We start from the raw sequence: 56206 nt of genomic DNA, 5'->3' as shown, positions 1-56206 counted from the left end.
GCAGGGCGGTCAGGTGGACGACCAGGTTGCCCTTGCAGTCGGCCGCCCCCCGGCCGTACCAACGGCCGTCGCGCTCGGTGAGCTCCCACGGTGAGGTGGTCCACTCGGCGGGATCTCCCGCCGGCTGGACGTCGTAGTGGCTGTACAGGAGCACGGTGGGGCGGCCGGGTGCGGCGGGGCGGTGGGCGAACACCGCCCGCGAACCGTCGGAGGTCTCGACCACCTCGACCGCGTCCGGGCCGAGGCCGGGGACGGGCAGCTCGCCCAGCATGACCCGCACCAGTTCGCAGGCCTGCGCGCACGCCTCCGGCTCGGCGCCGTGTACCGACGGCAGGGCCACCAGGTCGGCGAGGTCGGTGCGCGCGCGGTCGAGCTGCGCGCCCACCGCGTCGGCCAGTGGGGCCAGGCCCGGGTGCGGGGTTGCGAACGGAGTCGAGTCGGACATGCCGTCAGCGTAGTTGCGTGGTCCGACACGGAGCCCGACATGAACGGAAGATGAACTGAAGATGAAGTAGAGTAGCCGACATGAGCTACGTGATTGTCGTCACCCCGGCGGACCCGGCCTTCCGCGATTCGGCCCGCCTCGGCGATCTCCCCGACCACATCCGTGCCGATCTCGAGGGTCTGTGCGACGAGGTGTCCGCCCGTTTCCCCGAGGCCGATGCCGTGGGGGAGACCGGGGCGCTCACCCGGCGTCCCCATATCGAGGGGGTCGGCGTGGTGATCGATCCCGGCGTGATCACCAGGCCCCTCGTGGTCAACGCCGTCATGAGGCTCGCGGCTCCGCGGCAGCTCCTGGTCACCGCACCGGAGCTCGGACTGGTGGCGGACCCGCGCGTCCGGATCGACATCGACGTCCACCGCAGGCCCACCACCGCGGGCGCAGGCATCACCGACCACACGGTCCGCGGCCGCCCGCACGGGACGTTGCCCTGGGTGACCGGTGAACTGCTGCGCCAACTGGTGGACGCACTCGAGGTGTCGGGGGACCGGCTCGAGCTCGACGTCGACGAGGACCGGTGGTTCCGCTACGAGCTGGCCGACGGGTCGCTGTGGATCGAGGTCGCCGACGGTCCCGGGACACCGGTGCTCGAGCGGATGGTGTCGATCGGACGCGCCGGCGACGTCGCGGAGGCGGGCTGGGCCTGGGCGCGGGGAGCCCGGGACTGGGCCGGAGCGCTCGAGATCGCGGCATCTGGGAACGACGTCCCGGCGAACGGCGTGGTCACCGCGGCCTGAGGTGGCCCGGGGTCGTGCCGCGGCGGGGTCAGACGGAGTTGTCGTAGCGCAGGGACGCCACCACGGTGTCGATCGTCGCCTCCGGCTGGACCCCCGGCTCGTCCTCGTCGGCCATCAGGACGAACACGATCGTTGCCGGGGAACCGTCCGCGGCCCGCGTGGACACCGCTATCGTGTCGAACCGGATGGTCGGAGGGGTGCAGGAGTCACGTGGTGGCCGCACCGCACCGCGCAGCGAGACGTGCCATGCCGGAACGCCCGAGACGCCGATGCTCCGGGCCTCGGGGACCGGCACGTCCGCGCCGTTCCGGGTGAACCGGCGGTCGATCGAGTCCGCCATGGCCCGCGAGGCGGATTCGGCCTGCTCGCGGGCGTGGCCGGGCAGGACCGTGCTGATGCCGGCCAGTGTGCGGAACGACAGCCCGTCGGAGTCGCAGTAGCCGCGGTCGGCGATGGCGTTGGCGGTGGTGACGTATCCCGAGCCCCAGTCCGCCCCGGTGTCGCCGGGGTCCTCCGCGCCGCCGGGCGCGGGCGAGCCGGTCGGATCGCCCACCTCCCACTCCGGCGGGACCGAGTAGACCAGCCCCGTCGGGCTGCGGACGTCCTGCCAGTCGCCCGGCGGCGGGCCGGCGGCCAGGGTGGGGCCGGGTTCCTCGCGGCCGGGGGCGCCGGCGTCATCCGACTCGCCGGGCCACAGCGCGCACCCGGTGAGGGATATGGCGAGTGAGCTCGCGACGAGCGCGGTGAGTACGGTCCTGGCCGTCGCGAGCACACCCCCGCCGGTCATTCCGGTCAGCCCTGCTCGGCGAGGGCCTTGATCCGCTTGAGGGAGGTCGACACGCCCCGGTCCATCTCCTTCGTGAACGAGGGCTGGCCGCCGAAGAGCTTGTCGGTGAGGAACCGGGAGAGGAAGGTCAGACCGCTCGGGACCTCCCGGCGCTCGGTGAGCCGGGTGCCGCCGCCCGGGGTGGGCTCGAGCTCGAAGACCCAGACGGTGGTGTTCTCGGTGATGCGGTTGGCGAACCGGCGACCCGGCTCGAACTCGACCACGCGGCTGGTGGTGGGCCAGAAGATCGGGCCCCGCTTGTTGATGTTGATCGCCCGGGTCCCCGCGGTCGTACGGCCGCCCATCGCGATCACCTTGTGCGCCTGGCTGCTCCACTGGGGGGCGTTGCGGACCTCGGAGACGACCTCCCAGACCCGGGCCGGCGGGGCGTCGATCTCGATCGAACTCTCGATGGAACCGACGGGCGTGGACTCGGTGGTCATGGGGGGCCTTCCAATGGGGGGTGGGCTTCGATGGCGTCTCGATGGTAGGGGACCGGGCCCGGCCGTGCGGGTCGTTCGCCCGTCGCGAACACCGGCCGGACCCTTTGCACTCGTCGGGGGCGAGTGCTAGAAAAGCGGTTGGCACTCGGCTACCCTGAGTGCCAGTAAGAACCTGAACTGAGGTCGCAAGGTGAGGGGTGGATCTGACACGGTCCGCTCCGTCCGTCGCGGGCGCCGACGCCGACCACATACGTGTCACCCCACACCCGGAGGATTATTCACCCCATGGCAAAGATGATCGCGTTCGACGAAGAGGCTCGTCGCGGCTTGGAGAGCGGTCTCAACCAGCTCGCCGACGCCGTCAAGGTCACGCTCGGCCCCAAGGGCCGCAACGTCGTGCTGGAGAAGAAGTGGGGCGCCCCCACGATCACCAACGACGGCGTCTCCATCGCCAAGGAGATCGAGCTCGAGGACCCGTACGAGAAGATCGGTGCGGAGCTCGTCAAGGAGGTCGCCAAGAAGACCGACGACGTCGCCGGCGACGGAACCACCACCGCCACCGTGCTGGCCCAGGCACTCGTGCGCGAGGGTCTGCGCAACGTGGCCGCCGGTGCCAACCCGATGGGCATCAAGCGTGGCATCGAGAAGGCCGTCGCGGCTGTCACCGCGCACCTGATCGAGTCCGCCACGGAGATCGAGACCAAGGAGCAGATCGCCGCGACCGCCGGCATCTCCGCCGGCGACCCGGCCATCGGCGAGCTCATCGCCCAGGCCATGGACAAGGTCGGCAAGGAGGGCGTGATCACGGTCGAGGAGTCGCAGACCTTCGGCCTGGATCTCGAGCTCACCGAGGGCATGCGCTTCGACAAGGGCTACATCTCGCAGTACTTCCAGACGGATCCGGAGCGCCAGGAGGCGGTCATGGAGGATCCGTACGTCCTGCTGGTCTCGGGCAAGGTCTCGACCGTCAAGGACCTCCTCCCGTTGCTGGAGAAGGTCATCGGCGAGGGCAAGTCCCTGCTGATCATCGCCGAGGACGTCGAGGGCGAGGCCCTGTCCACGCTGGTGGTCAACAAGATCCGCGGCACCTTCAAGTCCGTGGCCGTCAAGGCCCCGGGCTTCGGTGACCGCCGCAAGGCCATGCTGCAGGACATCGCGATCCTGACCGGTGGCCAGGTCATCTCGGAGGAGGTCGGCCTCTCGCTGGAGACCGCCGACATCACCATGCTGGGCAAGGCTCGCAAGGTCGTGGTGACCAAGGACGAGACCACCATCGTCGAGGGTGCGGGCGACCAGGGGCAGATCGAGGGCCGGGTCAGCCAGATCCGCGCCGAGATCGAGAACTCCGACTCGGACTACGACCGCGAGAAGCTCCAGGAGCGCCTGGCCAAGCTCGCGGGCGGCGTGGCCGTCATCAAGGCCGGCGCGGCCACCGAGGTCGAACTCAAGGAGCGCAAGCACCGCATCGAGGACGCCGTCCGCAACGCCAAGGCGGCCGTCGAGGAGGGCATCGTCGCAGGCGGCGGTGTCGCCCTGGTCAAGTCCGAGATCGCGATCGACTCCCTCTCCCTGGAGGGCGAGGAGGCCACCGGTGCGAAGATCGTCAAGTTCGCGCTGAGCGCCCCGCTCAAGCAGATCGCCCACAACGCCGGCCTCGAGCCGGGCGTCGTGGCGGAGAAGGTCCGCGGCCTCCCGGGTGCCGAGGGCCTCAACGCCGCCACCGGCGAGTACGAGGACCTGCTCAAGGCCGGGATCAACGACCCGGTCAAGGTGACGCGTTCGGCGCTGCAGAACGCTGCATCCATCGCCGCGCTGTTCCTCACCACCGAGGCCGTCGTGGCCGACAAGCCCGAGCCCGCCGGACAGGCGATGCCGGGTGGAGACGAGATGGGTGGCATGGGCTTCTGATCTAGCCCACGCGACAACCGGGCCGTGGCCCGCACCGGAGGGCTTCCGGTGCGGGCCACGGCCTTTTCCATGCCTCACCGGGCTGCCCGCACGCCGCTCGCTCCGGGAACGCATCGTGTTCTTCCCCGGTGCGATCCTGATCGTGCGGGCCGCTTTCGTGTCTAATAGGCGCTTGTCTAGATGAAGGTTTATCGACCTGAAGGTTACGAGACCGTATCGATGACTCCTGCAGTTCGTGAGGGAAGGCTAACGAAGCTGATTAAGTCGATGGTTCATTGACCTTTGCGCAGGCAGATCGTGATGCTAGGATCTCCTTGCATCCAGTGATCTGAGCCACTAAGGGTGTTGCAAGTTAAATCTGCGTCACCCTGCCGACGCGGAGACCTAGGTCACAATTGACTTTGGGTCTACTCAGATTACGCTGACTCTGGCCCCAGAAGCCGGGGCACAACTTTCAAGGGAGATACACATGCCTGACTTCAGCGCCATCGGCGACCTTCTCGGTGGAATCGACGACATCCTCTCAGGCGTCATGGGCTTCGCCGGCTCGCTTGCCGGTGACGGCCTCGAGACCGTGATGGGCAGCCTCGGCGAGGCCGCAGAGTAATTCTCTGATCGTTTGTGGGGCCTGTTCCGGCCCCCATCACGACCGCGAGCCTGAAAGTGGTCACCCCCTGTAGTTCACTCGAGTGCCGGAGACCCTGCACTCACCACTCACGTCAAGGAGAAAATCATGGGAAGCGAAGCTTTCGGCGCAGACGGTAGCCTGGGCCGCATCATCGGCGAGGACGGCACCTTCGGTGTCCTTTCGGACCTGATCGGTTGGGTCAGCGACTTCGTCAGCGCCGCCGGTTACTTCGCCGGTGGCGACCTGCAGGCGGCCTTCGACGCCGGCTTCATGGCCTGAGTAGTACAACTGATCGAGACAAGGGCTCCGGGCCATGCCCGGGGCCCTTTCTCGTGTCCCGTCCGGTGTGGCGTCGGCACCCGCCCTGTGGAGCGTGTATCGGAATTTGTTCATATCGGTAACGGGCGGGCGGGTGGCGCCGATAATGTTGACGTGAACCGCAAGGCGGTCCCGCGGTTACCCGCGGGCGGTCCGGGTATGCGATCCTCGGATCGTGCCCGGCGGGCGCAAGGCTTGGTCCTGCAGGCATGCTTTTGCAAGAAGCGTGCCTAGTGGGGCTTGTGTGACTAATGGGAATTGGGTTAGCTTTCCTGCAAGGGTCTGCCCGAGTCCGTCTGTGAACAACGAGAAGGTAAGGCGTCGGAATATGCGTTCAGTCAAGAGCGGTCGGTTGGGCACCAAGGTCGCCGCTGCGGCCTTCGCCGCGGCCATGGTCCCCGTCGTTGCCACGGGCACGGCACAGGCCCAGGGTGGCAGCATCCAGTACACCAAGGCCACGGCCCAGAACAAGGTCGTCGAGACCCAGCTCCCCGACGGTCGACTGATCGTGTCGGTGTGGTCGGACAAGATGGCCATCGAGGTCCCCAACATCGTCCAGCGTCCGCGTGACGGCAACGCGAGCGCGCCGGTGCTCTACCTCGTCAACGGCGCCGGTGGTGGCGAGGACTCCGCCACCTGGCAGGCGCAGTCCGACGTCAAGGCCTTCATGTCGGACAAGGACGCCTGGACCGTCACGCCGATCGGCGGTGCCTTCTCGTACTACACGGACTGGCAGCGCCACGATCCGAACGTGCAGACCCGATTCGCGCGTGAGACCGATCGCCCGATGGCGTTCGAGACGTACCTCGCGAAGGAGCTCCCGGATCTCTTCGAGAGCAGGTACGGCGGGAACACGGGGCAGAACCGCAATCGCGGTCTCGCCGCCATCTCGATGACCGCCACCTCGGTCCTGACGATCGCCCAGAACAACCCGGGCCGCTTCCAGGCCATCGGCTCGTACTCGGGTTGTGCCGAGACCTCGACCCCGATCGGCTACCAGTTCATCAACATCGTCACCGGTATGCGTGGCGGCGCCAACCTCGACAACATGTGGGGCCCGTACCCGGGTCCGGGCTGGGTCGCCAACGACCCGGTCGCCCAGGCGCACAAGTTCGTCCCCCAGCGGGACAACGGCACGCTGCCGGCCATGTACATCTCCACCGGCAACGGCCTGCCCGGGCCGCACGAGTCCCTGGAGAACTGGCGTCTGCGCAACAGCGTCCCCGCGCTGGCCAACCAGGCGATCGTCGGCGGCGTCATCGAGGCGGCCACGCAGTACTGCACGGCCAACCTCGCCCGCCGCTTCGGCGAGCTCGGGATCCCGGCCCAGTTCGACTTCGCGCCCAACGGCACGCACTCGTGGGGCTACTGGGAGGACGACCTCAAGCAGTCCTGGCCGATGATGGCCGACGCCATGAACGTGCGCTACGGCCCGATCTGATCGGGTGACGCGGCAGCCCCGACAGGCTGCGCCGTGACGGCCTGATCGCCCGGCACCGACGGACCCCGTCCCACCACACGAGTGGGGCGGGGTCCGTCGTCGTATTGCTCGTCCGGCATCCTGTACACATGACCAGGACCGACGACCCGCGCCGGATCGAACTCCGCCACGCGGACGGCAGCACGAGCCCGTTGTTGATCGTGGACGCCGACGCGCGGGACCCGGGCAGGCCCGCCGTCCTGGTCCTGCCCGGCATCGCCGTCGGGGCCCGCTACTACCTCCCGCTGGCCCGCGCGCTGGCGTCCGGGGGCGTCCCCGTGGCGATCACCGAGCTCCGGGGCCAGGGAGAGAGCACCCACCGCATCGGCCGCGGCGGGGCGGCAGCGGGATACCACGAGAGCGCCGCTGAGGACGTGCCACTCGCGCTCGAGGTGATGGAGCGGGAGCTCGGGCGGCGACCAGTGGTCCTGCTGGGCCACAGCATGGGCGCACAGATCGGGGTCTACCACCTGGCCCGCCACGACCCCCGGGTGGCGGGCCTGGTGGCGGTGGCCGCGCAGTCCCCGTTCCACAGGGGTTATCCCCGGCGCGTGGGCCGGCGGCTGCGGGCCGGCGCGATCCTGCTGCCCGCCATCGGCTGGGTGACAGGGCACGTGCCGGGCCGGTTCTTCGGCGCGGACGGCAGGATCCCGGCAGACCGCATCCGCGACTGGTCCCGCCTCGCCGCGAGCGGTGCCATGCAACCGGCGCGCGCCGACCTCGACTACCGGGCCGGACTGGCGCGGGTGAGCGTCCCGGCCCTGGCGGTGGTGATCGCCGACGACCCGCTGGCCCCCGAGAGCGCCGCCCGCGGCCTCCTCGCGATGCTGCCCCGCGCCCGGACGAGCCTCGAGGTGGAGCCCGAGGCCCTCGGCCACAACTCGTGGGCGCGCACGCCCGCCGCGGTGGTCGCCCGGGTGCTGGCGTGGATGGACAGGGAGCTGCTCACTCCGTCCCCGGACGACGACGAGGGAGCCGACGCCTGAAGAACTCGTAGGTCAGGACCGCCTTCCGGGCCTCCTGCGAGTTGTCCGCGGCGCCGGCGTGACCACCCTCCACGTTCTCGTAGTACGCCACCTCGTGCCCTGCGGCCTCGAGCGCGGCCGTCATCTTGCGGGCGTGGCCCGGGTGCACGCGGTCGTCACGGGTCGAGGTGGTCATGAGGACCGGCGGGTACCGGACCTCCGAGGCCGGCCGGACGTGCTGGTAGGGCGAGTACGCACCCAGGAAGTCGTCCCAGTCCGCGGAGTCCGGGTCGCCGTACTCGGCCATCCACGACGCGCCTGCCAACAGCAGGTGGTAGCGGCGCATGTCCAGCAGCGGGACCGCGATCGCCAGCGCCCCGAACAGCTCCGGATAGCGGGTGAGCATGACCCCCATCAACAACCCTCCGTTGGACCCGCCGGTCGCCCCGAGCTGGTCGCGTGTGGTCACGCCGGTGGCGACGAGGTCCCTGGCGACGGCCGCGAAGTCCTCGAACGCGCGCGGGCGCCGTTCACGGACGGCGGCCTGATGCCAGGCGGGCCCGTACTCGCCGCCGCCGCGGATCCCGGCCACCACGTAGACGCCGCCCTGTTCCAGCCACAGCGCCCCGCGTAGGGCGGCGTACGACGGGCGCATGGACACCTCGAAGCCCCCGTAGCCGTAGAGGATGGTGGGCGCGGGACCGGCGGGGCCCGGGCCGCGCATGACGGTGTAGGGCACCAGGGTGCCGTCGTCGCTGGCGGCCGTGTGCCGGGAGACCTCGATGCCGGAGCTGTCGAAGCGGTCGGGGGTGGAGCCGAGCGTGGTGGTGGAGCCGTCCGCTCGCAACAGCACCAGCGACGGCGGGACGACCGGGCCGGAGATCGCGAGTACGGCGTCGTCGGGGTGAGGGCGCTCGTCGTCGTCGCCGTCCGCAGCGCCGTCCTCCCCACCGTCACCCCCGCCGGATCCGGCCAGTCGGTCGCAGGACAGGACGTCCACCGACACGTGCTGCGGCAGGCCCTCCACCGGGCGGGGCTCCCACGCGCCGTCGGCGGTATCGGGGATCGTGTACGCCTCGAGTCGGGACTCGGTGTCGTCGAGGATCGTCAACAGGATCCGGCCCCGGCCCCAGGTCACGTCCTCGACGGTGGTGGAGGGGGTGGGGGAGAACAGGACGACGGGACGGGGCAGCGTCGTGGGGTCGGCATCGACCGCGGCCCACGGCACCACCAGGATCGACCCACCGGCGTGGGTGTGGCCCGCGACCACGAGGTCGGTGCGCGGGCGCAGCAGCAACCAGTCCCCGCACGAGTCGACCCGGCAGTCCTCGGGCACCGGCAGCAGGCGGGGTCGTGTGTCCGCGGGGTCGACGCCCGGCGACCAGAACCACCCCTCGGAGGTGTGGAAATCGGGGGCCCGGCTGGCGGTCAGGCGGCCCGAGGTCAGGTCGTAGGAGGCGCCCACGGCCACGTCCGCCGTCCGGCCGGAGAAGATCACCGGGGCCTGCCGCGGGTCGGTCCCGCGGCGCCACAGGCGGACCAGACGCGCGTACCCCGAATCGGTCGCGTCCGAGCCGTCCGGCTCCAGCGGTGCGGACAGCAGCAGGGTGTCCCGGTCCACCCAGGACACGGAGCACTTGGACTCCGCGAGTCGGAACCCGCCCTCGGATCCGGGCACGAACCGACGTGCGGCCAGGTCGAACTCGCGGACCTCCACGGCGTCGGCGCCTCCCCGCGACAACCGGATGAGCGCCCGGTCATCACCGGGGCGCCGGACCACCGTTCCCGAGTAGACCCAGTTCACCTCCTCCTCGGCGGTCAGGGCGTCCACGTCCACGAGGGTCTCCCAGGCGGGGTGGTCCACCCCCGGTGCGCCGTCCGAGAGCACGGCCCACGGCACCCGGCGCCACATGCCGCGGGGGTGCTCGGCGTCGCGCCAGAGCGTGTAGGCGAAGCGGCCGCGCAGGACGGGCCAGGCGATCCGGTCGGAGGCGTCCAGGATCTCCAGGGCGCGGGCGTGTGCGTTCTCGGCGGCCCGCCCGGAGGCCAGGTCCGCCACGGTCCGGTCGCTGCGCTCGACGACCCACTCGAGGGCCTCGGTGGAGTCGACGTCTTCGAGGTGGATGAACGGGTCGCTCGGGGGTGCGGTCATGCAGTCGATGATGCCGTGATCACGTGGGCCGACCGGAATCGCCACAAGGTTTCCTCAGGCTCTTGTTACGAGACCGTGTCATCAGTAGCATCTGCCGTACGCGCGGGTCGACTGACCCGGCCATTCCCGACAGCGGGAGTGCATTCGATAAACGGAGACAAACATATGGGTTCTCTCACCGACATCCTCAGCAGCGGTTCCGGCGAGTCCGGCTCGCTCAGCGGCACCGGCACGATCACCGACACGATCGCCGAGACCATCGGCGACATCGTCGCCACGGCCCTCAAGTCGGTCCTGGGCAACCTGTCCTGACCGCGCCCCACGCGGGTACCGTCGCCGCCCCTCCCCCCGGGAGGAGGCGGCGACGGTCATTTCGGGTGCAGTTCCGCCCGGCTCCGGCTCGTCGGGGCCCCCGGGAGCGCTACCCTGTGTGTCGTGGCTGACACTCATTACGACCTCATCGTCCTCGGCGCGGGCCCCGGTGGCTACGTCGCCGCCATCCGCGCCTCGCAGCTCGGCCTCACAGTGGCCGTGATCGAGGAGAAGTACTGGGGCGGGGTGTGCCTGAACGTCGGGTGTATCCCCTCGAAGGCGCTGCTGCGCAACGCCGAGTTGGCCAACACGGTGCTGCGGGACGCCAAGACGTTCGGCATCTCCGGCGACGTCTCCTTCGACTACGGGGTCGCCCACGACCGCAGCCGCAAGGTCTCGGACAATATCGTCAAGGGTGTCCACTTCCTCATGAAGAAGAACAAGATCACCGAGATCGACGGCTTCGGGAAGTTCACCGACGACAAGACGATCGATGTGGACGGCACCTCGTACACGTTCGACAACTGCATCATCGCCACCGGTTCCGTGGTCAAGACGCTGCCCGGGATCGAGTTGAGCGAGAACGTGGTGGACTACGAGGATCAGATCCTCTCCCGCGAGCTACCGGACTCGGTCGTGATCGTCGGCGCCGGCGCCATCGGTATGGAGTTCGCGTACGTCATGGCCAACTACGGCGTCGAGGTGACGATCGTCGAGTTCATGGACCGTCTCCTGCCGAACGAGGACGAGGAGGTCTCCAAGGAGATCGCCAAGCACTACAAGAAACTCGGCGTGGAGGTCCTCACCGGCCACAAGACCACCAAGGTCACCGACAACGGCGACTCGGTGGAGGTCGAGGTCGAGAAGAACGGCGACGAGGGCAACGCGCAGAAGCTGACCGTGGACAAGGTGCTCATGGCCGTGGGGTTCGCGCCGCGGGTCGAGGGCTACGGCCTGGACAAGACCGGCGTCGAGCTCACCGACCGTGGCGCGATCGACATCGACGACCACATGCGGACCAACGTCAAGGGCATCTACGCCCTCGGCGACGTCACCGCCAAGCTGCAGCTGGCCCACGTGGCTGAGGCACAGGGCGTGGTGGCCGCAGAGACCATGGCCGGCGCCGAGACCCAGACGCTGGGCGACTACCGCATGATGCCGCGCGCCACCTTCTGCCAGCCGCAGGTGGCCTCCTTCGGGCTGACCGAGGCCCAGGCCCGCGAGGAGGGATACGACGTCAAGGTGGGAAAGTTCCCGTTCTCGGCCAACGGCAAGGCCCACGGGCTCGGCCACGCGGTGGGATTCGTCAAGATCGTGGCGGACGGCACGCACGGCGAACTGCTCGGTGGACACCTCATCGGCCCCGACGTCTCCGAGCTGCTGCCCGAGCTGACCCTGGCCCAGATGTGGGACCTCACCGCCGAGGACGTGGCCCGCAACGTGCACACGCACCCGACGCTGTCGGAGGCCATGAAGGAGGCCGTCGAGGGCGTCGGCGGCCACATGATCAACCTCTAGCGGCCCCGGCCCCGGCCCGGACCCGGGCAACGAGAAGAGCGTTCCGACCACCTCGGCAGAGGTGGTCGGAACGCTCTCGTCGTCGGTGGTCCGCCGGCTACTCGGCGTCGACGAGCTTGGTCATCTGCGCGTTGTAGATCGCGTCCAGCGCGCCGGCCGCGGTCGGCAGGACCGGATCGGCCGCCGGATCGTCACCACGGGCCGCGTACTCCACGCTCACGGTGGTGTCGCGGGCGAAGCCGTGGATCGCGACGGCGCGGCTCAGCGAGCGACCGCCGTCGGGGCGGGTGGTGATGAAGTCACTGGTCACGCGGAAGCCCTCGGCACCCTCGACCGCCGGGGCGTCCGACACGGTCATGACCAGCTCGACGTTGGGGTTGGTGGCGCTGCGCGAGGAGGTGCAGGCCTCGTACAGGGAGCGGTCCATGAACTCCTCGAGTTCCTGTCCCACCATGCCGATCCCGAAGCGGTGTTCGGTCTCGTCCTCCTCGGACTGCTTGTAGCGCACCGCGGCGGTCACGCCGTCGGAGGTGGCGAAGTTGGAGACCGTCTCCAGGCGCGAGACCTTGTCGCACGCCGGGTCCTCCATGAGCTTCTTGCCCTGGTCGGCGACGAGCTTGTCGACGGCCTCGCGCAGGAGATCGGGCTCGATCACCTGCACCACACCGCCGCCGGGCGCCTCGCCCTCGGCCAGGATCAACTGGTCGAGTGGTGCCTCGGGCGCGGACTCGTCTACGGCCTCGGAGGTCTCGGTCTCGCTCGTGGAGTCGACGCTCGCGGAGCCCTCGGAGTCGTCGGAGTCCGACGAGCAGGCCGTGAGTGCGGCCGCGGTGACCAGTGCGAGGCCGGCGATCGCTACTCGGCGGGGATTGCGGGTGCGGAGTCGCATCTCTCTCCTTCTAGTCCGGGGTCTCGGTCCATAGTGCCACCGGCCACCCGGCAACAGTGCATTCCGCCCCGCGAGGCGGCAGGTGGGTCCGACGGGGGGAGGTGAGGGCCTCCGTACGGAGGAGAGGTGTCTACCCTTGGTGGGTCACCGGACGAGCCCGATCGGCCCACCGACCCGGAAGCAGGATTCGACATGGACCATGACGGCGTGGATGCCGTGCTCTTCGACCTGGACGGGGTCATCACCCCGACCGCCGAGAAGCACATGCAGGCGTGGAACCGAATGTTCTCCGCCTACTTCGCCGAGCGCGGGATCGACCCGTACTCGGACGAGGACTACTTCCGCTACATCGACGGCAAGCCCCGGGTGGAGGGCATCGCCTCGATGCTCGCCGCGCGCGGCATCACCCTGGGACAGGGCGACGACGACGACGCGGCCGCCGCGGACACGATCACCGGTCTGGGTCTGCGCAAGAACATCATCTTCCGTGAGCTGCTCGACGAGGGGATCGAGGCCTACCCGGGGTCGGTCGCCTACCTCGACGCCCTCGACGCCGCCGGGATCGCCTCCTGCGTGGTCTCCAGCTCCAAGAACGCACTCCCGGTGCTCGAGGCGGCGGGACTGCGGGACCGCTTCGAGATCGTCGTGGACGGACTCGTGGCGCAGGCCGAGGGCATCCCCGGCAAACCCCGGCCCGACACCTACCTGCGCGGCGCCGAACTGCTGGGCGTGCCCGCCGAGCGCTGCGTGGTGATCGAGGACGCCGTCTCGGGCGTGCAGGCCGGCGCCGCCGGCGGGTTCGCACACGTCGTCGGCGTGGACCGCGGTGCCGGGCGCGAGGTCCTGCTCCGGGAGGGGGCCGACGTCGTCGTCGTCGACCTGGCCGAGTTGATCCCCGGACTGACGGGGGCCCACTCATGACCCCCGTGCCCCCCGGGCGGGGTCCGGTCCACGACACGATCGGCCAGTCGGTCCCCGGCAACATCCGCACGACGTACGGCGTGAACCTGCGCAGCCACCTCGAGGTGCCGGAGATCAACCGCCACACGCACCCCGCGGACCCGTGGCGTTGGGTGGAGACCAGCCCCAAGGCCTCGCCGATGGGTGTCTCGGAGACGCAGTTCGCCGTGGGCAACGGCTACCTGGGCATGCGCGGCAACCTCGAGGAGGGGCGCGACTCCAAGACCCACGGCACGTACGTCAACGGGTTCCACGAGACGTGGCACATCCTGCACGCCGAGGACGCGTTCGGCCTCGCACGCGAGGGCCAGACGATGGTGAACGCTCCCGACGCCAAGACGATCCGCATCTACGTGGACGACGAGCCGCTCCGGGTGACCGAGGCCGACCTCGAGCACTACGAACGCAGCATCGACTTCCGCGACGGCATCCTGCGCCGCGAGCTGGTCTGGCGCACTCCGGCCGGCAAGAAGGTGATCATCCGGACCACCCGCATGGTGTCGATGGTGGAGAAGCACCTCGCGGTGATGACCTACGAGATCGAACTGCCCGAGGAGACCGCGCCGGTGGTGATCTCCTCGCAGGTGCTCAACCGGCAGGACGGCGAGGACGAGTACCACTCCGCCGAGGCCGTGCCCGAGGGCTTCGACCCGCGACGGTCGGAGGGGCTCGACCACCGGGTGCTCGAACCGGTGGTCTGCGAAGGTCAGCGCGGCTACCAGGTGCACGGCTACCGCTGCGCCAACTCGGGGATGTCGATCGCCGTGGCCGTGGACCACGAGGTCGAGACCGAGGACGAGGTCGACATGAGCGTGGAGAGCGACGACGACGCCTCCAAGGTCGTCTACCACGCCCACGCCACCCCCGGCCGCGTCCTCAAGCTGACCAAGTTGGCGGCGTACCACACCTCCGAGAAGGTTCCGGCCAACGAGCTCGCCGAACGGTGCGCGCGCACCCTCTCCCGCGCGCGCGATCGTGGCGTCGAGGAACTCCAGCGCACCCAGAGCGACTGGTACGACCACTTCTGGCACCGCGGGGACGTGGAGGTGGACGGCCCGCCCGAGACCCAGCAGGCCATCCGCTTCAACCTCTTCCAGCTGGCCCAGTCCTCCGCCCGCGCCGAGACCTGCGGGATTCCGGCGAAGGGCGTCACCGGCAGCGGCTACTCCGGGCATTACTTCTGGGACACCGAGACCTACGTCCTGCCGTTCCTGACCTACACCATGCCGCGGTTCGCCCGAAACGCTCTGCGGTTCCGCTACTCGATGCTCGACAAGGCCCGGGAGCGCGCGCGATACCTCTCGGTCGAGGGCGCGCTCTACCCGTGGCGCACGATCAACGGTGAGGAGGCCTCCGCCTACTACGAGGCCGGCACCGCGCAGTACCACATCAACGCCGACATCGCGCACGCCATGGTCAAGTACCTGTGGGCCACCGGGGACCAGGAGTTCATGATCCGCGAGGGCGTGGACGTGCTGGTCGAGACCGCGCGGATGTGGGTCTCGCTCGGGTTCTTCGCCGACGACGGCTGTTTCCACATCCACGGCGTCACCGGCCCCGACGAGTACACGACCGTGGTGGACAACAACTTGTTCACCAACGCCATGGCGAGGTTCAACCTGGTGGCCGCGACCATCGCGTGCAAGCGGATCGCCGAGCTGGGTGACGGCCGGTGGGCGGGCATCTGTCGGCGCCTGAAGATCGACGCCAGCGAGATCGCGGAATGGCGGCGCGCGGCCGAGAACATGGTGATCGCATACGACGAGGCGCTTGGTGTGCACCCCCAGGATGAGGACTTCCTGGCAAAGGAGGTCTGGGACCAGGACCTGGAGCACCCGCGCCGCCCGCTGCTGCTGCACTTCCACCCGCTGGTGATCTACCGGCACCAGGTGCTCAAGCAGGCCGACGTGGTGCTGGCCATGTTCCTGCGCGGCGACGAGTTCACCGAGGAACAGAAACGGGCCAACTTCGAGTACTACGACCCGCTCACCACCGGCGACTCCACGCTGTCGGCGGTCGTGCAGTCGATCATCGCCGCCGAGATCGGGTACTGCGACGAGGCGTTCGAACACTTCTCCAAGGCGCTGGTGGTGGACCTGGCCGACGTGCACGGCAACGCCGCGGACGGGGTCCACGTGGCGTCCGCGGGCGGCGTCTGGTCGGCGCTGGTGAGCGGGTTCGGCGGGATGCGCGACTACCGGGGCGAGATCTCGTTCGACCCCCGCGTCCCTGCCGAGTGGGGTGCGCTGACGTTCCGGCTGACCGTGCGTGGCACCCATGTGCGCGTGCGGTGCACCCACACGGAGATCACGATCGTCAACCTCAACGGCGCGGACTTCGAGTGCTCCGTGCAGGGGCAGCCGGTGCTGGTACCCGCCGGGGAGACGGTGAGCCTGGAGCTGGACGAGCGGGCCCGTGCCTGCCTGACCCGCGCCGAGCGCGCTGCCGTGGAGCTCTGAGTGGAGGTCTGAGGCGGTACCCGGGCCGGGGCGCCCCGGCCGCCTCGCCTCGCCTCGTCCGCCCGCCACCGACGTGCGCGGCCTCTTCGTCCTGCGCGCCCGGAACGCTCGCACGCTGGGCGGTTGCGCTGCCGGAGTGGACCACAGGGGGCGCGCACGTCGGCCCGCCGCCGGGAGATCGAGGGCGGGGCGTCGAGGGTCAGGCGGCGACGCCGGCGATTCGGTGTGCATACGCCGTCCGGACCTGCCGCAGTATGTCGTCCCGATGGAGACGGAGAATCTTGTGGTCCACGACGATCACGATCCAGCCGGCGGCCTGGAGGCGGTTCCTGCGGTACCGGTCCTTCGATCGCTGTTCGGGATTCTCGTGGTGCGCGCCGTCGTACTCGACCGCGATCTTGTGAATGGGATCGGCGAGATCGAGACGGTAGCCACCCACGTCGACCTGCGGGATGAACCCCGTGAAACCGGCGTCTCGGAGGAACAGCCTCGTCTCGGTCTCCATGGGGGACTCACTGCGACGGTCGGCGTCCGCGAGCACCCGTCGTACTCGTGCGATTCCCCAGCCGCCGACCTGACCGTCGACCACCTCGCGTAGTTCGCGTTCCGAGAACCCGTGCCGGTAGAAATGCTCCACCGCGAGGACTCCACCGAGGTGGTCGGCGAACCGGGCCAGGTCGAAGGCAGTCCAGCGCCGAGTGGTGACGGCGACGCCGCGCTTCTGCTCCACGGCCGTCGCGGGCAATCGATATCGCCGAATCCGCAGGCCCGCACGCTTTCTCCCGCTGGGTCCGACGCACAATTCCGGGATGGCGTCGCCCGGGGCGGCGATCCCGTGGAGTACCGCCGCCGACCATCCGGTGAGGACGCCGTTCGGGTACAGCCTCGAGTAGGCCACTGACAGGGTCTCGAAGCTGAGCGGACAACCGGCCGGCAGCCAGAGCTCGTCCGCGATCTTGACGAACTCGCGCTCTCGTCGGCGACGGGGGAGGGCGGCCAGCTCCGTGCTGAGTCGGGCGGACGAGAGGACGGGGTGCCGCGGGCCCGGGTGGTGGCGATTCATGCCGTGGATCATGCACGCCACAGGTGAGAGGGGCCGTCCCTCCCGCGCAGATTCCGACTGCCTTGTGGAGGGAGCGGACGGCTGTGGACAACGGAACCCCCGAAGTACATGGTCGGCTGGTGATTCGATGAGGGACATCAGGTGCGCGGCCCGAATGGACCACAGCGGGCGCGCATGTCGCGGACGGGCGGGCAGAGAGGGCGCGAAGGCCGAAGGCGACGCGTAACCCGGGGGGAGGATTCAGCGGGGCCGGGTGGGACCGGCCGGGTCGGATCGGGCGGGCGGGCCGGGCGGACCGGGCGGACCGGGTCGGGTCGGGCCGGAATGGGCAGGGTGGCGCCGGGCCGGAATGGGCGGGGTGGCGCCGGGGGCTCAGCGGGGGCGGTCGGGTTGGATCCGCAGGGCGCGCAGGGAGGTGGCCAGACCGTCGTACTGGGCCACCAACTGCACGAGGCCCACGAGCTCCGACTCGTCCAGGTGGGCTGCCAACGCGGCCCACGTGTCGTCGGCGATGTCCTTGGTCCGCACCAGCTCGTCGACGGCGGTCAACACCGCGCGCAGCCGATCCGTCCAGTCGGCGGCGGCGGGGTCGGCGAGGGTCCGGGCGATCTCGTCGTCGTCCAGTCCCACCCGGGCGCCGATCCGCTCGTGGTGCGCCCGCTCGTACACGCTGCCCCGCAGGTGGGCCACGCGCAGGATCACCAGCTCCGTGGTCCGGCGGTCGAGGACGCCGAACGGCATCATCATCCCGGAGTAGGCCAGCCACGCCGGGAACAGTCGGCGGGCGTGGCCGAGGGTGGCGAACAGGTGGACGTCGCGGCTGCCGGTGACGCGGGCGCCGAGGCGGTTGACGGCCCACCCCACCGGTCCGAGCTCACGGAACCCGCCGGGACGGATGCGGGGCCGGGCAGGCTCCCGGGGATCGCTGTCATTGCTGCGCGGCTGGCTCATGGCCGTCAGGGTAGGACAGGGGAGCCGGCCGGGGCACCGGGATCGTCGAGCAGGTAGGGCGAGAGCGCCGACCGGTGGGCGTCCACCTTGAGTTCCCGGTTCAGCGGCGGGAAGGCGCGCTGGGGACAGGCCGGACGCTCGCACATACGGCAACCGGCCCCGATCTTGGTGGCGGCGTCGGAGTCGGCGAGGTCCAGCCCCTGCGCGTACACGGTGCGGTGGGCGTGGCGGGCCTCGCAGCCCAGTCCGATCGCGAAGGTCTTGCGGGGTTGCCCGAACCTCATGGGCCGCGTGGTGACGGTCCGCGAGACCCACAGGTGCAGGCGGCCGTCGGGCATTTCCGCGACCTGACGCATGATCTTCCCGGGGAAGGAGAACGTCTCGTAGACGTTCCACAGCGGGCAGGTCCCGCCCGAGGTGGTGAAGTGGACACCGGACGCCGACTGCCGCTTGGACATGTTCCCCGCGCGGTCCACGCGCACGAAACTGAAGGGCACCCCGGAGGCGCCCGGTCGCTGCAGCGTGGACAGGCGGTGGCACACGGTCTCGTAGCCGGTCGCGTAGAACGTCATCAGCCGCTCGATGTCGTATCGGAAGTCCTCGGCGGTGTCGAGGAAGCGCTGATAGGGCATCAGCACGGCGGCGGCGAAGTAGTTGGCCAGCCCGCGCTGGGCCAGGGCGCTGGCGGCGGGGGAGCTGAAGGCGCCGTCGTCGACGAGCTGGTCGAGCAGCTCGCGGTGCTCGAGGAAGGCCAGTTCCGAGGCCACCCGGAAGGCCTGCTGGCCGCCGGTCAGGTGCGCCGACAGATCCAGCCGACGGTCCTGTGCGGAGAAGCGGTGCCACAGACCGTCGGGCAGGTCCACCCGGCGGACCACGCGGACGCCGTGGACCTCGGCGAGCCGGTTCTCGAGCTCGGCCCGGACGTCGCCGCGGTTCATGCGGATGCGGGTGGTCAGCTCCTCGGCCGCGGTGTCCAGCGAGTCGATGTAGTTCTGGCGCTGATAGAAGTAGTCGCGCACCTCCTCGTGCGGCATGGCCAACGCGGAGTGGTCCACCTCGTCGGACAGCGCGTTTCGGCCCTCGGTGAGCGCCGCGAGCAGATCCGCGGAGTTGCGGTAGCGCTGGTTCAACACCGCGAACGCCCGGGACATCGCGGGGTGGGCACGGACCAGGTCGATCACGTCCCCCGCGGGGATCCCGGCGGAGACCTGGGGATCGGACAGGGCCTCGGTGAGCTCCGCGATGAGACGGGTGTCGGCGTCGGAGGCGAAGAAGGTCGAGTCGACCCCGTACTCCTCCGACAGGCGCGTCAGGACGCGGGAGGTGACCGGGCGGGCGTCCTTCTCCAGCTGGTTGAGATAGCTGGACGAGAGCCCCAGCGTTTCGGCGAAGGCGGCCTGGGTGAGTCCGTGCTCCTCGCGGAGGCGACGTAGGCGAGCGCCCATATGGGTGGCGGTCATGAATGGCTCCGGGTGGTCGGTGGCGTGCCGCACATTCTTCGCAAACTTTGCAAGCAAAGCAAGGAAACTCGCGATATTCGCAGAACTCCCAGGTAGACGAGGTGCAACAGGTGTGGCATCCTTGGCGAGTACAGGACGCCGTGCTCGCAATTGTGCGAAGCCGGGTCCGCCCCCGAGACAGAAAAGAGTCGCGATGTCGAACGTCGGCAAGGCACGTACCGCTGCAGAGATCCAGCAGGACTGGGACACCAACCCCCGCTGGAAGGGCATCACCCGCAACTACACCGCCGAGCAGGTCGCGGAGCTGCAGGGCACCGTCGTCGAGGAGCACACCCTCGCCCGTCGTGGCGCGGAGATCCTCTGGGACAAGGTCAACAACAAGGACTTCGTCAACTCCCTCGGTGCCCTGACCGGCAACCAGGCCGTGCAGCAGATCCGCGCCGGCCTCGAGGCCGTGTACCTCTCCGGCTGGCAGGTCGCCGGCGACGCCAACCTCTCGGGCCACACCTACCCGGACCAGTCGCTGTACCCGGCCAACTCGGTCCCGACCGTCGTGCGCCGCATCAACAACGCGCTGCTGCGCGCCGACGAGATCGCCCGCATCGAGGGCGACACCTCGGTGGAGAACTGGCTCGCCCCGATCGTCGCGGACGCCGAGGCCGGTTTCGGTGGCGCCCTCAACGCGTACGAGCTGCAGAAGGCCATGATCGCCGCCGGCGCCGCCGGTGTGCACTGGGAGGACCAGCTGGCCTCGGAGAAGAAGTGCGGCCACCTCGGTGGCAAGGTGCTGATCCCCACCAACCAGCACATCCGCACCCTGACCTCGGCCCGTCTCGCCTCGGACGTCGCCAACGTGCCGTCCGTCATCATCGCGCGCACCGACGCCGAGGCCGCCACGCTCATCACCTCCGATGTGGACGAGCGTGACCGCCCGTTCATCACCGGCGAGCGCACCGCCGAGGGCTTCTACAACGTCAAGAACGGCATCGAGCCGTGCATCGAGCGCGCGAAGGCCTACGCCCCGTTCGCCGACATGATCTGGATGGAGACCGGCACGCCGGATCTCGAGTACGCCAAGAAGTTCGCCGAGTCCGTCAAGGCCGAGTACCCGGACCAGCTCCTGGCCTACAACTGCTCGCCCTCCTTCAACTGGAAGGCGAACCTGGACGACGAGACCATCGCCAAGTTCCAGAAGGAGCTCGGCGCGATGGGCTTCAAGTTCCAGTTCATCACCCTGGCCGGCTTCCACTCGCTCAACTACGGCATGTTCGACCTGGCCTACGGCTACGCCCGCAACCAGATGTCGGCGTTCGTCGAGCTGCAGCAGCGCGAGTTCAAGGCCGCCGAGGAGCGTGGCTTCACCGCCGTCAAGCACCAGCGCGAGGTCGGCGCCGGTTACTTCGACCGCATCGCCACCACGGTCGACCCCAACACGTCCACCGCGGCGCTGAAGGGCTCGACCGAAGAGGGGCAGTTCCACTGAACCGCTGATCGACCGGGTAGAAGGTCGAGCAGTACGACGTGAACACACCGGGGGCCGCGGCCGTCTCCTCGAGGCGGCCCCGGCCCCCGCGCGTGTCCCACGCACACCCCGGGCCCGGAGCCCGGGCCGGTCCCCCGGTTCGAAGAAGGACGTGTCGACGATGCCCCCCACCCGCGAGGTAACGCCGGATCCGGGGGCGATCACCCGAGTGGGTGTCGTCGGCGCCGGTCAGATGGGGGCCGGGATCGCCGAGGTCTGCGCCCGCGCCCACGTGGACGTGTTGGTGTGGGAGTCCTGCCGGGAGCTCACCGCCGCGGGTCGGTCCCGCATCCTCACCTCGCTGGACCGGGGCGTCTCCTCCGGGAAGATCACCCGGCGCGAACGCGAGCAGGCCGCGCTGCGCCTGCGGTTCACCACCGACCTCGGTGACTTCGCCGACCGGCAGCTCGTGATCGAGGCGATCGTCGAGGACGAGGCGGCCAAGACAGCCGTGTTCCGGGAGCTCGACGAGGTGGTCACCGATCCGGAGGCCGTGCTGGCCTCCAACACCTCCTCCATCCCGATCATGAAGCTCGGCACGTGCACCGCGCTGCCCCGGCGCGTGATCGGCATGCACTTCTTCAACCCCGTCCCCGTGCTCCCGCTGGTCGAGCTGGTGAGCACCCTCGAGACGGGGGAGGCCGTCCGCGAGCGGGCGCAGCGGTTCGCCGAGCAGGTCCTGGGCAAACAGGTGGTGCACTCCGCCGATCGTTCGGGGGCGGTGGTCAACGCACTGCTCGTGCCCTACCTGCTTTCGGCCGTGCGGATGGCGGAGTCCGGCTTCGCCACACCGGAGGACATCGACAAGGCCATGGTGCTGGGCTGCGCCCACCCGATGGGGCCGCTGTCGCTGGCGGACCTCGTGGGCCTGGACACGATCAAGGCGATCGCCGACTCGATGTACACCGAGTTCCGGGAGCCGCTCTACGCTCCGCCGCCGTTGCTGCTGCGGATGGTCGAGGCCGGGAGGCTGGGCAAGAAGAGCGGCCACGGCTTCTACCGCTACGACGTCCCCCGCGCGACGACCCGTCCCGCGCGCTGATCGACGTGGACACGCAGGATCCCGTGTCCCGCCGCGAGCCGGGGCCGGCCCGACCCGAGCGTTCGCACCTCGCGCGCAGCCGCGCGTCCAGCGTGCTGGGGTATCCGCGGATCGGCCCGCGCCGCGAGCTCAAGCGCGCGCTCGAGCGGTACTGGCACGGGGACGGCACCCGGGCCGAACTGCTGGCCGTGGGCCGCCGGATCCGGGAGTCGACCTGGGACGATCTGCGCGCCAGGGGCATCACGCAGATCCCGGGCAACACCTTCTCCTTCTATGACCACATCCTCGACGACGCCGTGCTGATGGGCGCGGTCCCGCACCGCTTCGGCGACCTGGTCGGCGACCTGTCCCCGGTGGACACCCAGTTCGCGTTGGCCCGGGGTCGCGCGGACCTGGCGCCGCTGGAGCTGGTCGCGTTGCAGGGGACCCCGTACCACTACCGTCAGCCGGAGTTCGAGGACTCCTCGGTGCTCGGCCTGCGCCCCCGGGAGTTGCTGGCGGAGGTCGCCCGCGCCCACGAGTTGGGGATCGATATCCGGCCCGTGGTCACCGGCCCGCTGTCGTTGCTCCTGCTGAGCAAGCCCGCCCCGACCGCCGGCCCCGGCTTCCGGCCGATCTCACTGCTCGACCGGCTGCTCGAGCAGTACGAGGCGCTGCTGGGCTCGCTGGCTGAGGCGGGCGTGACCTGCGTGCAGTTCGACGAGCCGTGTATGACCATGGAACGTACGTCGTTCGAGATCGGTCGGCTGCGCCACGCCTACGATCGGCTCTCGGCGGTCGGCACCCGTCCACGGATCCTGGTGACGGGGCAGTACGGAGACCTGGGCGGGGCACTGCCGGCCCTCGCGGCCACGGGCATCGAGGCGATCGGGCTGGATCTGGTGCACGGGTACCGGCCCGCCGCCGAGCTCGCGGCCGTGCCCGGGTTGGCCGGCAAGCGGCTCTACGCCGGGGTGGTGGACGGACTGAACGTCTGGCGCACGGACAAGTTCGCGGTGCTGGACTACCTCCGGGAACTCAAGACCACGTTCGGTGACCTGGTGGTGTCGACGTCCTGCACGTTGCTCCACGTCCCCTACGACGTCGCGGCCGAGCCGGGACTGCCGGCGGAGCTCGAGGACTCGCTGGCGTTCGCGGAGCAGAAGGTCGCGGAGGTGGTGTCGCTGGCCGAGGCGCTGGTCGACGGCCCCACGCCGCGCTGGCGACCGTTGCCGGTCCTTCCCAGTGCGCGCCGGGAGGACGTCCGCGCGAGGACCGCGCGGGTGGACGACGACGACGAGGTCCGCCTCCCCTATGCGCAGCGGGCCCCCCTGCAGGCGGAGCGGCTGGGTCTGCCGGTCCTTCCCACGGCGACCCTCGGCTCGTTCCCCCAGACGGTGCAGATCCGGCGGGCACGCCGGGACCTGGCGGACGGCCGGATCGACTACGAACGCTACTGCGAGTACCTGCGGCAGGAGATCGCCTCGCTGATCCGGCTGCAGGAGGACATCGGACTGGACGTGCTGGTGCACGGTGAGGTCGAGCGCAACGACATGGTGCAGTACTTCGCGGAACTGCTCGACGGGTTCGCGGCGACCCGGCACGGCTGGGTGCAGTCCTACGGGTCCCGGTGCGTGCGCCCCCCGATCCTCTACGGCGACGTGGCCCGGCCCGCACCGATGACGGTGGAGTGGACGGGATACGCGCAGACACTGACCGAGCGGCCGGTCAAGGGGATGGTGACGGGGCCGGTGACGATGCTCGCGCGGTCGTTCTGCCGGACCGACCTCGCGCTGCCCGAGGTGGCCACCCAGCTGGCCCTGGTGATCCGGGACGAGGTGGCGGACCTGGAGCGCGCGGGGGTCGCGATCGTGCAGATCGACGAGCCTGCCATCCGTGAGCTGCTGCCCCGTCGCGGTGCGGACCGGCGCGCCTACCTCGAGTGGTCGGTCGCCACGTTCCGCCTGGCCTCGGCGGGGGCCCGGCCGGACACCCAGATCCACACCCACCTGGGCTACTCCTCGCTGCGGGAGATGAAGGAGGCGATCGAGCGGCTCGACGCGGACGTGACCGCGATCGTCGCGACCCGGTCCATCGAGTGGGTCCTGGACGCCCTCACCGACCACACCCTCACCCGACAGGTGGCACCGGGCGTGTACGAGTCTCGATCCGGCTTCGTCCCGGACATCGACCTGCTCCACGAGAGGCTGCTCAAGGGGGTCGCGGCGGTGGGGGTCGACCGGCTCTGGGCCGTGCCGGACGGTGGGCTCAAGACCCGATACACGTGGCAGTTGGAGCCGAGCCTGCGCAACCTGGTCACCGCGGCGCGACGAATCCGCCGGGCGGTTGCCCGCGAGAGGTGAGGTTCCAATAGGATCAGGGCAAGGACATCCCGGACCGTGGGCCCGGGATCGGTAGTAGACGGAAGAGGACTTTCATCATGGCCGGTCAGACCCTCGAGCACACTGGTGCCGCCATCGTCGAGGAGTACTACCCGGAGTACGCGAGCGACGCGGCGCCGATCTACCCCCTGTACGCCACCGAGATCTACGCGGGCTCGGCCATCATGCTGCTGTCCATGAGCATGCTGGGCCTGCCCATCACGGCCCTCGGCTACTACATGGACGACATGGGCGTCTCCCTCGGCCTGGTCGTGGCGGCGGTCGTGGCCACCACCGTCGTCTTTGTCCTGGGTCTCGCGGTGTGCATGGTCGGTTTCCGTAAGTACGGTCGCGAGGACGCACACTGACACTCGACCCGATCACGGCGGTGGGCGGCCCCGCGTTCCGGGCGGGGGACCCCGAGACCGACGCGGAGCGCAGGTCCGCCCTGCGCCGCATGAAGCTGGTCGCGACCGGATTCCTGGTCGTCGCCGGCATCGTCTTCCTGTTCGCCGAGTACTCGCTGGCCAACGGGGCCGGAGCATGGGCGGGGTACGTCCGGGCCGCGTCCGAGGCCGGGATGATCGGCGGGCTGGCCGACTGGTTCGCCGTCACCGCCCTCTTCCGTCACCCGCTCGGGATCCCGATCCCGCACACCGCCCTCATCCGTAAGAAGAAGGACCAGCTGGGGACCTCGCTGGGCGGTTTCGTCGGCGAGAACTTCCTCGATCCCGCGATGGTGAGCGAGAAGGTCCGCAGCGCCCGGATCCCCGAGCGGGCCGGGGAGTGGTTGGCCGAGGACGAGCACCGTGAGATGGCCTCGGACCAGGCCGCCAAGGCCATCCGGTCGGTGCTGGCGGTACTGCGCGACGAGGACGCCGTCGCGATCATCGAACGCACCATCGTCGCGCGGATCGCCGAGCCGCAGTGGGGACCGCCGGCCGGCCGTATCCTCGCCGAACTGCTGGACGAGGGGCGTCACCTGCCCCTGCTCGACCTCATGGCCGACCGCACCCACGAGTGGGTCGAGGCGAACCCGGAGACCATCGACCGCTGGGTCCGCGAGAAGGCCCCCACGTGGGCCCCGCAGTTCGTCAACGAGCTGCTGTCGGAGCGTGCCTACCGGGAACTGCGGGAGTGGACCTGGCAGATCAAGGTGGACAAGCAGCACGCGGTGCGCCTGGCGCTCATCGGGTTCGCCGAGGACTTCGCACGGGACCTCCAGCAGGACCCGTCGACCATGGCCAAGCTGGAGACGTTCAAGCACGAGGTCATGAACCGCGACGAGGTCCGCCGGGCCGCCGGGTCGGCGTGGACGGCCGCCAAGCGGATGATCGTCGAGGCGACGGAGGACTCGTCGTCGACACTCCGCCTCAAGATCGACGACCTGCTGGAGCGTCTGTCCGAGATGCTGACCGGCGACGAGAAGGTCCGCGCCAGGCTCGACGACTACATGACCCGCACCGCCGCGTACGTGGCCGAGAACTACGCGGGGGAGGTCACCTCGATCATCGCGGAGACGGTCGAGCGGTGGGACGCGGACGAGGCCTCGGACAAGATAGAACTGCTCGCGGGCAAGGACCTGCAGTTCATCCGCATCAACGGCACGGTCGTCGGCGCGCTGGTGGGGCTCGTCATCCACCAGTTCACGCTGCTCGTCTTCTGACGCTCACCCGACGCGCTTCGGGCCCTTCCCCGACCTCACCGTCCCGCCGGGCGGCTCCCGGGGGTCTGTGATCCATCACACCGCTTCCGGCCCGCCGTACCGCTTGCTGTAGCTAGCACTCGTTGCTAGCGTTGTCTGTAGACGACGTGAGACGGACGGCGAGAGGAGGTGGACTCCATGGCCGACAGACGTGGCCGTGAGAGCGGTCGTACGACAGAGTCCACCTCCGCGCCTGTGGCCGAACCGACGGGTGAGGTCCGCGCACGCGGGGCCAAGCCGACAGGTGAGGTCCCGCGCCAGAGCGAGGTCACCCATCAGGGCGACCACGACAAGCGTTCGTCCGAGTCGCAGGACATCGGGTCGTTCATCCGCTCCCAGCGGGAGGCGGCCGAGGTGTCCATCCGGCAGCTCGCCGAGCGTGCCGGCGTCTCGAATCCATATCTGAGTCAGATCGAGCGGGGGCTGCGCAAGCCGTCCGCAGAGGTCCTGGGTCAGATCGCACGAGGTCTGAGGTTGTCCGCCGAGGTGCTCTACGCCCGCGCCGGGATCCTCGAACTGAAACAGGGGAGCCCGGTGAGGGATGCGATCCTCACCGCCCCCGACCTCACCGAGCGTCAGAGGGAGGTGCTCGTGGAGATCTACGAGTCGTTTCGATCGAACAACGCGACCGCAGCCGAACAAGTCGTCGACGTGCGATGAGCCCGTCGGACGGCGGCCCTGTAGGGCCACGTGACACCCCACCCAGAACATCTGCATGACAACGAACAAGGAGTCGACATGACCGACAAGAAGCCCGCAGCCAAGAAGTCCCCGGCCAAGGCGGCCGCCAAGGCGCCGTCGAGGCCGCAGTCCGCCAAGAAGGTCTCGAGCTCGGCCAAGACCGCGCCGCGCAAGTCCGTGTCCAAGGACCCGGCCTTCGAGGGCCCGCTCGGACAGGCCCTGTCCGTCGTGCGTACCCCGGTCTACGCCTACGTGGGCGTCAACGACCTCGCAGTGCAGGCGGTGTCCGGTCTGGTCTCCGACCTGCGTCGTCGCGCCGAGGAAGCCGTCACCGACGCCCAGACCAAGGTGAACGAGCGCGTCTCGGACGTGCAGAACCGGGTCACGGAGCGCGTCACCGGCGTGCAGAACCGCGTCACCGAGGTCCCCGACCGCGTGCAGGCGCTGCCGTCCGAGGTCGAGGAGCTCGTCAACCGCTTCCGTCCCGATGAGCTCCGCAAGGTCGCCGACGCCTACGTCGAGGTCGCGGCGGGGATCTACGGTGGACTGGCCGCCCGTGGCGAGGACGTCGTGTCCCGCCTGCGCGAGGAGAACCCGCAGCTCGAGGCCGGGCTGGCCCGTGTCAACGAGCAGGTCGCCCGCGCCGCCGGTGCCGTCGACGAGCAGGTCGAGCTGGGCGAGGACGCCCTCGGCACCGTCGCCCGCCAGACCCGCTCGATCGGTGTGAAGGCCGCGGGACGCGTCTCCAAGTCCGCCCGTCAGGCCGCGGAGGAGGCCGGTGGCGCCGCCGACAAGGCCGCCGACCGGGTCGAGACTGCCGCCGACAAGGCCGCCGACCGCGTCGAGGACACCGCCTACGCCGTGTCGGACGAGGTCCAGAGCGGCGCCGGGAAGGTGGAGGCCCGCACGTCCTCGGCCAAGAAGGCCCCCGCGAAGAAGGCGCCCGCGAAGAAGGCTCCGGCCAAGAAGGCTCCCGCCAAGAGCACGGCGTCCAAGTCGACCCCGGCCGCCAAGTCCTCGTCGTCCTCGACGGGCACGTCCTCGGCTGACAAGTCGTCGTCGACCTCGACCGGCAAGCAGTCGTCGACCACGTCGACCACGTCGTCCTCGTCGTCGTCGAGCAAGCCGTCGTCCTCGACCTCCTCCTCGTCGACCGACAAGCCGGCATCCTCCGGCGACAAGTGAGTCGTCGCGGCTGAGGCCGCTGTGATCCCGCCCCCGGGCCGCTCTGCACGAGCGGCCCGGGGGCGGTTCTCGTCGTGGGCTCCGGCGCCGGCCCGAATCCACGCTGTGAACATCGATGTGAGGTGTGTCGGAGGCGCCGACTACACTGGGGCCCGTGATAGATGCATTGCCAGGTACCTGGGGCCTGATTCAGATGGCGGTTCAGGGAGCTCTCGTTCTGTGGGCACTGGTGGGTCTGGTGTTGGCCGTCCTGCCGCCCGCATCGGCGTACTCGATCGAGGGGAAATGGCCCAAGCCGGCCTGGATCGGCATCTGTGCGGGCGCCGCCCTCTTCTTCGCGATCCGGCCGTTCGGTCTGCTCGGGATCGTCGCGATGGTCGCCGTCGGGGTGTTCTTCGCAGACGTCAGGCCGGCTGTCGGCGGACGACGCAGGTGACCTCCGGGGGGTCCGCGCCGCTGCAGCGCATCGAGGAGCTGGCGGAGACCTCCGGCGCGACCGTCCGCAACATCCGCGTCTACCAGGAGCGCGGGCTGCTGCCGCCGCCCATCCGGCAGGGCCGCACCGCCTTCTACGGCCCAGACCACCGCGACCGGCTCCGTCTGATCCTGCGGTTGCTCGACCGGGGCTACACGTTCGCCACCATCGAGGAGCTGCTCATCGCGCAGCGGCACGGGTTCACGCTCGCGGAGCTGCTCGAGGTCGAGAGTGTGCGGGCCGAACGCAGGCCCGCGGGCGCCCGCCGGCGTCTGACCAGGTCGGAGGCCAAGGCGGTCGCCTCGTTCGACCTGTCCGAGGACCTTCTCGACGTGGGTGAGTCGATCGGCCTGGTCAGCGAACCGGGAGCGGCGGACCACTTCTTCTCCGACGTCTACATGCACGAGCTCTTCCGGCAGTTGATCGTCCTCGGCATCGACGAGGAGGGGGTCGACAAGATCGGCCGCCTGTTCATGGAGGGGCAGAGCACCGCGTCCGAAGCCGTGGACGTGCTGGTGGACATCCTGCGTGAGGCGGGGATGGAGCAGGCCCTCATCGAGAAGCGGATCCGGTCGATCCTGCACCGGGCCGGCGCCGCCGCGCGGCTGATCTTCCTGTCCGCCGCCGAGACCCGGCTCGTCGAGCGCCACGGGTTCTCCCGGGGCTGACCCGAGGCGGGGTGGGGTCCGGCCTCAGGTGAAGACGACGGTGCGGGCGTCGTGCACCAGGACACGGTCCTCGAGGTGCCACCGCAGACCCCGGGCCAAGACCAGCTTCTCCGCGTCGCGACCCTGTCGGACCATGTCCTTCACCGTCGCGGCATGGTCCACCCGGATCACGTCCTGCTCGATGATCGGTCCCTCGTCGAGGTCCGCGGTGACGTAGTGGCAGGTCGCCCCGATGAGCTTGACCCCGCGGACGTGCGCCTGGTGGTAGGGGCGGGCGCCCACGAAGCTGGGCAGGAAGCTGTGGTGGATGTTGATGGCGCGGCCTGTCCACCGGGTGCACAGCTCATCGGGCAGGACCTGCATGAAGCGGGCCAGGACGATCGCCTGCGGGTCGATGTCGTCGACGAGCGAGGCCAGCTCCTCGAAGGCCGGTCCCCGCTCGGCCGGATCCGTCGGGAACGGCACGTGGTGGAAGGGGATGCCGTGCGCCTCGGTCATTCCGCGCAGGGTGTCGTGGTTGCCGATCACCGCGCGGATGCGGGCGGGGTAGTCGCCACTGTCCACCCGGCCCATGAGGTCGTGCAGGCAGTGGCCCTCCTTGGAGACCAGGACGACGACGTCCTTGGGTTCTCCGGAGTCGGCGATGTGCCAGTCCGTCTCCGGGCCCAGCTCGGCGGCCACCCGGGAGAAACGGCGGCGCAGTTCGTCGAGCTCCATGCCGATCGACCCGGCGTCCACGGACTGCCGGGTGAAGAACCAGCCCGAGTTCTCGTCCGCGTGGTAGGCCGCCTCCACGATGGTGCCTCCGAGTTCGGCGAGGAACGTGGCGATGCGGGCGACGATGCCGATGCGGTCGGGGCAACCCAGCGAGAGGACGAAGCGGCGTGACATGAACGGTCATTCTGCCAGCAGGGGGTGGCGGGCAGCCCCGCTAGGCTGGCCGTTATGGACGCCTCCCCGCAGAACGAACCCCGGAACGCCGCCCCGACCACGCCGCCGGACGGGCTGACCCGGGCCCGCGTCGCGGCGATGATCGACCACACCCTGCTCTCCCCGGACGCCTCCCGGGAGGACGTGCAGGCCTGTGTGGACGAGGCCCGGGACCTCGGGGTCAAGGCGGTGTGCGTGAGCCCGGCGATGCTCCCGGTGCGCGCCGAGGGCCTGACGGTGGCCACTGTGGCCGGCTTCCCGTCCGGCAAGCACCACGCGCTGGTCAAGGCCATGGAGGGGCGCCTCGCGGTGGACCAGGGCGCGCGCGAGGTCGACATGGTGATCGACGTGGGCGCGGCCATCGCCGGGTTGGTCGACGAGGTGATGGCGGACGTGCTGACGATGCGTGACGCTGTGCCGCCGCCCGTGGTGATCAAGGTGATCCTCGAGACCGCCGCCATCCACAAGGCGCTGGGTGAGGAGGCGGGGGACGAGCGGATCGAAGCACTGTGTCGCGCGGTCGCCCGAGCCGGCGCTGACTTCGTCAAGACCTCCACCGGCTTCCACCCCGCAGGGGGAGCCAGCGTGCGTGCAATCGCGGCAATGCACCGGGCAGTAGGCGGGCAGCTCGGCATCAAGGCCTCAGGTGGAATCCGCGACGCCGACACCGCCCGCGCCATGATCACCGCCGGCGCGACCCGTCTCGGATTGAGCGGCAGTCGCGCCGTGCTCGGGGGCTTCCCGGAGGCCTGAGCGGGCGGGGCCGGCCCGGCGTCGCCCGGTCAGTCGGTGGTGAGCACCATCTTCCCGGTGGTGCGGCCCGTCTCGCCGCGCCGGTGGGCCTCCGCCGCCTGCTCGAGCGGGAAGACCTCGGCGATGCTGGCCCGCAGCTCGCCCCGCTCCACCAACTCGGTGACGGCGACCAGGTCGTGGCGGGAGGCGTCCACCAGCATGCGGACCGCCCGGACGCCCAGTTCCTCGGCCTCGCGGAAGAAGTCGTCCGACCCCACCGGCAGGATCGACACCACGATCCCGCCGGTCCGCAGGGTGCGCAGGGAACGCGTGGACGTCTCGCCGCCGATGGTGTCCAGCACGGCGTCCACGTCGCGGACCGCCTCGGCGAAGTCCACCTCGCGGTAGTCGATCGGCTCGTCGACGCCGAGTTCCCGCAGGAAGTCATGCTTGCCGGCGCTGGCGGTGCCGATCACGTACGCCCCGCGGGCCTTGGCGATCTGGACGGCGACGTGCCCCACCCCTCCGGCGGCCGCGTGGATCAGCACCCGCTGCCCGGGCTGGATGTCGGCGTACTCCACGAGCGCCTGCCACGCGGTCAGCGACACCAGGGGCAGTGCGGCGGCCTGCACGTGGTCGAGCGAGGCGGGCTTGGGGGCGAACCAGGCCGCGGGCGCGGCCACGTAGTCGGCGTGGGCTCCGTGCCCGAACGGGTAGGACAGCATGCCGAACACCTCGTCGCCGGGGGCGAACCGCGCCACCCCGATGCCGACCGCCTCGACCACCCCGGACAGGTCCCAGCCCAACACGAACGGCGGCTGGCCGAGGAAGCCGCCGTTCTCGCGGTGCTTCCAGTCGGTGGGGTTGACGCTCGCGGCCCTGACGCGCACCAGGATCTCGTTGGTACGCGGCTCGGGGCGCGGGTGGTCGGCGACGACGAGGACGTCCGGCTCGCCGAGGGACTGCTGGGTGACGGCACGCATGGTGGCTTCTGTGGTCATACGCCCCAGGGTGGCAGAATCCGGCGCCCGCCGTCCGGCAGGAGCTAGCGGGTCCGCGGGAGCCGGTGCAGCTCGACGTCGCCGACCACGCCGTCCGCGACGGTGGCGGTCATGTACGTGCAGTGCGGCTGCCGGCGGCGATCGGTCGGGGACCCCGGGTTGAGCAGGCGCAGGCCACGATCTCCTGCACCCCGACCAGGCGCCGTGGTGTCCCACGGGATGTGCGAGTGGCCGAACACCAGGACGTCGGTCTCCGGGTAGGCCGCGGCCATGCGTCTGTCGCGCCCCGCCGACGCCCCGGTCTCGTGCACCACCGCCAGTCGCACGCCGTCGAGCGTCGCACGCGCCACCTCGGGCAGGCGCTCACGCAGCGTCGGACCGTCATTGTTGCCCCAGCACGCGATCAGGTGCTCTGATCGCTCCTCCATCGCGTCCAGCAGGTCGACGTCCATCCAGTCGCCCGCGTGGACCACCACGTCCGCGCGATCGACCTCGTCCCACACCAGGGAGGGCAGGTCACGGGCCCGTGTGGGCACGTGGGTGTCGGCGAGGAGCAACAGGCGCATGCCCCCAGTGTGCCGCGCGGCGCCGTGCCCGACGGCTACTCGGTCGCCTCCAGCACGACGTCCTGTCCGCGGAGGTCCACGACCATCCCGCCCGGGACCACCCGCACCCCGGTCAGCTCGACGCCCTCGGGGAGGTCGGCGAGAGCGGAGTCCATCATCGAGATGGTGCCGCCGAGCAGTTCGGACGGGAGCGGGAAGCCGAGGATCGTGGCCTGGGAGGGGTCCAACTCCAGGTTCCCGCCGGTCAGCCGGGGGGTCACCACCGCTTCGGCCAGGCCGCTGATGGAGACCCGGAGCGTGCCGGAGGCCGGGTCGGAGACGATCTCCTGTACCTGGATGAGGCCACCGAGCATCCCACTGGTGGACTCCTGCTGCGCCGCGGTGGACATGGCCTGGTCGGAGACGAAGGCGGTCCCGGTCAGCGAGTCCACGTAGGTGAGGTCACCCTCCGCGCGCACCCCGTCGGCTGAGATGTCGATGGCCGGGGCGGGACCGTTCGAGCCCTCCGCGGCGGTGCCGTCGGTGGTGATCCGCACGCTGCCCAGATCGCCGCCGAAGTACGTGAGGAGCACCGGCCGTGCGCCCAGCTCGACGGTGGCCGGGCTGCCGAGGGAGGCCGTGACCTCGTCCTGGATCCGGTTCTCGACCGCGTTGCGGGTGCCGAACTCCAGCCCCACCACGCCCGCCACCAGCCCGATCACCGCGATCGCGGCGACCAGGGCGATCAGCGGTCCGCGCCGCCGCCGGCCGGAGCGCGCCTGGTCCGGGTGTGCTGATCCCGGTCCTCCGGCGTCGCCGTAGCCGCCCGGAGCTGCGGCGAACTGCTGGGTCTCGGCATTCTGGACGCCGGGTCGGTCATGGGCGGGGAATCGCTGGGTGTCGTGCCGCGGGCTCATTGGACCGATTGTCGTCGATCCGGGCCCGAATCGCAGAACCCCAGGTCATCAGAGTGGTCAGCGCGCGGCGGTCCAGCGGTTGAGGTGCTGGGTCTCGGCGTCGAAGAACCGGGTGAGGTGGGTCACGACCAGCTTCTCCAGCTTGCCGCCGAGCAGTGGGACGGACACCTTGACCTGTCCCGTCGCGGACTCCACCACCACGCCGCCCTGGCTGACGGCCTCCGAGCCACCGTTGATCACGCCGAGTCCGCCGGCGGCCTCCGCGCGGGCGGAACTCGAGAACCGCTCGCCGTCGAAGTCGGCGTAGGTGGTGGTGCGCACGATGATCAACCGGCCGGGCAGGACCTTGCGGGCCACGTCCGGGATGTCCTCGTCCGGGATGTGCTGCGTGATGGTCACCGTGGTGGAGTCCGCAGTGTTCTCGAAGTGGTCGAGGGTGTCTTCGGGGCTGCCGATGGCGGCCATGCGGTCGTGCCAGAACGCCTCGTCGCCGTACGACGTGAACACGGTCTCGAGGTGGGCGTCGATGCGGGCCGAGTGGGAGAAGCGGGTCGCCATGGGATCAAACACTACAAGGGGGCGGTTACTCTCGGACGCGTGCTCTCGCCCTCCTCCGATCGCCGCGCCGCGGACCACTCGGCAGACCGCGCTGCAGTAGGTGCCGCTGACCGTATCGGCGACGTGATCCGCGGGCTGTCCGACGTGGCCGACCTCGTCGCCGTCCCCGACCCCAGCCTGGCCGACCTGACCACCCTGCGCATCGGCGGCCGGCCGCGCGCGCTGCTGGAGTGCCACACGGCCGAGGCGGTCGCTGCCGCCGTCGCCGCACTGGACGACGCCGGGGTGCCGGTGCTCGTGCTGGGCGGTGGGTCGAACCTGGTGGTGGCCGGCGGCGAGCTCGACCTGGTGGTGGTGGCCGTGCGCAACAGCGAGGTGGGGTACCGCCCTGAGGACGCACCGAGTCCGTCTCCGAGCCCGGGTCCGCGCGCGGGCGCAGGCGACGCGGCGGCCGGGGTGATCGTCCGCGCCGGTGCCGGACTGCCCTGGGACGACCTCGTCGCCGACACCGTCGCGCGCGGGTACGGCGGGCTCGAGTGCCTGTCCGGCATCCCCGGCTCGGTGGGCGCCACGCCGGTCCAGAACGTGGGCGCCTACGGGGTCGAGGTGGCCCAGGTGCTGCACCGCGTGCGCTGGTACGACCGCGCCACCGGCACCGACGAGTGGGTGGAGCCGGCCGCGCTCGGGCTGGCCTACCGCACCTCCGTGCTCAAGAATTCGTCAGCCGCGGTGGTCCTGGAGGTGGAGTTCCGCCTGGACGCCGCAGGTCGCAGCGAGCCGATCCGTTACGCCGAACTCGCCGGCCGGCTGGGTGTCGCGCCGGGGGAGCGGACCGACCCCGCCCTGGTGCGGCGCACGGTGTTGGAGCTGCGCCGCGGGAAGGGGATGGTGCTCGACGACGACGACGAGGACACCTGGAGCGCCGGGTCCTTCTTCACCAACCCGGTGATCAGCGAGGACGAACTCCCAGCCGTGCGGTCGCGGGTCGCGGACCGGCTGGGGGCCGAGCAGGCCGCGCAGATGCCCGCGTTCGCGGCGGCGGGAGGGGTCAAACTCTCCGCGGGCTGGCTGATCGAGCGGGCCGGGTTCGGCAAGGGGCACCCCTCGTCGTCGTCGCCCGCCCGCCTGTCCACCAAACACACGCTCGCGCTGACCAACAGGGGCCACGCCACCGCCGACGACGTGATCGCGCTGGCGCGCGAGGTGCGCGACGGCGTCCGGGAGGCGTTCGGCGTCCGGCTGCACCCCGAGCCGGTGTGGGTGGGCTGCAGCATCTGACCCCGGCGCCGCCGGCCCGCGGCGCAGCTGACCTCGCCTTTTCCGACCCCGAGCCCCACCGCTGCCGCTGACCCTGGCACGCTGGGGGACGGCCTTCTAGTCTTGACCCGCCCTGTACCGCCCCACTGTCTCGTCCCACACTGTCCCGCCCCACCCCGTGCGCCCGGCCCGGCGCCGCCGTCCTTCCTGGAGATTCGCCCGTGGACCTGTTCGCGTATCCGGTGTCGCTCGTCATGAAGTTCTGGCACTGGGTGCTGAGCTTCGTCGTGGACGGCAACTCGGGCCTCGCCTGGGTGGGGTCGGTGCTGCTGCTGGTGGTGACCGTGCGGCTGCTGCTCATGCGGTCGATGTACCGGCAGCAGTACTCGATGCGCAAGATGGCGCAGATCGCTCCCAAGATGAAGGAGCTGCAGAACAAGTACAAGGATCGCAAGTCCCCGGAGGACCGCCAGGAGCAGGCCAAGGAGATGCAGGCGCTGTACGCCGACGCCGGGGTCAATCCCGCCGCCGGGTGTCTGCCGCTGCTCGTGCAGATCCCGGTGTTCCTGGGCCTGTACTACGTGCTGCTGAACTTCTCGCCTCCCGGCAAGTCGATCGAGGAGGCCTCGACCATGACCAACGGGGCCTTCGACCCCGAGCAGGTCGCCTCCTTCCTCAACGCGGAGATCTTCGGTGTGCCGCTGGCCTCCTACATCCGCATGCCGCAGGAGGTCATGGACTCCCTGCACCCGGGGCTGGTGCGCGAGGACATCCTCATGCTGGCCGTGCCGCTGTTCGTGCTGGCCGGCATCGCCACCTTCATCAACATGTGGAACTCCTTCCGCCGGCAGAAGGCGGCCAAGGCGGCCGAGCAGGAGGCGATCGCGCAGGTCGACGCCGACGAGCGTGCCGGCGGGCCGGTGGTCGACGGTGAGGTGGTCGAGGTCGACGGCGAGAAGCCCGCCGCTCCCACCCCGGCGACTACCGACGACCCGGACGGCGACGTCGACGCCGACGGGAAGCCGATAGCCGCCAAGCCCGGCGACAAGCCGCAGGACTTCCAGTCGATGGCCGAGTCCATGACCGAGTCGATGAACCAGTCGATGAAGATCATGATGTACCTGTTCCCGTTCTTCCCGATCGTGGGCGCGTACTTCTTCAACTTCCCCATCGCGATCGGTCTCTACTGGCTCACCAACAACATCTGGACGGCGGTGCAGTCGCACTTCTTCATGGAGAAGCTGGAGAAGGAGCTGCCCATGTCCAGCCGCGAGGGCCTGCCCCCCAGCGCCTTCATGTAGCCCGCCCCGCCGGTTGGCGGACATCGCCCCTCGGTTGGCGGACATCTGGCGCGAATTCGGGGCCGCGGAGCAGCCATACCGTCCGCCAACGTGGCGCAGCTGTCCGCCAACCGCAGGGGGATCGGCGCAGCTGTCCGCCAACCGTGGACGCCGATGGGTGGACGCGTGTACCGTGCACATCGGAAGTCGGCAGGCGCACGGCGCGATCGCGGGGAGACCCACGGTCGCGAGGGGTGCCAGCCGAGACCACCGAGACGAGGAGACTTCAGGACAGTGCTCGACCCCAGGTGAGACCCGGCCGATCCGCCACCTCCCTGGAGCATGCATGTCTTCCCTCGTCCTGTCGGACGTCGCGTACGCGTTCCCCGACGACACCCCGCTCTTCACCGGGCTCGACCTCACCGTGGGACCCGGCCTCACCTCGTTGGTCGGCCGCAACGGCGCCGGCAAGAGCACACTGCTACGCCTGAGCGCCGGTGAGCTGACGCCCTCGCACGGCGCGATCAGCGTCGACGCCGAACCCGCCCGGCCGCCCTCCGTGGCCTACCTACCGCAGCAGCTCGCGGACGCCCCGGCAGCACGCACCCTCGCCGACGAGCTCGGGGTCGGCTCACGCCTGGCGGCGATCGAGCGGATCGAGGAGGGACGGGGCAGGGACGACGACTTCGCCACGATCGGCGACGACTGGTCCGTGGCCGGGCGGTCGGTCGCGCTGCTCGCCGAACTCGGACTGCCCACCGATCTGGGGCGGCCGCTCGGGGCGCTGTCCGGCGGGGAACGCACGCTCGCCGCGCTGGCGGGCCGTCTCCTCTCGGGGCCACGGGTGCTGCTGCTCGACGAGCCGACCAACAACCTGGACCGGCGGGCACGGGCGAGGCTGTTCGACGCGCTCGACCGGTTCACCGCCGGACGGGATCGCCTCGCGCTGGTGGTGAGCCACGACCTGGAGCTTCTCGAGCGGGTCGACGCCACGGTGGAGCTGCGCGCCGGGCGGTGCCGGGTGTTCGGGGGACCGTACTCGCACTATCGCGAGGTGGTCGACGCGGAGCAGGCGGCAGCACTGCAGTCGCTGACGGGCGCCCGCAACGACCTGCGCGCCGAGAGGCGGGACAAGGCCGAGGGGGCGGAGAAGGCGAGCCGCCGGGTCGCACAGGGGCGACGGGTTCAGGCGGCGGGTGGGATGCCCAAGATCCTCATGAACGCGCGACGCAGTTCCGCGCAGGAGTCGGCGGGCAGGTTGCGCGCGGTCCACGAGCAGGGCGTCGAGCAGGCGCGCGCGCGGATGCAGGCCGCCGACGCCGGGGTTCGTCGTGAGGACCTGCTGCGGATCCCGATGCCGGATCCGGGGCTGCCGGCGGGCCGGATCGTGCTGGACACCCTCGATCCGGTCGCGGGTCGCGTCCACCTGGCGGGGTCGGCGCGGGTGCGGGTGGCCGGGCCCAACGGCAGCGGCAAGACCACGCTGCTGCGGCGGCTGTTGGACGACGACGACGACGAGGTCGTGCACGTGCCCTGGGCGCTGCTGCCGCAGGATCTGCGGATCGAGCATCCTGACCGGTCGGTGGTGGACGAGATCCGGGCGGTCCGCCCCGAGGCCGATCCCGAGCAGGTCCACGCCCACGCGGCGCGGATGCTGTTCACCGGTGAGGCGGGGTTCCGGGCGCTGGGCGATCTCTCGGGCGGGGAGCGACTGCGGGCGGCGCTGGCGGCGCGGCTGTTCGCCCGCCCGGTCCCGCAGTTGCTGGTGCTGGACGAGCCCACCAACAACCTCGACCTGGACGGGGTGGAGGTGCTGGCCGATGCCCTGGCGCAGTGGAGGGGTGCTCTGGTGCTGGTCAGTCATGACGACGCGTTCTGCGAGCGGGTGGGGGTGGACGACGTGATCACTCTGGCCTGACCCCGCCACCGCGGGGTGGACGCAGCAGACCGATCCGCAGAGAGGACACATCATGCGAAAGCTCATCTACTACGTGGCCGTCACCGTCGACGGCTTCATCGCCGCGCCCGACGGCGGTACCGGCGTCTTCCTGGCCGAAGGCGACCACATGGCCTGGATAGTCGAGCACTATCCGGAGACCATCCCCGGGCATTTCCGCGGCCCGCTCGGACTGGCGGACACGCCGCCGCGGGCGTTCGACACGGTGATCCTGGGCAGGACCACCCATCAGGTGGCGGTGGACGAGGGCCTGGCCAGCGGGTATCCGCACCTGCGCCAGTACGTGGTGACCCACCGGCCGGGCGACCTGCCCGTCGAGGAAGGGCTCACTGCCTCCGACGAGGACCCGGTCCAGCTGGTGCGCAGGCTCAAGGCGGAGGACTCACCCCTCGACGTCTGGCTGTGCGGGGGCGGCGATCTGGCCGGTCAACTGGCGCAGGAGATCGACGAGTACCGGCTCAAGGTCACCCCGGTGGTCATCGGCGAAGGGAGGCCGCTGATCTCCGGGTCCACCGGTGGGCTGCCGCTGGTCGCGCGCCGGCGGGTCGGGTTCGACAGCGGGGTGAGCTACGTGGAGTACGCGCGTTCCTGACGCCGATCGCCTGCGCCCACGCGGTTGGCGGACACCCTCACGCAACCTGACGGACAGAATGCGCGTCTCGGAGCTGCGTGGACGCGCATTCAGTCCGCCAACCGAGGGAGGGTGTCCGCCAACCGGGGGCTGGGTGTCCGCCAACCGGGGGCTGGGGGAGGGGCTACCTCAGACGGCGCCGCCGGCCACCGCGGGCGGCGTGCCGGTGTTGGAGGAGGAGTCCGTCTCGCGCGCGAGGTACTCCTCGATGCGGAACCAGTCGTCGTCCGCACGCTCGGCGATCGCGACCAGCGTGCTCATGTTGGCGACCTCCTCGACCTGCTCACGCAGGAACCACAGCATGAACTGCTCGCCCAGCGGGTCGGACTCGGAGCGGGCCGCCTGGAACAGCGACTCGATCTGCCGGGTGACCTGCTTCTCCTGCTCGAGTGCCAGGCGCAGCGCGGCCACGGGGCCGGCGAAGTTCGCCTGCGGCCCGGGCACGGCCGGGATGTCCACCTGGATGTCGCGGTCGAGCATGTACTGCACCATCATCATGGCGTGGTTCCGCTCGCCCAGGCTGTGCTGGTAGAAGCGTCCGGCGAGCTGGGGCAGGTCCTTGGCGTCCGCCCAGACGGCGATCGCGATGTACTGCTGGCTCGCGGCGAACTCGTGTCCGACCTGTGCGGTCAGTAGCTCAGTGAACGACGAAGCCTTCTTGGCCATGATCATGGCGTCCTTCCTCTCGGGGGACCTCGACGGGCGTCGAGGTTCGACCGGGGTCACGTCCGCCCGGGAGTCTTCATCGTAGGCAGGCCCTGCGTGTTTTGCCAGGTCAGTAAGCCTAACCGAACGTCGGTAAGCCTGGCCTTGGGGCGCGGTCAGCGCCGGTGCGCGCGAGGATTCGGCTCCTCGTCGCCATCCCCGGGGACCGGTGGCCCGCGACCCCGTACAAGCGCCGACAAGGTGCTCACGCGCGTAGACGCCGTTCACCGCGAGACTTTCCGGGCGGTCCGCCGGGCGGGCGACGGGCGTCAGATCGTCCCGGACGGGCGCCGTCGGTTTCGGCCACGTTAACGAGAATCCGGGATCGACAACCCGTTCCGGCCGCGATGTGTCGTGGTTGTTTCGAGCACTTAACTTCTGGCGTGGACGGGCAATTGATCTTGATCCGTTCACCCTCGGTAGACAATGATTACTGGCAACGCCGCACCGATCCGGGGCGGCTTTTCCGGAATTCCTTCAGTAGAGGAGATGTGCCGTGCACCTGACCCCTAAGGAAGAGGATCGGCTTCTCCTTTTTCTTGCTGCAGAGTTGGCACGGCGCCATAGAGGGAAAGGCCTCAGGCTCAGCTATCCGGAGGCCCGCGCACTGATTGCCGACGAGGTGGTCGAGGCCGCCCGCGCCGGCTCCACGGTCGCGGAGGCCGCGCACATCGGAGCCCACCTGCTCACCGAGGACGACCTGCTCCCGGGCGTCGCCGATCTCGTGGGCACCGTCCAGGTGGAGGGGTTCTTCGACGACGGGCAGAAACTCGTCACGATCCACGACCCCATCCGCCCGGGGACGCACCCGGAACCGACCGAACCACAGGTGACCCCCGGCGAGGTGCTCGTCGAGGCCGGTGAGATCGAACTGAACCACGGGCGCGAGAGCGCGGTGGTGACCGTGGTCAACACCGGTGATCGTCCCGTCCAGGTGGGGTCCCACTTCCACTTCTTCGAGGTCAACCGGGCCCTGTCCTTCGATCGTCGCCTGGCGTACGGGATGCACCTCGACATCGCATCGGGAACAGCGGTCCGGTTCGAACCCGGCGAGGAGCGAGAGGTCCAGCTGACCGACTTCGGCGGGACCCGCGAGATGTACGGGCTCAACGACATGACCAACGAGGCGCTGCGTGACGAACCGTCCGAGGAACTACTGGACGCGCTCGACCACGCGGGCTTCCTCCGCTCCACTCCCGCCTGACATCCACGCGAAGGGAAGTATCCAGTGTCTATTCGCGTATCGCGACGTCACTATGCAGAACTCTTCGGTCCCACCACCGGAGACCGGGTAAGGCTCGCGGACACGGAACTGCTCGCCCGGGTCGAATCCGACGACACCGTGTATGGCGATGAATCCGTATTCGGCGGCGGTAAGACCATGCGTGAAGGAATGGCCGTCCACAATTCCATCACCAATGCCGACGGCGCCCTCGACTTCGTCATCACCAATGCGTTACTCATCGATCCGGTACTGGGTATCCGCAAAACGGATATCGGGGTCAGGAACGGGCGAATCGCAGGAATCGGCAAATCCGGCAATCCGAGGCTGATGGACGGTGTCCATCCCGACCTCGTGATCGGCGCCGGCACCGACGTCCGCTCGGGTGAGGGAATGATCGTCACACCCGGGGCGATCGACGTGCACGTCCACTTCGACAGCGTCGGTCTGGTCGAGGAAGCCGTCTCCAGCGGGATCACCACCATGATCGGCGGTGGCCTGGGACCGGTCACCGTGGGCATCACCAGCTCCGGCCCGACCAACCTGGCCCGGATGCTCAGGGCCGTGGAGCAGTTCCCGGTCAACTTCGGATTCCTGGCCAACGGTAGCGCCGCGCACGTGGCGCCACTCATCGAACAGGGCCTCGCAGGCGCCATCGGATACAAGATCCACGAGGACTGGGGCGCCACGCCGGCCGCCATCCGGGCGTCACTGGATGCGGGCGACGAACTCGGCCTGCAGGTCCAGATCCACTCCGACACCCTCAATGAAGCGGGCTTCTACGAGGACACCATGCGGGCCATCGCCGGTCGCACGATCCACACCTACCACGCCGAGGGTGCCGGCGGCGGTCACGCACCCGACATCATGCAGGTGGTCGGCGAATCGTATTGCCTGCCCTCGTCCACCAACCCGACGAATCCCTACACCATCAACACGTTCGACGAGCACCTCGACATGGTGATGGTGTGCCACCACCTCAACCCTCGGATCCCGGAAGACGTCGCGTTCGCCGAGTCCCGGATCCGGCGCGAGACCATCGCGGCCGAGGATGTGCTCCACGACCTCGGCGCGATCTCCGCGATGGGATCGGACTCGCAGGGTATGGGACGGATCGGGGAGACGATAGCCCGTACCTGGCAGCTCGCGTCGCACATGCGAGCAACCCGCGGGGCCCTGCCGGAGGACTACGGGACCGGTGCGGACAACCACCGCATCCTGCGATACCTGGCCAAGCTCACCATCAATCCGGCACGCATGTTCGGGATCGACCACGAGGTGGGATCACTCGAGCCGGGGAAGCTCGCCGACTTCGTGCTCTGGGAACCCAAGTTCTTCGGCATCCGTCCCGAGGTCGTGTTCAAGGGCGGATTCCCGAGCTGGTCCGTGATGGGGGAGGCGAACGCCTCGCTCATGACATGCGAACCCCTCAAATACCGACCCCAGTGGGCGGCGTTCGGCAAGACCCCGTCCGATGTGTCGGTCAACTTCGTCGCCGGCGCCGCCGTCGATGACGGACTGGGCGACAGGCTCGGGTTGGATACGCCCCTCGTGGCCTGCGTCGGTGCCCGCTCGAAGACCAAGAGCGACCTTCTCCACAACGACTACTGCCCCGATATCCGGATCGATCCGGACACCTACCGGGTCGAGGTGGACGGCGAGCACTGCACCAGCACTCCGATGTCGTCCGTCCCGCTCGGGCGTCGATACACGATCAAATAGGAGACCCAGAATGGCCGAAGCAATCCGTATCGGTATCGGCGGACCCGTCGGGTCCGGAAAGACCCGACTCCTCGAGCGGCTGCTGCCGATGTTCGCCGCGGCCGGCATCGACACCGCGGTGATCACCAACGACCTCATGACCGACGAGGATGCGCAGCGAGTGCGCCGCAGCGGTCTGATCGATCCCGATCGCGTCCTCGCTGTCGAGACCGGTGCGTGCCCGCACACCGCGATCAGGGAGGACCCCTCGGCGAACCTCACGGCGGTCGCCCGTCTCGAGGGGGCGTTCCCCGGGCTCCAGGTCGTCCTGATCGAATCCGGTGGGGACAATCTGGCGGCGACCTTCACCTCCGACCTCGTCGACTACTGGATCTTCGTGATCGACACGGCGGCAGGCGACGACATCCCACGCAAGAAGGGCATCGGGATGCTCCAGGCGGACCTGCTGGTGATCAACAAGATCGACCTGGCCCCGCTCGTCGGTGCTGATCTCGGGCGGATGCGGTCGGATGTCGAGATCGCCCGCCCGGGCAGGGCCTCGGTGTTCACCGACCTCGGCTCCGGTTCGGGGCTCGACGAGCTCTTCGGGCTCATCGTGCACGGGGCGATGTTGGACGACATGGCATCGGCGCCGTGAGTCCCACGAGGACCGACGGCACCACGGAGAGTCTGCTCGACTGCACGCTCGTGCGTGGGCGCGCCGGGAGGACCCGGATCGGCTCGTTGCGCCAGCAGTTCCCGCAACGCATCACCGTGCCGATGTACGCGGACCCGGAGAACGAGTCGGCGGCGTTCCTGTGCATACAGAACCCGACGGGTGGTGTCTTCCCCGGGGATGACCTCGTCACCCGCGTCACCACCGGCGCGGGCACGTCGCTCCACCTCACCTATCAGTCGGCCACCCAGGTCTTCGCCGGTGGACAGGGGGCGTCGCAGACCACGGTGATCGACGTCGGCGCCGGTTCCGTGGTCGAGTACGACTCGAAGACGGTCATCCCCCACGCCGGTTCCGACTATCGCCAACTCACCGAGGTCAGTGTCCACGACACGTCCGTGTACATCGGCTGGGAGGCGTTCGCCTCGGGCCGGATCGGCCACGGGGAGCGGTTCGCCTACCACTCGCTCACCGCCCGGACGGACATCCGCCTCGGCGATCGGCTCACGGCGCGGGACACCGTTCATCTCGCACCCCCCGACCGCGATCCCCGGGTTCCCGGCGTGCTCGGTGGACATGACTACGTGGCCACGATGCTCGTCGTCGCCCCCGGACACGATCTCTCCGAGCTCACCGGGGACGTCAACGCCGCGGTGGATGCGATCCCGGGCCTCGTCGGAGCGGCGAGCGCGCTTCCCGACGATGTCGGCATCTCCGTCCGACTCCTGGCACCTCGCGCCCCCCTCCTCCACCGGGTCCACAAGGAGCTCCGGAACCTCGTCCGACGGTCTGTTCTCCGTCTCGGACCACTAGACCCAAGGATGTGACATGGAAGCGACGACGGTCCTCGGAGACATCACCGATCCCGAGTACGCGCAGAGATCTGTCGACACCGTGCTGGTTCCCTGGGGAGACGCCCGGAAGCACCGACAGGTGCTGACGAGCCTCGCCGGGCGGCGCCTGACCCTGAACCTCCCGCGGAGTACCTTTTTGGCCGACGGTGCGGTGATCGCCGACGACGGCACGACCGTCGTCGCCGTCACCCGGCCGGCCGAGGACGCCGTGGTCGTGGAGTTCGCGGACAACGTGGGCGTCGACGCGGTTCGCCGAGCCCTGGTCTTCGGCTACATCCTGGGCAATCAGCACGCCCCGCTGGAGGTGTCCGCGGACGAGGTCCGCACCCCCCTCATGACCAGCGCGGACACCGCGGAGCAGATGCTCCGGGACCTGCATCTTCACGGTCGCGTCGATTCGGTGGCCCTCGCCGCGCACGGCTGGACCAACACCTCGGCGGACCACCATCACAGCCACGACTCCGGTCACTCGGACGACTCCGGCCACTCGCACGGTCATGGGCACTGAACCGCTGCTGGCCGACCTGGCCTGGCTCCAACTCCACGACAGCGCGTTCCCCTCGGGTCGCTTTGTCCACTCGAACGGGCTGGAGGCGTGGCTGGCGCTCCACCCGTCCGCAGGGGAGCCGGAGATCCGTGACGCGGTCCGGGCCTACGTCCGCGGGAGTGTGGCGACCCTCGACGCGGTCGTCCTCGGGCACGCGTGGCTCGCGGACTCCACCGAGACCCTCGTCCGGCTCGACCACCTGGACCGGGTCCACAAGATCACCCGCGCCGCACGCACCTCCTCCGAGTCCTGTGGGAGGCAACTCGCCACGGTCGCCCGGCGCGTACTCAGTGTGGTCGCGGGCAGTGACTACCTCGGCCTGGTGGTCGCGGGACACACGCCCGGCAACCAGGCCGTCGTCGACGGAGTGGTCCAACGTGCGCTCGGCGTCGAGCGTGATCGTGCGATCGCGGGTGCGATCCGCTCGAGCTACGCGGGCCTGCTCTCCGCGGCCGTGCGCCTGGGTCGCACGGGACCGATGCGCGCGCAGCAGCTCCTCTTCGACGACACCCCGTGGATCGCGGACCTGGCACGCACCGCCGAGTGCGCGCCACTGGAGTCGGTGACCTCGTTCGTGCCGGAGCTGGAGATCGCCGCGATGCGACACGAGACCACCGCGGCGCGGCTGTTCAGTACGTAACCCCCACCCAGTCCTCCCGACCGTCCGGCCTCGACCCCGAGCCGGATCCCGTTGTCAGTTCTCCCCACGAAAGGCACCCCGATGTCACCACTGAAACGCTCATTCGTCACCGCGACCGGCGTCATCACCGTCGCCGCACTCCTGACGGCCTGCGGGAGCAGGACCTCCGACGACAGCGCGAGTGCCGCCGAATCCTGCGTCGACACCTCCGGCGACACGATCAAGGTCGGCGCCATCAACTCGCTGTCCGGCGGCACCGCCATCAACGAGACCGTCATCCGTGACGCCATCACCCTCGCCGTCGAGCAGATCAACGCCGACGGGGGAGTCCTCGACAAGCAGATCGAACTCATCGCCGAGGACGGGGCCTCCGAGCCGACGGTGTTCGCGGAAAAGGCGGAGAAGCTCATCGGTTCCGACTGCGTGGCGACCGTCTTCGGCGGCTACACCTCGGCCAGCCGGAAGGCGATGCTGCCGGTGTTCGAGTCCAACGACGCCCTGCTCTACTACGGCCAACAATACGAGGGCCTGGAGTCCTCGCCGAACATCTTCTACTCCGGTGCGACGACCAACCAGCAGATCGTGCCCGCCCTGGACTATCTGAAGGAGCAAGGGGTCGAGTCGCTGTACCTGGTCGGAAGCGACTACGTATTCCCGCATACCGCCAACCGGATCGTCAAGGAGTACGCGGAAGCCAACGACATCGAGATCAGGGGCGAGGACTACACCCCGCTCGGGTCCACGGACTTCTCGACGATCATCAACAAGATCCGCACCGCGGACGCCGATGCCGTGTTCAACGTCGTGGTCGGCGACTCGTTGGTCGCGTTCTTCCGCGAGTTCGCCAATGCGGGCCTGACCAGCGACGACATGCCGGTCATCTCGATGTGCGTCGGTGAGGAGGAGGTCCGGGCCATCGGCACACAGAACGTCGAGGGCCACCTGGCCTCCTGGAACTACTACCAGACCATCGACAGCCCGGAGAACAGCGAATTCGTCACCGAGTTCACGTCCCGCTTCGGCGAGAACCGCGTCACCTCTGATCCGATGGAGTCCGCCTACACCGGTGTGTACCTGTGGAAGGCGATGGTCGAGAAGGCCGGATCCTTCGACGTCGGTGCGATTCAGGACGCGGCCGACGGCGTCACCATCTCCGCCCCCGGTGGTGAGGTGACCGTGGACGGCGAGAACCACCACATCACCAAGACCGCCAGGGTCGGCGAGATCCGTGACGACGGCCTGATCTACACGGTGTGGGAGTCCGACGGGGCGATCGAACCCGACCCGTACCTCGAGACGTACGACTGGGCCGCGGGCCTGGCCGGCGAGTAAACCACCGGCGGCATCACGCGGCGGCCGCACCCCGACCGCACCCTCACGGGGGACGATCGGGGTGCGGCCGCCGCGTGGTCAGCCGAGGACCCCGCGGGTGTACTCAGCGCCGGTGCGCTCGCATCGCGGAGTGCTGGTCCCTCGGCTTGACCACGATCTGGTCAAGATTGACGTGTGAGGGCCGGCTCGCGACGAACCCCACGATCTCGGCGATGTCGCGCGCGACCATGGGGGTCAGTCCCTGGTAGACGGAGCCCGCCTTGTCGTCGTCGCCGTCAAAACGGACCAGCGAGAACTCGGTCTCCACCATCCCGGGCGCGATCTCGGTGAACCTGACGGGTTCCCCCAGGTGCTCGCCGCGCAACGTCCGGTGTAGGACCGCCTGGGCGTGCTTGGCGGAGGTGTAGCCGCTGCCCTTGTCGTAGGTCTCCAGCGCGGCGATGGAGGTGATGGTCACCACCAGCCCGTCGCCCGTCTCCACGAGCACCGGCATCAGTCCACGCACCAGACGCAGGGTGCCCATGACGTTGGTCTCCCACATCCATCGCCACTGGTCCTCGTCGGCGTCCATGACGGTGGTCGTGCCCTTGGCGCCGCCGGCGTTGTTGACCAGGACGTGCAGGCGGGGGACGGCCGCGCAGAACGCGTCGCACGAGTCGCGGTCTGTCACGTCGAGGGGCAGCGCCGTGCCCCCGATCTCCTGCGCCAGCGCCTGGAGCCGGTCCCACCGCCGGGCGCCCACCACCACATGGAACCCCTGCGACGCGAGCTCGCGAGCGGTGGCCTCACCGATGCCGGAGGAGGCACCGGTCACCACCGCGACGCGGGTGTCGGCGGGCAGCGCGGTCAGGCGCTCACGGGCGGCGGCGTGATCTGTGGTCATGGCGTCGAGGTTAGGCGGCGCGGGCACGCGGGTCGACGACCCCGTGATGTTCGGGGGACCACCAGGCGACGACGACGAGGTCAGCGACCCCGGCCGGTGATCATCCCCACCAGACCGCGCACCGCGCCGAGAGCCATGTCGGACTTGGAGAAGTAGTCCTGCCAGCCGCAGATGAGGCCGTCCCGGACCTCGAGCCGCCCGCACACCCAGAAGCCGCAGCGGAAGCGACCCACCCCCAGGTAGTCGGTGCGTTCGGTGAGCACGATCGTCGGGGATCCCGGGGTGGACGGGTCCGCCGGTGCCCCCACGGCGAGGTGGTGGATCTCCGCGTCGAAGTCCACGCTGGAGCCCATCGCGGCCAGCGCCTTGACCACGTCGCGCTTGCCCCGGATGGTCGGGAGCCCGATGTTGGCCCACCACACGTCGTCGGCCAGCAGGTCGGCGGCGGCGGGGACGGTGCCCGAGATGAGGGCGTCTAAGAAGTCGCGGACCACGACGTCGGCGTCGATCTGGGTGATGGTGGTTGCCATTGGCCCACGGTAGCCGCCCCGGTCCGGCTCGCGCTGCCGGAACGCTCAGCCTCGGCCGACTTGTGTGGGCGGGGTGGTCCATTTCGGCAGCGCACCCGGCGGGGCGAGCCCCAGGCACCCGGCGTGGGGTGGGCCGCGAGTTGGCTCGGTGCAATGGGCCCGGACTGAATTTCTTGACGGCGGGCCCAGGGGTGGCGCCGCCGAGCCGCCCTCCCGGCAGATGTACGGCTGGCACGATGATCCCCATGAGCTCCGCACCCACACCCGCCCTCGCCTCCACTGTCTCCTCGGACGGGACCGTCATCGCCTACCGCGTCCTCGGCGACCCCGAGGCGCGCCCGCTGGTCCTGGTCCACGGCTGGGCCCAGTCCGGTGCCTGCTGGGGGCCGGAGCTGTTGGCGGCGCTCGCCGAGCGGTTCCGGGTGGTGGCGGTGGACCTGCGCGGACACGGGTACTCGGCGGTCGCCGACGCCGGCTACGACTCGCCGCAGCAGTGGGCCGACGACCTCGAGGCGGTGCTGGACGCGGCCGGGATCGGCGAGGGCGGAGTCGGCGGGGGCGCGATCCTGCTGGGCTGGTCGTACGGCGGGATCGTGGTCGCGGACTACCTGGCCTCACGCGGTGAGGGCCGGGTCGCCGGACTGGTGTTGTGCGGCGCGGTCACCTCGGTCTCGCGATCGGCCGGCGGGGCGGTCGGTCCGGCGATGATGGCGGTCACGGGAGGGGCGTTCGAGGAGGACCCGGCCACGGCGATCTCCGCGCTGGCGAGTTTCGGCACCGCCATGATGCGCTCGGGCGACGGCACCAGCCGGCAGCGCATCTTCGGATTGTCCCTGGCCACGCCGCCGGCGGTGCGGCAGAAGCTGCTCACGCGGCGGGTGGACAACGACGAGACCCTGCGCGGCCTGACCGTCCCGGCGCTGGTGATGCACGGAGAGCACGACGGGGTGGTGCTCCCCGCGGCCGGTCAGGCCAACGCCGAGATGATCCCGGACGCCCACTACGTGGGCTTCGCCGACTCGGCGCACGCACCGTTCATCGAGGAGATGCCACGGTTCCTCACCGAGCTCGACGCCTTCGCCGCCGCGCTGTAGCCGCTTCTGGGCGTCGCCGCGACGGGCGGGACCTGCCCGCCGGAGTGCGCCTCGTCGTCGTCGCGGGCACAATCGGTGAGGTGACCGTTTCCGACTTCCGCGCCGGCGCCGACGCCCCCCTCCCGCGCCGGATCGCCGTGTTGTCCTTCCACACCTCGCCGCTGGCCCAGCCGGGCACGGGCGACGCGGGCGGGCTCAACGTGTACGTCCTGCAGTCGGCACGTCGGCTGGCCCGCCGTGGCGTGGAGGTGGAGATCTTCACCCGGGCCACGCATTCGTCGCAGCCGCCGGTCGAGGAGGCCGGCGACGGAGTGTTGGTGCGCAGCATCGTGGCCGGCCCGTTCGAGGGTCTGCGCAAGGAGGACCTGCCCACGCAGCTGTGCCCCTTCGTGGCCGGGGTGATGCGGGCCGAGGCCGGTCACGCGCCCGGGCACTACGACCTCATCCACTCCCACTACTGGCTGTCCGGGCAGGCCGGGTTGGTGGCCTCCGAGCACTGGGGCGTGCCGCTGGTGCACACCGCGCACACCCTGGCCGAGGTCAAGAACGCGGTCCTGGCCGCCGGTGACACCCCCGAGCCGGAGTCCCGGCGGATCGGGGAGCAGCAGATCGTGGACGCCGCGCACCGGCTCGTCGTCAACACCACGGGCGAGCGGGATGAACTCGTGCGCTACTACGACGCCGACCCCGCCGACATCGATGTGGTGCCCCCGGGCGCCGATCTCGAGCAGTACACCCCCGGCACCCAGCGCGGCACCGAGCGGGCCCGCCGGGCGCTGGGGCTCGCGCAGCGGTCGGAGGTCATCGCGTTCGTCGGGCGCATCCAGCCGCTCAAGGCCCCCGACGTGATCGTGCGCGCGCTGGCCGAGATCGTCCGTGACCAGCCGCACCGCGACGTACGCCTGCTGGTGGTGGGCGGGCCTAGCGGGTCGGGGCTCGAGCGGCCGCGCTCGCTCATGGACCTGGCCGCGGAACTGGGAGTGGCCGACCGGGTGTGCTTCCTCGCCCCGCGCCCGCCGTCGGAGCTGGTCGACGTCTACCGCGCCGCCGACATCGTGGCCGTGCCCTCGTACTCCGAGTCGTTCGGTCTCGTCGCTCTCGAGGCCCAGGCCTGCGGCACGCCCGTGGTGGCCGCGGCGGTGGGTGGCCTGCCCACGGCGGTGGCCGACGGACGGACCGGGCTCACCGTGGACGGGCACGACCCGCGGGAGTGGGCGAGCACGTTGTCGGGGCTTCTCGACGACGACGAGCGCCGCTTGTCGATGTCGCGGGCCGCCCCGGTCCACGCCTCCGGGTTCTCCTGGGACTCCACTGCCGACGGTCTGCTCACCTCGTATGCGGGCACGATGGCGGCGTACCGCGCGCGGCGAGCGGCGGCGACCGCCTCCTGACCGCGTGCCGGGGCCGCACCGGGCCCGCGGCGTCTCCCCGACCACGCCCCCGTCCGAACCCGCTCCCGCCCCGAATCGCCTACGAGTCCAGGCCGTCGACCCAGAAGGAGTCACGATGATCGACCCGACCGAGAACAAGCGCATGGAAGACGACGGCGAGACCGCGCCGCGCGGCGCCGATGACGTCGACGGCCCCACCCTCGAGCTGATCCGGGAGTTCCTGGTCTCGCGCGAGATCGAGTCGACGCTCGCGGGCGACAAGGTGTTCGTGGTGCAACTCCCGGGGGAGAAGCGGCTCAAGACGGCCTGCCATCTCACGGTCAACCGGGAGAGCGTGCGCGTCGAGGCGTTCGTGTGCCGCAATCCCGACGAGGACTTCGAGAAGGTCTACAAGTACCTGTTGAAGCGCAACCGGCGGCTCTACCAGGTGGCGTACACGCTGGACAACAACGGCGACATCTACCTGGTGGGCCGGATGCCGCTGGTCGCGGTGACCGAGGAGGAGCTCGACCGCGTGCTGGGCCAGGTGCTGGAGGCCGCGGACCACGACTTCAACATCCTGCTCGAGACCGGGTTCCACACCTCGATCCGCCGCGAGTGGGAGTGGCGGGTCTCGCGCGGCGAGCCGCTGCGCAACCTCGACGCGTTCCGCCACCTCACTGAGGACCTGCCCCAGCCGGAGTAACCCGCCCCGCCCGCCCCCGGCGCCCCCTCCGACGCCCGCCCCGCCCGCCCCCCGGCGCCGAGTGGTCGATCCCGTTCGCATCGCCCCAGGTCGCCTGATCCATATCGGCGCATTTGTGACCACTCGACGCGGAGCGCGTGCTGGGTGCGGGGCAACGGGGCCGGGACGCGCAGCCGGTCAGGGGTTGATCTGCTCGGCGACCTTCTTGCGCAGCACCTTGCCCATCGGGTTGGTGGGCAACTCGTCTACCTGCACGAACTCGCGCGGGACCTTGTAGCCCGCCAGCGAGGCCTTGCAGTGGGCGCGCAGAGCGCCCGGGTCGAGCGAGGTGCCGGGCTCGAGGACGACCGCGGCCACGACCTGTTCGCCCCCGTCCGGCCCGTTCCGGCCGACCACCGCGCAGTCGGCGACACCGGGTGCCTTACGCAGGACCGCTTCGACCTCGGAGGGGTAGACGTTGAACCCGCCGGTGACGATCATCTCCTTGATGCGGTCCACCACGTGCAGGAAGCCGTCTGGGTCCTGCACCACCACGTCGCCGGTGCGGATCCAGCCGTCGTGGAAGGTCTCGGCGGTGGCCTCGGGGTTGCGCCAGTAGCCCGGGAAGACCTGCGGGCCCGTGACCAGCAGCTCGCCGGGCTCTCCGGCCGGGACGTCCACCGAGGGATCGTCCTTGTCGGCGACCCTGACGTCGGTGTCCGGGAAGGGGACGCCGATGCTGCCGGCCCGCCTCGCCGTCGACATGGGGTTGCCCACGGTGATCGGCGAGGTCTCCGTCATGCCGTACCCCTCCACCAACAGACCGCCGGTCGCCGCCTCCCACTTCTCGATGAGCTCGGCGGGAAGGCTCATGGCGCCGGACAGGGAGTGCCGGATGCCGTGCAGCGGGATCCCCCGCTCGCCCGCCTCCTCGAGGATCTTGGAGTAGATCGGCGGGACGGCCGGGATGAAGGTGGGCAGGTCCTTGGCGAGGATCGGCATGATCAGGTCCATCTCGGGCGCGGGCACGAGCTGCAGTCGCGCGCCCACCGCGATCCCGATCACCACGCACAGCGTCACCCCGTAGGCGTGGAACATCGGCAGGGAGGCCAGGAAGCGCTCCTGTCCCAACTCGAGCTCGGGCACCCAGGCCTGACCCATCTTGGCGTTCGCCACCAGGTTGGCGTGTGTGAGCGTGGCTCCCTTGGGCGTGCCCGTGGTGCCGGAGGTGTAGAGGATAAGTGCGAGGTCGTCGGCCCGCGGGCGGGGATGGGAGAAGTCCAGCTCCGGCCCGGTCTCGAACCCGCGCCAGTCCAGAGTGCCGGGCGCGGGCGCGGAGAGCTTGGCACGCGAGGCGCGCAGGGACGGCAGGGGCAGCGCCTTCAGTGCCAGGCGCTTGACCGCGGGGAGCTCGTCGAGCAGGTCCACGGCGATGACGTGCTCGATCGCCGATCCCGGGCGCTCTGCCAGGTCGCGAACCATGCCCGCGACGACGTTCCAGGTCACCACCACCTTCGCGCCGTGATCGGCGAACGGCCCCTCGAGCTCGTCGGCGGTGTAGAGCGGGTTGTGCTCCACCACGATCGCGCCGATCCGCAGGGCTGCGTAGAACACTGTGACGCCCTGCGGGCAGTTGGGCAGCAGGACCGCGACCCGGTCGCCGCGCTCCACACCGAGGCGGCGCAGGCCCTCGGCCGCGCGGCGCACCCGGACGCCGATCTCGGAGTAGGGGGTCAGGCGGCCGAAGAACTCGGTGGCGGGCCTGTCGGAGTAGGTGCGCACGGCGTCGTCGAACTGGTCGATCAGCGTCGTCGTGCCGTAGTCGAGCTCCTGCGTGGTGCCCGGGGTGTAGTGGGCGGTCCACGGCCGGGAGGGGTGACGGGGGGTGTCTCCGGCGTGTGTGGTCATCTCTGCACCGTAGTCCTCGGGCGTCGGGTCATAATGGCTGTATGGCTTACGGAACCCTCGTCCTGCTGCGTCACGGTCAGTCCACGTGGAACGCCTCCAACCAGTTCACCGGGTGGGTCGACGTCGACCTGACGGAAATCGGCCGGGAAGAGGCCGTCCGCGGTGGCAGGCTCCTCGCGGAGGAGGGCATCCTTCCCGACATCCTGTACACCTCGTTGCTGCGGCGCGCGATCACCACCGCGAACATCGCGCTCGACGCCTGCGACCGGCACTGGGTTCCGGTGGTCCGCCACTGGAAGCTCAACGAGCGCCACTACGGCAAGCTCCAGGGTCTCAACAAGGCCGAGATCAAGGAGGAGTTCGGCGACGAGCAGTTCATGCTGTGGCGCCGCAGCTACGACACGCCGCCGCCGGCGATCGACCCGGGCAACGAGTACTCGCAGTCGGACGACCCCCGATACGCGGACCTGCCGGAGGTGCCGCTGACGGAGTGCCTCAAGGACGTGGTGGACCGGTTCATCCCGTACTACGCGGCCGAGATCGCCCCGCTGCTGGCCGAGGGCAAGACGGTCATGGTGGCGGCGCACGGCAACTCACTGCGCGCGCTGGTCAAGCACCTCGACGGCATCTCCGACTCCGACATCGCGGGCCTGAACATCCCCACCGGGATCCCGCTGATCTACCGCTTCGACGACTCCGGTCTGGTCGCCAACCCGGGCGGTACCTACCTCGACCCGGAGGCCGCTGCCGCCGGTGCCGCGGCGGTCGCCAGCCAGGGCGCCGGGAAGTAGGTGTCGCGCCGGTGAACTCGCTGTGAACCCCCGTCCACCTGCGAACTTCTCGCAGGTGGACGGGGTTCGCCGTCTGCGTGAGCCGAAACGCCACACCGTAGTATCTGGCACGTGCAGGTCAGTCTCGGGATCGCCCTCGCGATCGTCGCCGCAGTGGTCGGCTTCGTCGTGGGTGGTTTCGTGGTCCCCCGGTTGAACGCCCGACGCGAGCGGCGGCTGATCGAGGAACAGGGGCCGAGCCGGCTGGAGGTCCTGCGCGAGGTCTACCACCAGGCGCCGTACGCGCTCGCCGTGGTGGACCGCCACCAGGACGTGGTGCTCTACAACCGTCGCGCCGCGGAGCTGGCCATCGTGGACGACCGCCTCCTGGTGGATCCCGTGTGGCTCGCCGCCCAGGCCACCTTCGCCGACGGCCAGCCCTCGGCGTTCGACCTGCCCGCCAAGGTCGTCGCGGGCCGCCGACGGATCCCCTCGGTGAGCGGGCGCAGCGAGATCCTCGGCGGTCACCGCGCGCAGTTCGTGGTGGTCTTCGCCGACGACGACTCGGAGCAGCGGCGCATGGAGGCCGCGCGCCGGGACTTCGTGGCCAACGTCTCCCACGAGCTCAAGACGCCGGTGGGGGCGATGGCGGTGCTCGCGGAGGCACTGGTCGAGTCCAAGGACGACCCCGAATCGGTTGAGTACTTCGGCGGCCGCGTGGTGAGCGAGGCGCACCGACTGGGCAAGATGGTCTCCGAGCTCATCGAGCTGTCCCGACTCCAGGGGGCCGAACGGATCCGCGACCCCGAGCCGGTGGATGTCGACGACCTGGTGGACGAGGCCATGCGCAGGTCGGCGTCCGCGGCGGAGGCGGCCGGGATCGAGCTGATCACCGACTCGCCGTCCGGACTCGAGGTCGCCGGCGACCGGACCCTGCTGGTCACCGCGGTGACCAACCTCGTCTCCAACGCCGTCAACTACTCGCCCGAGCGGACCCCGGTCTCGATCACCCGGGCGATCGACGGGGACACCGTGATGCTGCGCGTCACCGACCGCGGCATCGGCATCGCGCCCGAGCACCAGGCCCGCGTCTTCGAGCGGTTCTTCCGCGTGGACAAGGCCCGCTCGCGGGCGACCGGCGGGACCGGGCTGGGGCTGGCGATCGTCAAGCACGTCGCCCAGAACCACAACGGCGGCGTCAGTCTGTGGAGCAGGCCCGGGACCGGGTCGACCTTCACACTCGAACTTCCGGCCCATGTCGAGCCGGGTGGTGAGGGGGCTCCGCTCCCCGCCGAGCACGACCAACAAGGAGAGGACCAGGTGCCGTGACCAGGGTGCTGATCGTTGAGGACGAAGCGTCGTTGGCGGATCCGTTGGGATTCCTCCTGCGCAAGGAGGGCTTCGAGGTCACCATCGCAGGCGACGGCCCGACCGCGTTGGAGAGCTTCGACGCGGAGGGCGCGGACATCGTGTTGCTGGACCTCATGCTCCCGGGCATGTCCGGAACCGATGTGTGCAAGCGGCTGCGGGTGACCTCGAGCGTCCCGGTCATCATGGTGACCGCGCGGGACAGTGAGATCGACAAGGTGGTCGGGTTGGAGTTGGGGGCCGACGACTACGTGACCAAGCCGTACTCGGCCCGCGAACTCATCGCCCGCATCCGGGCGGTCCTGCGGCGCGGAGCCGACTCGGAGGGTGACCAGCCGGACGAGATCGGGGTCCTGGAATCGGGGCCGGTGCGCATGGACATCGAGCGGCACACGGTGACCGTGCGGGGGTCGACGGTGACGCTGCCGCTGAAGGAGTTCGACCTGCTCGAGTACCTGCTGCGCAACTCGGGCCGGGTGCTCACCCGCGGTCAGTTGATCGACCGCGTGTGGGGGTCGGACTACGTCGGCGACACCAAGACGCTCGACGTGCACGTCAAGCGACTGCGGTCGAAGATCGAGCAGGATCCGGGCAAGCCGGTTCACCTGGTGACGGTGCGCGGCCTGGGATACAAGTTCGAGAGCTGACGACCCGGCAACCACTCGCGAACTGGCATCCGCTCGCGAACCGGCATCCACGAGCAAACCGGCATCCGCTCGCGCGGATGTACACCTGTTCCGCAGACGCCCCTGGGCATGCACTCCCGCGTGAGCCGCTCGGAAGTTGTCAACCTGTCTCAAGACAGGTTGATGCCAGTGGTGGTGGGTAGTGCTGGTGCTTTCGGTGGTGCCGAGTATCTGCGGGGATGCAGTGCCGCTGCCCAGTCCAGGGTCTGTTGTCGAGC

General features: G+C 69.9%; 54 protein-coding genes and 1 pseudogene (1 of these 55 cut by a window edge). 38 read left to right on the top strand and 17 right to left on the bottom strand.

Annotated elements, in window-relative coordinates:
• Positions 1 to 445, bottom strand: partial view of a M20/M25/M40 family metallo-hydrolase gene (locus NJE57_RS04380; protein ID WP_319027182.1) — the start only. The gene continues 1025 nt to the left of window position 1, outside the view; only the first 445 of its 1470 coding nucleotides appear in the window; its start codon is at positions 443 to 445; its stop codon lies off the left edge, out of view.
• An 80-nt stretch (positions 446 to 525) separates the two neighbouring features.
• Here NJE57_RS04380 and NJE57_RS04375 point away from each other — a divergent pair, with 80 nt between their 5' ends.
• On the top strand, positions 526 to 1239 hold the full coding sequence (locus NJE57_RS04375; protein WP_319027181.1) for a hypothetical protein: 714 nt from the start codon (positions 526 to 528) through the stop codon (positions 1237 to 1239).
• 28 nt (positions 1240 to 1267) lie between these two features.
• Here the strand turns inward: NJE57_RS04375 and NJE57_RS04370 are convergent, their stop codons facing one another.
• Both NJE57_RS04370 and NJE57_RS04365 read right to left on the bottom strand, forming a co-directional pair.
• Positions 1268 to 2026, bottom strand: a complete 759-nt coding sequence (locus NJE57_RS04370) for a hypothetical protein (protein WP_319027180.1) — start codon at positions 2024 to 2026, stop codon at positions 1268 to 1270.
• A 5-nt stretch (positions 2027 to 2031) separates the two neighbouring features.
• Positions 2032 to 2508 (bottom strand): SRPBCC family protein, encoded by a 477-nt coding sequence (locus NJE57_RS04365; protein WP_319027179.1) that lies wholly within the window; start codon positions 2506 to 2508, stop codon positions 2032 to 2034.
• 285 nt (positions 2509 to 2793) lie between these two features.
• On the opposite strand from NJE57_RS04365, the gene groL reads away from it, so the two are divergent.
• The 5 genes from groL (at position 2794) to NJE57_RS04340 (ending at position 7828) form a co-directional block, all read left to right on the top strand.
• Positions 2794 to 4416: a chaperonin GroEL gene (gene groL, locus NJE57_RS04360; RefSeq protein WP_319027178.1), complete on the top strand. Its 1623-nt coding sequence runs from the start codon at positions 2794 to 2796 to the stop codon at positions 4414 to 4416.
• A 469-nt stretch (positions 4417 to 4885) separates the two neighbouring features.
• On the top strand, positions 4886 to 5023 hold the full coding sequence (locus NJE57_RS04355; RefSeq protein ID WP_319027177.1) for a hypothetical protein: 138 nt from the start codon (positions 4886 to 4888) through the stop codon (positions 5021 to 5023).
• A gap of 126 nt (positions 5024 to 5149) precedes the next feature.
• Entirely contained in the window at positions 5150 to 5323 is a 174-nt protein-coding gene (locus NJE57_RS04350) for a hypothetical protein (RefSeq protein ID WP_319027176.1), read from the top strand.
• A 367-nt stretch (positions 5324 to 5690) separates the two neighbouring features.
• Positions 5691 to 6803, top strand: coding sequence for an alpha/beta hydrolase family protein (locus NJE57_RS04345; protein WP_319027175.1), 1113 nt, complete (start codon positions 5691 to 5693; stop codon positions 6801 to 6803).
• Positions 6804 to 6931: 128 nt separating this feature from the next.
• A complete protein-coding gene (locus NJE57_RS04340; RefSeq protein ID WP_319027174.1) occupies positions 6932 to 7828 on the top strand; it encodes an alpha/beta fold hydrolase in 897 nt (298 codons plus the stop codon).
• Here the strand turns inward: NJE57_RS04340 and NJE57_RS04335 are convergent.
• Positions 7788 to 9959, bottom strand: a complete 2172-nt coding sequence (locus NJE57_RS04335) for a prolyl oligopeptidase family serine peptidase (RefSeq protein WP_319027173.1) — start codon at positions 9957 to 9959, stop codon at positions 7788 to 7790. The genes NJE57_RS04340 and NJE57_RS04335 overlap by 41 nt on opposite strands.
• A gap of 165 nt (positions 9960 to 10124) precedes the next feature.
• On the opposite strand from NJE57_RS04335, the gene NJE57_RS04330 reads away from it, so the two are divergent.
• Together NJE57_RS04330 and lpdA are read left to right on the top strand one after the other, a co-directional pair.
• Entirely contained in the window at positions 10125 to 10271 is a 147-nt protein-coding gene (locus tag NJE57_RS04330; protein WP_319027172.1) for a hypothetical protein, read from the top strand.
• A 123-nt stretch (positions 10272 to 10394) separates the two neighbouring features.
• On the top strand, positions 10395 to 11789 hold the full coding sequence (gene lpdA, locus NJE57_RS04325) for a dihydrolipoyl dehydrogenase (RefSeq protein ID WP_319027171.1): 1395 nt from the start codon (positions 10395 to 10397) through the stop codon (positions 11787 to 11789).
• A gap of 97 nt (positions 11790 to 11886) precedes the next feature.
• Here lpdA and NJE57_RS04320 read toward each other — a convergent pair whose 3' ends face one another.
• Positions 11887 to 12678, bottom strand: a complete 792-nt coding sequence (locus tag NJE57_RS04320; RefSeq protein WP_319027170.1) for a hypothetical protein — start codon at positions 12676 to 12678, stop codon at positions 11887 to 11889.
• Between the two features lie 192 nt (positions 12679 to 12870).
• On the opposite strand from NJE57_RS04320, the gene NJE57_RS04315 reads away from it, so the two are divergent.
• Complete coding sequence (locus NJE57_RS04315; protein WP_319027169.1) at positions 12871 to 13599, top strand: beta-phosphoglucomutase family hydrolase; 729 nt, start codon at positions 12871 to 12873, stop codon at positions 13597 to 13599.
• Entirely contained in the window at positions 13596 to 16097 is a 2502-nt protein-coding gene (locus NJE57_RS04310) for a glycoside hydrolase family 65 protein (protein WP_319027168.1), read from the top strand. Before NJE57_RS04315 ends, NJE57_RS04310 begins: the two co-directional genes overlap by 4 nt.
• Positions 16098 to 16296: 199 nt before the next feature.
• Here the strand turns inward: NJE57_RS04310 and NJE57_RS04305 are convergent, their stop codons facing one another.
• From NJE57_RS04305 to ramB, 3 genes are all read right to left on the bottom strand, one after another.
• The gene (locus tag NJE57_RS04305) at positions 16297 to 17160 is read right to left on the bottom strand and encodes a DUF559 domain-containing protein (RefSeq protein ID WP_319027167.1); all 864 of its coding nucleotides are present in this window, start codon (positions 17158 to 17160) and stop codon (positions 16297 to 16299) included.
• 372 nt (positions 17161 to 17532) lie between these two features.
• Complete coding sequence (locus tag NJE57_RS04300; protein ID WP_319027166.1) at positions 17533 to 18111, bottom strand: carboxymuconolactone decarboxylase family protein; 579 nt, start codon at positions 18109 to 18111, stop codon at positions 17533 to 17535.
• 5 nt (positions 18112 to 18116) lie between these two features.
• Entirely contained in the window at positions 18117 to 19571 is a 1455-nt protein-coding gene (gene ramB / locus NJE57_RS04295) for an acetate metabolism transcriptional regulator RamB (RefSeq protein WP_319027165.1), read from the bottom strand.
• A 193-nt stretch (positions 19572 to 19764) separates the two neighbouring features.
• On the opposite strand from ramB, the gene aceA reads away from it, so the two are divergent.
• From aceA to NJE57_RS04250, 9 genes are all read left to right on the top strand, one after another.
• Entirely contained in the window at positions 19765 to 21054 is a 1290-nt protein-coding gene (aceA, locus tag NJE57_RS04290; protein WP_319027164.1) for an isocitrate lyase, read from the top strand.
• A 160-nt stretch (positions 21055 to 21214) separates the two neighbouring features.
• Positions 21215 to 22135 (top strand): 3-hydroxybutyryl-CoA dehydrogenase, encoded by a 921-nt coding sequence (locus NJE57_RS04285; RefSeq protein ID WP_319027163.1) that lies wholly within the window; start codon positions 21215 to 21217, stop codon positions 22133 to 22135.
• Between the two features lie 92 nt (positions 22136 to 22227).
• A complete protein-coding gene (gene metE, locus NJE57_RS04280) occupies positions 22228 to 24477 on the top strand; it encodes a 5-methyltetrahydropteroyltriglutamate--homocysteine S-methyltransferase (protein WP_319027523.1) in 2250 nt (749 codons plus the stop codon).
• Between the two features lie 77 nt (positions 24478 to 24554).
• Positions 24555 to 24863, top strand: a complete 309-nt coding sequence (locus NJE57_RS04275; protein ID WP_319027162.1) for a hypothetical protein — start codon at positions 24555 to 24557, stop codon at positions 24861 to 24863.
• A gap of 11 nt (positions 24864 to 24874) precedes the next feature.
• Positions 24875 to 26161: a DUF445 domain-containing protein gene (locus NJE57_RS04270; RefSeq protein ID WP_413464365.1), complete on the top strand. Its 1287-nt coding sequence runs from the start codon at positions 24875 to 24877 to the stop codon at positions 26159 to 26161.
• A 177-nt stretch (positions 26162 to 26338) separates the two neighbouring features.
• Positions 26339 to 26860, top strand: coding sequence for a helix-turn-helix transcriptional regulator (locus NJE57_RS04265; RefSeq protein ID WP_319027160.1), 522 nt, complete (start codon positions 26339 to 26341; stop codon positions 26858 to 26860).
• 78 nt (positions 26861 to 26938) lie between these two features.
• The gene (locus NJE57_RS04260) at positions 26939 to 28066 is read left to right on the top strand and encodes a hypothetical protein (RefSeq protein ID WP_319027159.1); all 1128 of its coding nucleotides are present in this window, start codon (positions 26939 to 26941) and stop codon (positions 28064 to 28066) included.
• A gap of 154 nt (positions 28067 to 28220) precedes the next feature.
• Entirely contained in the window at positions 28221 to 28502 is a 282-nt protein-coding gene (locus tag NJE57_RS04255) for a DUF2516 family protein (protein ID WP_319027157.1), read from the top strand.
• Positions 28499 to 29209, top strand: a complete 711-nt coding sequence (locus NJE57_RS04250; RefSeq protein ID WP_319027156.1) for a MerR family transcriptional regulator — start codon at positions 28499 to 28501, stop codon at positions 29207 to 29209. Before NJE57_RS04255 ends, NJE57_RS04250 begins: the two co-directional genes overlap by 4 nt.
• A gap of 24 nt (positions 29210 to 29233) precedes the next feature.
• Here the strand turns inward: NJE57_RS04250 and purU are convergent, their stop codons facing one another.
• Positions 29234 to 30100, bottom strand: a complete 867-nt coding sequence (gene purU / locus NJE57_RS04245; RefSeq protein WP_319027154.1) for a formyltetrahydrofolate deformylase — start codon at positions 30098 to 30100, stop codon at positions 29234 to 29236.
• A 54-nt stretch (positions 30101 to 30154) separates the two neighbouring features.
• On the opposite strand from purU, the gene deoC reads away from it, so the two are divergent.
• A complete protein-coding gene (gene deoC, locus NJE57_RS04240; protein ID WP_319027152.1) occupies positions 30155 to 30892 on the top strand; it encodes a deoxyribose-phosphate aldolase in 738 nt (245 codons plus the stop codon).
• Positions 30893 to 30921: 29 nt separating this feature from the next.
• On the opposite strand, the gene NJE57_RS04235 is transcribed toward deoC, so the two are convergent.
• Genes NJE57_RS04235 through NJE57_RS04220 form a run of 4 tightly spaced genes read right to left on the bottom strand, consistent with a single transcriptional unit; the run spans position 30922 to position 33892 of the window.
• Positions 30922 to 31872 carry an NADP-dependent oxidoreductase gene (locus NJE57_RS04235; protein WP_319027150.1) on the bottom strand — a complete coding sequence of 317 codons (951 nt, stop codon included), beginning with the start codon at positions 31870 to 31872 and terminating at the stop codon, positions 30922 to 30924.
• 44 nt (positions 31873 to 31916) lie between these two features.
• Positions 31917 to 32438 carry a metallophosphoesterase gene (locus NJE57_RS04230; RefSeq protein WP_319027149.1) on the bottom strand — a complete coding sequence of 174 codons (522 nt, stop codon included), beginning with the start codon at positions 32436 to 32438 and terminating at the stop codon, positions 31917 to 31919.
• A gap of 35 nt (positions 32439 to 32473) precedes the next feature.
• Positions 32474 to 33334, bottom strand: a complete 861-nt coding sequence (locus NJE57_RS04225) for a DUF2993 domain-containing protein (RefSeq protein WP_319027147.1) — start codon at positions 33332 to 33334, stop codon at positions 32474 to 32476.
• 57 nt (positions 33335 to 33391) lie between these two features.
• A complete protein-coding gene (locus NJE57_RS04220) occupies positions 33392 to 33892 on the bottom strand; it encodes a DUF2505 domain-containing protein (RefSeq protein ID WP_319027145.1) in 501 nt (166 codons plus the stop codon).
• 144 nt (positions 33893 to 34036) lie between these two features.
• On the opposite strand from NJE57_RS04220, the gene NJE57_RS04215 reads away from it, so the two are divergent.
• From NJE57_RS04215 to NJE57_RS04200, 5 genes and pseudogenes are all read left to right on the top strand, one after another.
• Complete coding sequence (locus NJE57_RS04215) at positions 34037 to 35170, top strand: UDP-N-acetylmuramate dehydrogenase (RefSeq protein ID WP_413464364.1); 1134 nt, start codon at positions 34037 to 34039, stop codon at positions 35168 to 35170.
• A 200-nt stretch (positions 35171 to 35370) separates the two neighbouring features.
• Complete coding sequence (gene yidC, locus NJE57_RS04210) at positions 35371 to 36450, top strand: membrane protein insertase YidC (RefSeq protein ID WP_319027141.1); 1080 nt, start codon at positions 35371 to 35373, stop codon at positions 36448 to 36450.
• 397 nt (positions 36451 to 36847) lie between these two features.
• Positions 36848 to 37396, top strand: a pseudogene (locus tag NJE57_RS19985) (ATP-binding cassette domain-containing protein); the annotation flags it as partial.
• A 234-nt stretch (positions 37397 to 37630) separates the two neighbouring features.
• Complete coding sequence (locus NJE57_RS19980) at positions 37631 to 38347, top strand: ATP-binding cassette domain-containing protein (RefSeq protein ID WP_413464363.1); 717 nt, start codon at positions 37631 to 37633, stop codon at positions 38345 to 38347.
• Positions 38348 to 38399: 52 nt separating this feature from the next.
• Positions 38400 to 38978: a dihydrofolate reductase family protein gene (locus NJE57_RS04200; protein ID WP_319027137.1), complete on the top strand. Its 579-nt coding sequence runs from the start codon at positions 38400 to 38402 to the stop codon at positions 38976 to 38978.
• Positions 38979 to 39146: 168 nt separating this feature from the next.
• Here NJE57_RS04200 and NJE57_RS04195 read toward each other — a convergent pair whose 3' ends face one another.
• On the bottom strand, positions 39147 to 39689 hold the full coding sequence (locus tag NJE57_RS04195; RefSeq protein WP_413464356.1) for a ferritin: 543 nt from the start codon (positions 39687 to 39689) through the stop codon (positions 39147 to 39149).
• 529 nt (positions 39690 to 40218) lie between these two features.
• On the opposite strand from NJE57_RS04195, the gene NJE57_RS04190 reads away from it, so the two are divergent.
• The 7 genes from NJE57_RS04190 to urtA all read left to right on the top strand — a co-directional run bounded on the left by NJE57_RS04190 (position 40219) and on the right by urtA (position 46694).
• Positions 40219 to 40926: an urease subunit beta gene (locus NJE57_RS04190; RefSeq protein WP_319027134.1), complete on the top strand. Its 708-nt coding sequence runs from the start codon at positions 40219 to 40221 to the stop codon at positions 40924 to 40926.
• A gap of 24 nt (positions 40927 to 40950) precedes the next feature.
• The gene (gene ureC / locus NJE57_RS04185; RefSeq protein ID WP_319027132.1) at positions 40951 to 42666 is read left to right on the top strand and encodes an urease subunit alpha; all 1716 of its coding nucleotides are present in this window, start codon (positions 40951 to 40953) and stop codon (positions 42664 to 42666) included.
• A 10-nt stretch (positions 42667 to 42676) separates the two neighbouring features.
• Entirely contained in the window at positions 42677 to 43303 is a 627-nt protein-coding gene (ureG, locus tag NJE57_RS04180; RefSeq protein ID WP_319027130.1) for an urease accessory protein UreG, read from the top strand.
• Positions 43300 to 44148 carry an urease accessory protein UreD gene (locus tag NJE57_RS04175; protein WP_319027128.1) on the top strand — a complete coding sequence of 283 codons (849 nt, stop codon included), beginning with the start codon at positions 43300 to 43302 and terminating at the stop codon, positions 44146 to 44148. The genes ureG and NJE57_RS04175 overlap by 4 nt, the downstream gene beginning before the upstream one ends.
• Position 44149: 1 nt before the next feature.
• Complete coding sequence (locus tag NJE57_RS04170) at positions 44150 to 44683, top strand: urease accessory protein UreE (protein WP_319027126.1); 534 nt, start codon at positions 44150 to 44152, stop codon at positions 44681 to 44683.
• Positions 44673 to 45362, top strand: a complete 690-nt coding sequence (locus NJE57_RS04165) for an urease accessory protein UreF (RefSeq protein WP_319027124.1) — start codon at positions 44673 to 44675, stop codon at positions 45360 to 45362. Before NJE57_RS04170 ends, NJE57_RS04165 begins: the two co-directional genes overlap by 11 nt.
• A gap of 81 nt (positions 45363 to 45443) precedes the next feature.
• Entirely contained in the window at positions 45444 to 46694 is a 1251-nt protein-coding gene (gene urtA, locus NJE57_RS04160; RefSeq protein WP_319027122.1) for an urea ABC transporter substrate-binding protein, read from the top strand.
• Between the two features lie 103 nt (positions 46695 to 46797).
• Here urtA and NJE57_RS04155 read toward each other — a convergent pair whose 3' ends face one another.
• Together NJE57_RS04155 and NJE57_RS04150 are read right to left on the bottom strand one after the other, a co-directional pair.
• On the bottom strand, positions 46798 to 47577 hold the full coding sequence (locus NJE57_RS04155) for an SDR family oxidoreductase (protein WP_319027120.1): 780 nt from the start codon (positions 47575 to 47577) through the stop codon (positions 46798 to 46800).
• Between the two features lie 80 nt (positions 47578 to 47657).
• A complete protein-coding gene (locus tag NJE57_RS04150; RefSeq protein WP_319027118.1) occupies positions 47658 to 48107 on the bottom strand; it encodes a limonene-1,2-epoxide hydrolase family protein in 450 nt (149 codons plus the stop codon).
• A 245-nt stretch (positions 48108 to 48352) separates the two neighbouring features.
• On the opposite strand from NJE57_RS04150, the gene NJE57_RS04145 reads away from it, so the two are divergent.
• The 3 genes from NJE57_RS04145 (at position 48353) to NJE57_RS04135 (ending at position 51277) form a co-directional block, all read left to right on the top strand.
• A complete protein-coding gene (locus NJE57_RS04145) occupies positions 48353 to 49201 on the top strand; it encodes an alpha/beta fold hydrolase (protein WP_413464355.1) in 849 nt (282 codons plus the stop codon).
• Between the two features lie 80 nt (positions 49202 to 49281).
• Entirely contained in the window at positions 49282 to 50592 is a 1311-nt protein-coding gene (gene mshA / locus NJE57_RS04140) for a D-inositol-3-phosphate glycosyltransferase (RefSeq protein WP_319027115.1), read from the top strand.
• A 142-nt stretch (positions 50593 to 50734) separates the two neighbouring features.
• Entirely contained in the window at positions 50735 to 51277 is a 543-nt protein-coding gene (locus NJE57_RS04135) for a YbjN domain-containing protein (protein ID WP_413464362.1), read from the top strand.
• Positions 51278 to 51454: 177 nt separating this feature from the next.
• On the opposite strand, the gene NJE57_RS04130 is transcribed toward NJE57_RS04135, so the two are convergent.
• Positions 51455 to 53164 carry a long-chain-fatty-acid--CoA ligase gene (locus tag NJE57_RS04130; RefSeq protein ID WP_319027111.1) on the bottom strand — a complete coding sequence of 570 codons (1710 nt, stop codon included), beginning with the start codon at positions 53162 to 53164 and terminating at the stop codon, positions 51455 to 51457.
• A 41-nt stretch (positions 53165 to 53205) separates the two neighbouring features.
• Between NJE57_RS04130 and NJE57_RS04125 the strand changes: the two genes are divergently transcribed.
• The 3 genes from NJE57_RS04125 (at position 53206) to NJE57_RS04115 (ending at position 55949) form a co-directional block, all read left to right on the top strand.
• Entirely contained in the window at positions 53206 to 53955 is a 750-nt protein-coding gene (locus NJE57_RS04125) for a phosphoglyceromutase (RefSeq protein ID WP_319027109.1), read from the top strand.
• A gap of 111 nt (positions 53956 to 54066) precedes the next feature.
• Positions 54067 to 55263: a sensor histidine kinase gene (locus NJE57_RS04120; protein WP_319027107.1), complete on the top strand. Its 1197-nt coding sequence runs from the start codon at positions 54067 to 54069 to the stop codon at positions 55261 to 55263.
• The gene (locus tag NJE57_RS04115) at positions 55260 to 55949 is read left to right on the top strand and encodes a response regulator transcription factor (protein ID WP_319027105.1); all 690 of its coding nucleotides are present in this window, start codon (positions 55260 to 55262) and stop codon (positions 55947 to 55949) included. The genes NJE57_RS04120 and NJE57_RS04115 overlap by 4 nt, the downstream gene beginning before the upstream one ends.
• Positions 55950 to 56206: the final 257 nt, after the last annotated feature.

This window comes from Dietzia sp. PP-33 (assembly GCF_033790845.1).
Taxonomy (GTDB): Bacteria; Actinomycetota; Actinomycetes; order Mycobacteriales; family Mycobacteriaceae; genus Dietzia.
The sequence above is the reverse complement of the archived record's forward strand: the minus strand, read 5'-3'. Positions and strand labels throughout refer to the sequence as shown.

Excerpts from the sequence above, each read along its gene's own strand:
- NJE57_RS04225 (WP_319027147.1), bottom strand. The coding sequence starts at position 33,334 with ATGAGCCCGCGGCACGACACCCAGCGATTCCCCGCCCATGACCGACCC.
- NJE57_RS04340 (WP_319027174.1), top strand. The coding sequence starts at position 6,932 with ATGACCAGGACCGACGACCCGCGCCGGATCGAACTCCGCCACGCGGAC.
- NJE57_RS04285 (WP_319027163.1), top strand. The coding sequence starts at position 21,215 with ATGCCCCCCACCCGCGAGGTAACGCCGGATCCGGGGGCGATCACCCGA.
- NJE57_RS04310 (WP_319027168.1), top strand. The coding sequence starts at position 13,596 with ATGACCCCCGTGCCCCCCGGGCGGGGTCCGGTCCACGACACGATCGGC.
- NJE57_RS04130 (WP_319027111.1), bottom strand. The coding sequence starts at position 53,164 with ATGACCACACACGCCGGAGACACCCCCCGTCACCCCTCCCGGCCGTGG.
- NJE57_RS04375 (WP_319027181.1), top strand. The coding sequence starts at position 526 with ATGAGCTACGTGATTGTCGTCACCCCGGCGGACCCGGCCTTCCGCGAT.
- NJE57_RS04200 (WP_319027137.1), top strand. The coding sequence starts at position 38,400 with ATGCGAAAGCTCATCTACTACGTGGCCGTCACCGTCGACGGCTTCATC.
- NJE57_RS04315 (WP_319027169.1), top strand. The coding sequence starts at position 12,871 with ATGGACCATGACGGCGTGGATGCCGTGCTCTTCGACCTGGACGGGGTC.
- NJE57_RS04335 (WP_319027173.1), bottom strand. The coding sequence starts at position 9,959 with ATGACCGCACCCCCGAGCGACCCGTTCATCCACCTCGAAGACGTCGAC.
- NJE57_RS04135 (WP_413464362.1), top strand. The coding sequence starts at position 50,735 with ATGGAAGACGACGGCGAGACCGCGCCGCGCGGCGCCGATGACGTCGAC.
- NJE57_RS04265 (WP_319027160.1), top strand. The coding sequence starts at position 26,339 with ATGGCCGACAGACGTGGCCGTGAGAGCGGTCGTACGACAGAGTCCACC.
- ureG (WP_319027130.1), top strand. The coding sequence starts at position 42,677 with ATGGCCGAAGCAATCCGTATCGGTATCGGCGGACCCGTCGGGTCCGGA.
- NJE57_RS04145 (WP_413464355.1), top strand. The coding sequence starts at position 48,353 with ATGAGCTCCGCACCCACACCCGCCCTCGCCTCCACTGTCTCCTCGGAC.
- NJE57_RS04365 (WP_319027179.1), bottom strand. The coding sequence starts at position 2,508 with ATGACCACCGAGTCCACGCCCGTCGGTTCCATCGAGAGTTCGATCGAG.
- NJE57_RS04370 (WP_319027180.1), bottom strand. The coding sequence starts at position 2,026 with ATGACCGGCGGGGGTGTGCTCGCGACGGCCAGGACCGTACTCACCGCG.
- NJE57_RS04320 (WP_319027170.1), bottom strand. The coding sequence starts at position 12,678 with ATGCGACTCCGCACCCGCAATCCCCGCCGAGTAGCGATCGCCGGCCTC.
- NJE57_RS04355 (WP_319027177.1), top strand. The coding sequence starts at position 4,886 with ATGCCTGACTTCAGCGCCATCGGCGACCTTCTCGGTGGAATCGACGAC.
- NJE57_RS04330 (WP_319027172.1), top strand. The coding sequence starts at position 10,125 with ATGGGTTCTCTCACCGACATCCTCAGCAGCGGTTCCGGCGAGTCCGGC.
- ramB (WP_319027165.1), bottom strand. The coding sequence starts at position 19,571 with ATGACCGCCACCCATATGGGCGCTCGCCTACGTCGCCTCCGCGAGGAG.
- NJE57_RS04170 (WP_319027126.1), top strand. The coding sequence starts at position 44,150 with ATGGAAGCGACGACGGTCCTCGGAGACATCACCGATCCCGAGTACGCG.
- NJE57_RS04195 (WP_413464356.1), bottom strand. The coding sequence starts at position 39,689 with ATGATCATGGCCAAGAAGGCTTCGTCGTTCACTGAGCTACTGACCGCA.
- NJE57_RS04150 (WP_319027118.1), bottom strand. The coding sequence starts at position 48,107 with ATGGCAACCACCATCACCCAGATCGACGCCGACGTCGTGGTCCGCGAC.
- NJE57_RS04125 (WP_319027109.1), top strand. The coding sequence starts at position 53,206 with ATGGCTTACGGAACCCTCGTCCTGCTGCGTCACGGTCAGTCCACGTGG.
- NJE57_RS04165 (WP_319027124.1), top strand. The coding sequence starts at position 44,673 with ATGGGCACTGAACCGCTGCTGGCCGACCTGGCCTGGCTCCAACTCCAC.
- urtA (WP_319027122.1), top strand. The coding sequence starts at position 45,444 with ATGTCACCACTGAAACGCTCATTCGTCACCGCGACCGGCGTCATCACC.
- deoC (WP_319027152.1), top strand. The coding sequence starts at position 30,155 with ATGGACGCCTCCCCGCAGAACGAACCCCGGAACGCCGCCCCGACCACG.
- aceA (WP_319027164.1), top strand. The coding sequence starts at position 19,765 with ATGTCGAACGTCGGCAAGGCACGTACCGCTGCAGAGATCCAGCAGGAC.
- NJE57_RS19980 (WP_413464363.1), top strand. The coding sequence starts at position 37,631 with ATGCCCAAGATCCTCATGAACGCGCGACGCAGTTCCGCGCAGGAGTCG.
- NJE57_RS04260 (WP_319027159.1), top strand. The coding sequence starts at position 26,939 with ATGACCGACAAGAAGCCCGCAGCCAAGAAGTCCCCGGCCAAGGCGGCC.
- NJE57_RS04275 (WP_319027162.1), top strand. The coding sequence starts at position 24,555 with ATGGCCGGTCAGACCCTCGAGCACACTGGTGCCGCCATCGTCGAGGAG.
- purU (WP_319027154.1), bottom strand. The coding sequence starts at position 30,100 with ATGTCACGCCGCTTCGTCCTCTCGCTGGGTTGCCCCGACCGCATCGGC.
- NJE57_RS04235 (WP_319027150.1), bottom strand. The coding sequence starts at position 31,872 with ATGACCACAGAAGCCACCATGCGTGCCGTCACCCAGCAGTCCCTCGGC.
- NJE57_RS04155 (WP_319027120.1), bottom strand. The coding sequence starts at position 47,577 with ATGACCACAGATCACGCCGCCGCCCGTGAGCGCCTGACCGCGCTGCCC.
- NJE57_RS04300 (WP_319027166.1), bottom strand. The coding sequence starts at position 18,111 with ATGAGCCAGCCGCGCAGCAATGACAGCGATCCCCGGGAGCCTGCCCGG.
- groL (WP_319027178.1), top strand. The coding sequence starts at position 2,794 with ATGGCAAAGATGATCGCGTTCGACGAAGAGGCTCGTCGCGGCTTGGAG.
- NJE57_RS04350 (WP_319027176.1), top strand. The coding sequence starts at position 5,150 with ATGGGAAGCGAAGCTTTCGGCGCAGACGGTAGCCTGGGCCGCATCATC.
- NJE57_RS04345 (WP_319027175.1), top strand. The coding sequence starts at position 5,691 with ATGCGTTCAGTCAAGAGCGGTCGGTTGGGCACCAAGGTCGCCGCTGCG.
- NJE57_RS04305 (WP_319027167.1), bottom strand. The coding sequence starts at position 17,160 with ATGAATCGCCACCACCCGGGCCCGCGGCACCCCGTCCTCTCGTCCGCC.
- NJE57_RS04220 (WP_319027145.1), bottom strand. The coding sequence starts at position 33,892 with ATGGCGACCCGCTTCTCCCACTCGGCCCGCATCGACGCCCACCTCGAG.
- NJE57_RS04230 (WP_319027149.1), bottom strand. The coding sequence starts at position 32,438 with ATGCGCCTGTTGCTCCTCGCCGACACCCACGTGCCCACACGGGCCCGT.